The organism is Mesoplasma photuris ATCC 49581 (genome assembly GCF_000702725.1).
Lineage (GTDB): Bacteria > Bacillota_I > Bacilli_A > Mycoplasmatales > Mycoplasmataceae > Tullyiplasma > Tullyiplasma photuris.
This window is the reverse complement of the sequence record NZ_JNJI01000004.1, coordinates 57,672-100,998: the sequence shown is the minus strand read 5'-3', so window position 1 is coordinate 100,998 and position 43,327 is coordinate 57,672. Positions and strand designations below refer to the sequence as shown.

General features: G+C 26.9%; 49 protein-coding genes and 1 other RNA gene (1 of these 50 running past the window's edge). 44 read left to right on the top strand and 6 right to left on the bottom strand.

Annotation, left to right across the window (positions count from 1 at the left end):
* Positions 1-94: 94 nt before the first annotated feature.
* From T347_RS0102730 to T347_RS0102645, 18 genes are all read left to right on the top strand, one after another.
* On the top strand, positions 95-958 hold the full coding sequence (locus T347_RS0102730; RefSeq protein ID WP_031543049.1) for a hypothetical protein: 864 nt from the start codon (positions 95-97) through the stop codon (positions 956-958).
* Positions 959-1,181: 223 nt separating this feature from the next.
* Positions 1,182-1,871 carry a lipoprotein gene (locus tag T347_RS0102725; RefSeq protein WP_031543047.1) on the top strand — a complete coding sequence of 230 codons (690 nt, stop codon included), beginning with the start codon at positions 1,182-1,184 and terminating at the stop codon, positions 1,869-1,871.
* A 289-nt stretch (positions 1,872-2,160) separates the two neighbouring features.
* Complete coding sequence (gene rpsB, locus T347_RS0102720) at positions 2,161-2,940, top strand: 30S ribosomal protein S2 (protein ID WP_036228455.1); 780 nt, start codon at positions 2,161-2,163, stop codon at positions 2,938-2,940.
* Between the two features lie 25 nt (positions 2,941-2,965).
* Positions 2,966-3,862 (top strand): translation elongation factor Ts, encoded by an 897-nt coding sequence (tsf, locus tag T347_RS0102715; protein WP_031543044.1) that lies wholly within the window; start codon positions 2,966-2,968, stop codon positions 3,860-3,862.
* A gap of 1 nt (position 3,863) precedes the next feature.
* Positions 3,864-4,526, top strand: coding sequence for a hypothetical protein (locus T347_RS0102710; RefSeq protein WP_031543042.1), 663 nt, complete (start codon positions 3,864-3,866; stop codon positions 4,524-4,526).
* 219 nt (positions 4,527-4,745) lie between these two features.
* Positions 4,746-8,597 (top strand): hypothetical protein, encoded by a 3,852-nt coding sequence (locus T347_RS0102705; protein ID WP_031543039.1) that lies wholly within the window; start codon positions 4,746-4,748, stop codon positions 8,595-8,597.
* A 217-nt stretch (positions 8,598-8,814) separates the two neighbouring features.
* Positions 8,815-9,528, top strand: a complete 714-nt coding sequence (pyrH, locus tag T347_RS0102700) for a UMP kinase (protein ID WP_031543037.1) — start codon at positions 8,815-8,817, stop codon at positions 9,526-9,528.
* A 17-nt stretch (positions 9,529-9,545) separates the two neighbouring features.
* Positions 9,546-10,094 (top strand): ribosome recycling factor, encoded by a 549-nt coding sequence (gene frr / locus T347_RS0102695; protein ID WP_031543035.1) that lies wholly within the window; start codon positions 9,546-9,548, stop codon positions 10,092-10,094.
* 11 nt (positions 10,095-10,105) lie between these two features.
* Positions 10,106-10,927, top strand: coding sequence for a hypothetical protein (locus T347_RS0102690; RefSeq protein WP_031543033.1), 822 nt, complete (start codon positions 10,106-10,108; stop codon positions 10,925-10,927).
* Between the two features lie 73 nt (positions 10,928-11,000).
* Positions 11,001-12,662 carry an arginine--tRNA ligase gene (gene argS, locus T347_RS0102685; protein ID WP_031543031.1) on the top strand — a complete coding sequence of 554 codons (1,662 nt, stop codon included), beginning with the start codon at positions 11,001-11,003 and terminating at the stop codon, positions 12,660-12,662.
* A gap of 15 nt (positions 12,663-12,677) precedes the next feature.
* Positions 12,678-14,171, top strand: a complete 1,494-nt coding sequence (locus T347_RS0102680; RefSeq protein ID WP_031543029.1) for an MFS cation transporter — start codon at positions 12,678-12,680, stop codon at positions 14,169-14,171.
* A 43-nt stretch (positions 14,172-14,214) separates the two neighbouring features.
* Positions 14,215-15,030, top strand: coding sequence for a hypothetical protein (locus T347_RS0102675; protein WP_031543027.1), 816 nt, complete (start codon positions 14,215-14,217; stop codon positions 15,028-15,030).
* A gap of 56 nt (positions 15,031-15,086) precedes the next feature.
* A complete protein-coding gene (locus T347_RS0102670; RefSeq protein ID WP_031543025.1) occupies positions 15,087-15,908 on the top strand; it encodes a segregation and condensation protein A in 822 nt (273 codons plus the stop codon).
* Positions 15,901-16,551 (top strand): SMC-Scp complex subunit ScpB, encoded by a 651-nt coding sequence (scpB, locus tag T347_RS0102665; RefSeq protein WP_031543023.1) that lies wholly within the window; start codon positions 15,901-15,903, stop codon positions 16,549-16,551. The genes T347_RS0102670 and scpB overlap by 8 nt, the downstream gene beginning before the upstream one ends.
* Position 16,552: 1 nt before the next feature.
* The gene (locus T347_RS0102660; protein WP_036228452.1) at positions 16,553-17,305 is read left to right on the top strand and encodes a pseudouridine synthase; all 753 of its coding nucleotides are present in this window, start codon (positions 16,553-16,555) and stop codon (positions 17,303-17,305) included.
* Positions 17,306-17,337: 32 nt separating this feature from the next.
* Positions 17,338-17,964: a deoxynucleoside kinase gene (locus T347_RS0102655; RefSeq protein ID WP_031543019.1), complete on the top strand. Its 627-nt coding sequence runs from the start codon at positions 17,338-17,340 to the stop codon at positions 17,962-17,964.
* Between the two features lie 67 nt (positions 17,965-18,031).
* The gene (locus T347_RS0102650; RefSeq protein ID WP_031543017.1) at positions 18,032-18,745 is read left to right on the top strand and encodes a YebC/PmpR family DNA-binding transcriptional regulator; all 714 of its coding nucleotides are present in this window, start codon (positions 18,032-18,034) and stop codon (positions 18,743-18,745) included.
* Positions 18,746-18,798: 53 nt separating this feature from the next.
* Positions 18,799-19,620 carry a hypothetical protein gene (locus tag T347_RS0102645; protein ID WP_031543015.1) on the top strand — a complete coding sequence of 274 codons (822 nt, stop codon included), beginning with the start codon at positions 18,799-18,801 and terminating at the stop codon, positions 19,618-19,620.
* Between the two features lie 33 nt (positions 19,621-19,653).
* Here the strand turns inward: T347_RS0102645 and T347_RS0102640 are convergent, their stop codons facing one another.
* The gene (locus T347_RS0102640; protein ID WP_031543013.1) at positions 19,654-20,220 is read right to left on the bottom strand and encodes an inorganic diphosphatase; all 567 of its coding nucleotides are present in this window, start codon (positions 20,218-20,220) and stop codon (positions 19,654-19,656) included.
* A gap of 149 nt (positions 20,221-20,369) precedes the next feature.
* Here T347_RS0102640 and T347_RS0102635 point away from each other — a divergent pair, with 149 nt between their 5' ends.
* The 7 genes from T347_RS0102635 (at position 20,370) to T347_RS0102605 (ending at position 25,907) form a co-directional block, all read left to right on the top strand.
* A complete protein-coding gene (locus tag T347_RS0102635) occupies positions 20,370-21,272 on the top strand; it encodes an ECF transporter S component (protein WP_031543011.1) in 903 nt (300 codons plus the stop codon).
* Positions 21,273-21,357: 85 nt separating this feature from the next.
* Positions 21,358-22,002, top strand: coding sequence for a hypothetical protein (locus T347_RS0102630; protein WP_031543009.1), 645 nt, complete (start codon positions 21,358-21,360; stop codon positions 22,000-22,002).
* Positions 22,003-22,019: 17 nt separating this feature from the next.
* Positions 22,020-22,685 carry a (d)CMP kinase gene (gene cmk, locus T347_RS0102625; RefSeq protein ID WP_031543006.1) on the top strand — a complete coding sequence of 222 codons (666 nt, stop codon included), beginning with the start codon at positions 22,020-22,022 and terminating at the stop codon, positions 22,683-22,685.
* A gap of 1 nt (position 22,686) precedes the next feature.
* Positions 22,687-23,997: a ribosome biogenesis GTPase Der gene (gene der, locus T347_RS0102620; protein ID WP_031543004.1), complete on the top strand. Its 1,311-nt coding sequence runs from the start codon at positions 22,687-22,689 to the stop codon at positions 23,995-23,997.
* A gap of 1 nt (position 23,998) precedes the next feature.
* Positions 23,999-24,994, top strand: coding sequence for an NAD(P)H-dependent glycerol-3-phosphate dehydrogenase (locus T347_RS0102615; RefSeq protein ID WP_031543002.1), 996 nt, complete (start codon positions 23,999-24,001; stop codon positions 24,992-24,994).
* Positions 24,995-25,020: 26 nt separating this feature from the next.
* The gene (locus tag T347_RS0102610) at positions 25,021-25,293 is read left to right on the top strand and encodes an HU family DNA-binding protein (RefSeq protein ID WP_031543000.1); all 273 of its coding nucleotides are present in this window, start codon (positions 25,021-25,023) and stop codon (positions 25,291-25,293) included.
* 68 nt (positions 25,294-25,361) lie between these two features.
* The gene (locus T347_RS0102605; RefSeq protein WP_031542998.1) at positions 25,362-25,907 is read left to right on the top strand and encodes a DnaD family protein; all 546 of its coding nucleotides are present in this window, start codon (positions 25,362-25,364) and stop codon (positions 25,905-25,907) included.
* On the opposite strand, the gene T347_RS0102600 is transcribed toward T347_RS0102605, so the two are convergent.
* Entirely contained in the window at positions 25,888-26,388 is a 501-nt protein-coding gene (locus tag T347_RS0102600; protein ID WP_031542996.1) for a Holliday junction resolvase RecU, read from the bottom strand. The genes T347_RS0102605 and T347_RS0102600 overlap by 20 nt on opposite strands.
* A 56-nt stretch (positions 26,389-26,444) precedes the next feature.
* On the opposite strand from T347_RS0102600, the gene T347_RS0102595 reads away from it, so the two are divergent.
* The 4 genes from T347_RS0102595 to recA all read left to right on the top strand — a co-directional run bounded on the left by T347_RS0102595 (position 26,445) and on the right by recA (position 28,725).
* Positions 26,445-26,789 carry a DivIVA domain-containing protein gene (locus T347_RS0102595; RefSeq protein ID WP_031542994.1) on the top strand — a complete coding sequence of 115 codons (345 nt, stop codon included), beginning with the start codon at positions 26,445-26,447 and terminating at the stop codon, positions 26,787-26,789.
* A gap of 40 nt (positions 26,790-26,829) precedes the next feature.
* An RNA gene (gene rnpB / locus T347_RS03850) (RNase P RNA component class B) lies at positions 26,830-27,163 on the top strand.
* Between the two features lie 38 nt (positions 27,164-27,201).
* Positions 27,202-27,672, top strand: a complete 471-nt coding sequence (locus T347_RS0102590) for a CinA family protein (RefSeq protein WP_031542992.1) — start codon at positions 27,202-27,204, stop codon at positions 27,670-27,672.
* Between the two features lie 21 nt (positions 27,673-27,693).
* Positions 27,694-28,725: a recombinase RecA gene (gene recA, locus T347_RS0102585; RefSeq protein ID WP_031542990.1), complete on the top strand. Its 1,032-nt coding sequence runs from the start codon at positions 27,694-27,696 to the stop codon at positions 28,723-28,725.
* 61 nt (positions 28,726-28,786) lie between these two features.
* On the opposite strand, the gene T347_RS0102580 is transcribed toward recA, so the two are convergent.
* Both T347_RS0102580 and T347_RS0102575 read right to left on the bottom strand, forming a co-directional pair.
* Entirely contained in the window at positions 28,787-29,584 is a 798-nt protein-coding gene (locus T347_RS0102580; RefSeq protein ID WP_031542988.1) for a hypothetical protein, read from the bottom strand.
* Between the two features lies 1 nt (position 29,585).
* Positions 29,586-30,233 carry an ATP-binding cassette domain-containing protein gene (locus tag T347_RS0102575; protein WP_169734483.1) on the bottom strand — a complete coding sequence of 216 codons (648 nt, stop codon included), beginning with the start codon at positions 30,231-30,233 and terminating at the stop codon, positions 29,586-29,588.
* Between the two features lie 285 nt (positions 30,234-30,518).
* On the opposite strand from T347_RS0102575, the gene rny reads away from it, so the two are divergent.
* The 4 genes from rny (at position 30,519) to T347_RS0102555 (ending at position 34,983) form a co-directional block, all read left to right on the top strand.
* Positions 30,519-32,033: a ribonuclease Y gene (gene rny, locus T347_RS0102570; RefSeq protein ID WP_031542984.1), complete on the top strand. Its 1,515-nt coding sequence runs from the start codon at positions 30,519-30,521 to the stop codon at positions 32,031-32,033.
* Positions 32,034-32,231: 198 nt separating this feature from the next.
* Positions 32,232-32,942, top strand: a complete 711-nt coding sequence (locus T347_RS0102565) for an ABC transporter ATP-binding protein (RefSeq protein ID WP_031542982.1) — start codon at positions 32,232-32,234, stop codon at positions 32,940-32,942.
* Entirely contained in the window at positions 32,942-33,913 is a 972-nt protein-coding gene (locus T347_RS0102560) for an ABC transporter permease subunit (RefSeq protein ID WP_031542980.1), read from the top strand. Before T347_RS0102565 ends, T347_RS0102560 begins: the two co-directional genes overlap by 1 nt.
* A gap of 107 nt (positions 33,914-34,020) precedes the next feature.
* On the top strand, positions 34,021-34,983 hold the full coding sequence (locus T347_RS0102555; RefSeq protein WP_031542978.1) for an ABC transporter permease: 963 nt from the start codon (positions 34,021-34,023) through the stop codon (positions 34,981-34,983).
* Between the two features lie 58 nt (positions 34,984-35,041).
* Here the strand turns inward: T347_RS0102555 and T347_RS0102550 are convergent, their stop codons facing one another.
* On the bottom strand, positions 35,042-35,776 hold the full coding sequence (locus tag T347_RS0102550; protein WP_031542976.1) for a class I SAM-dependent methyltransferase: 735 nt from the start codon (positions 35,774-35,776) through the stop codon (positions 35,042-35,044).
* A gap of 62 nt (positions 35,777-35,838) precedes the next feature.
* On the opposite strand from T347_RS0102550, the gene T347_RS0102545 reads away from it, so the two are divergent.
* The 7 genes from T347_RS0102545 (at position 35,839) to rplS (ending at position 40,160) form a co-directional block, all read left to right on the top strand.
* On the top strand, positions 35,839-36,252 hold the full coding sequence (locus T347_RS0102545; RefSeq protein ID WP_031542974.1) for a PH domain-containing protein: 414 nt from the start codon (positions 35,839-35,841) through the stop codon (positions 36,250-36,252).
* A gap of 30 nt (positions 36,253-36,282) precedes the next feature.
* A complete protein-coding gene (gene ffh, locus T347_RS0102540; protein WP_031542972.1) occupies positions 36,283-37,632 on the top strand; it encodes a signal recognition particle protein in 1,350 nt (449 codons plus the stop codon).
* An 11-nt stretch (positions 37,633-37,643) separates the two neighbouring features.
* Positions 37,644-38,111, top strand: coding sequence for a 23S rRNA (pseudouridine(1915)-N(3))-methyltransferase RlmH (locus T347_RS0102535; RefSeq protein WP_031542970.1), 468 nt, complete (start codon positions 37,644-37,646; stop codon positions 38,109-38,111).
* Between the two features lie 93 nt (positions 38,112-38,204).
* Positions 38,205-38,480: a 30S ribosomal protein S16 gene (gene rpsP / locus T347_RS0102530; protein WP_031542969.1), complete on the top strand. Its 276-nt coding sequence runs from the start codon at positions 38,205-38,207 to the stop codon at positions 38,478-38,480.
* Between the two features lie 61 nt (positions 38,481-38,541).
* Entirely contained in the window at positions 38,542-39,042 is a 501-nt protein-coding gene (locus T347_RS0102525) for a ribosome maturation factor RimM (RefSeq protein WP_031542968.1), read from the top strand.
* A gap of 1 nt (position 39,043) precedes the next feature.
* On the top strand, positions 39,044-39,772 hold the full coding sequence (gene trmD / locus T347_RS0102520; protein WP_031542967.1) for a tRNA (guanosine(37)-N1)-methyltransferase TrmD: 729 nt from the start codon (positions 39,044-39,046) through the stop codon (positions 39,770-39,772).
* Between the two features lies 1 nt (position 39,773).
* On the top strand, positions 39,774-40,160 hold the full coding sequence (rplS, locus tag T347_RS0102515) for a 50S ribosomal protein L19 (protein ID WP_031542966.1): 387 nt from the start codon (positions 39,774-39,776) through the stop codon (positions 40,158-40,160).
* 27 nt (positions 40,161-40,187) lie between these two features.
* Here rplS and T347_RS0102510 read toward each other — a convergent pair whose 3' ends face one another.
* Positions 40,188-40,958, bottom strand: a complete 771-nt coding sequence (locus tag T347_RS0102510; RefSeq protein WP_031542965.1) for a hypothetical protein — start codon at positions 40,956-40,958, stop codon at positions 40,188-40,190.
* A 149-nt stretch (positions 40,959-41,107) separates the two neighbouring features.
* Between T347_RS0102510 and ylqF the strand changes: the two genes are divergently transcribed.
* The 4 genes from ylqF to T347_RS0102490 all read left to right on the top strand — a co-directional run.
* Positions 41,108-42,049: a ribosome biogenesis GTPase YlqF gene (ylqF, locus tag T347_RS0102505; RefSeq protein WP_031542964.1), complete on the top strand. Its 942-nt coding sequence runs from the start codon at positions 41,108-41,110 to the stop codon at positions 42,047-42,049.
* Complete coding sequence (locus T347_RS0102500) at positions 42,043-42,678, top strand: ribonuclease HII (RefSeq protein ID WP_031542963.1); 636 nt, start codon at positions 42,043-42,045, stop codon at positions 42,676-42,678. Before ylqF ends, T347_RS0102500 begins: the two co-directional genes overlap by 7 nt.
* Positions 42,679-42,787: 109 nt before the next feature.
* On the top strand, positions 42,788-43,093 hold the full coding sequence (locus T347_RS0102495) for a single-stranded DNA-binding protein (protein ID WP_031542962.1): 306 nt from the start codon (positions 42,788-42,790) through the stop codon (positions 43,091-43,093).
* Positions 43,093-43,327: the beginning of a DNA-processing protein DprA gene (locus T347_RS0102490; RefSeq protein ID WP_031542961.1), read on the top strand. 518 nt of this gene lie beyond the right edge of the window; the window shows 235 of its 753 coding nt (coding positions 1-235); its start codon is at positions 43,093-43,095; the stop codon falls past the right edge of the window. The genes T347_RS0102495 and T347_RS0102490 overlap by 1 nt, the downstream gene beginning before the upstream one ends.

The following is a 43,327-nucleotide window of genomic DNA, read 5'->3' as shown; positions in this document are numbered from 1 at the left end:
GGGGGGGGGGGGGGGGTAATCTATACTATTTATGAGCATTTGAACAAATGCGTTGTACATATACAAAAATAAGTATTTAGATAAGAGGAAAAATATGAAAAAATTATTAGTATCATTAGGTGCAATCGCACTTACTGCAACTCCTTTAACAGTAGTTGCATGTTCATCTGATAAAACAGAAGAAACAATTAAAGATGAAGCAAAAACTCCTGAACAACAATTAGAAGCTGTTGACGAAAAAATGACAGAATTAACAGCAAGAGGATCAGAACTAGCAGCTAAAATCTATGAAATTAATGTAAAAATTCAAGAACTTGGAGGAGATACAACATCTACTCGTGATGAAGAAGGTGAAGATAATTCTGAATTAGAAGCACTTCAAGCTGAAAAAGATGCATTAATTACTGAATTAAATGCTGTTGATGGTCAAATTACATTTTTAATAAGTGAAAAAGAATTCATTAATACTGCCAACACACCCGGAAACGAAATTGGAGAATGAAAATTAGAAGCTTTCTTTAGTGGAAAATTTACATCAAAAGTTTGATTAAATAAATCATGATTTAACGAAGAAGGAAAAATAGATTTATCAAAATTAACAGATGAAGAAATTTCTAAAATGTTTTACAAAAATATTTTCAATTCTTTAGAATCAGCAGAACAACAAGTGTTAATGTTTGATATTCAAGGAATTGCTGCATCATTAAAAATTACAGGATTTAGAGAATTAGTACAAGGCTTAACACTTAATAGTTTTGGAGATGACGGAAAAGGGATAGTATCATACAATAAAGAAGAAGGTGATCAAAGTGCTGAATCTGTTTCAGTAGAACTTAAAAATGATGTTAGAACATACGGAAATAAAGATAAAGATGATAAAAGAATAATAAAATCAGGATCAACATCAATAACTAACGAATTTGAAATTCATTTACATGACGATACAAACCCTGCATAATCACATAAATGAAATACAAACTTTAAGCGCCATATTGGCGTTTTTTATTTGCCTAATTTATTAAAAACCTTTAAATTTATTCAAATTTGCTATCTCTTTCATGTTTTTTTCAGAAAAAACCACTTTTCGCTTGACGGGGGGGGGGGGGTATATTAGAAGTAGCATTTGAACGAATGCACTCTATATAGAAATGTAGAATTCAAAAGAAGAAGGAAAAAGATATATGAAAAAACTATTAACAATGTTAGGAGCTGTTGGTTTAACAGCTACTGCTGGAGCAACTGTTATTGCCTGTTCATCAGATAAAGAAACTTCTGAAGATAAAGAAATTACACAGGCAGACATGGATGCTCAAACACAAGTTGTTAGAGATGCGATGAAAGCTTTAGCAGATTTAAAAGCTTCAGAACACGATGAAGAAGATCAAGAATACATTAAAGCTCTTGAAGCAGCAAATACTTTAGTTAAAAATGAAAGAATGAAATTAGCTGAAATGGATTCAGTATTTAGTTCAGGACAAGCTGATTTATTTATTGTAGTTACTCAACAAAATAAAATTTTCCCAAGTGATTATGTTTTACCACAATCAACTTTGGATGAAATTAAATCTTGAGATAACTATACTAGTGAAGGAAATACTTGATTAGAAGAAGGAAAACCAGACTTTACTAAAGATGATGATGCTTGAGTAGGTCAACAATATCGTGAGGTTTCTGAATTGGGTTACCAAGAAGGTGGTTGAGGAAAAGCTGATACTATCCTATCTGATGGTGAAGGAGGAATTTTTGAGGTTACATTTACAAGTAACTTTGGACCAACTACTTCTAGAATTATTCCATTACTTACAACTCCATTAAAAGTTAAAGTTATAGATTTATCAGCACCAATTGAATCTCCAGAAGAAACTGTTTAATTTAAAATAATTTAAATAATTTTAAATATGGATTTTAACTTTAAAAAGATTAGTATTTCTAATCTTTTTTTATTAACAAATACTATTGCTATTGCATCTCTTATCAAAACAAAAAGGCGGTTATATTTGTTTTTTTAAGTCATTTTTGATAAAATTAATCCGTTGGTATATTTAAACTAATGTATTCAATCACAAATAAGAATTCACTTGTCCTGTGCTCGAATTAAATTAAAAGAGTGATGAGTGTTAGAACTATTTGGAAGTAAAACAAAAAAAGGAGACCATTACAATGGCAAAAGAAATTACAAGAGAAGAGTTATGAGACGCTGGTGTTCAATACGGACACCAAACAAAACGTTGAAACCCTAAAATGGCACCATACATTTACGGTGTAAAAAACAAAACACATATTATTGATTTACAAAAAACAATGATTCAATTAGAAGAAGCTAGAAAAGTTTTAGAAAACATTGGATCAAAAGGAGATAAAGTTTTATTCGTAGGAACAAAACGTTCAGCTAAAAACGCTGTTAAAGAAGCTGCTTTAAGATCAGGAAACTTCTATGTTAACCAAAGATGATTAGGTGGAACTTTAACTAACTTAAAAACAATTTTAGTAAGAATTAAAGCTTTATGAAAAATTGAAGAAGAAGAAAAAAATGGAAAATTAGCATTACGTCCTAAAAAAGAACAAATCTTAATTGGTAAAGAAAAAGCTAAATTAGAAAAAACTTTAGGTGGAATTAAACAAATGCATAAATTACCAGCAGCATTAATTGTTGTTGATCCTAAAACTGATGAAATCGCAGTTAAAGAAGCAATTAAATTAAACATTCCAGTTATCGCTTTATGTGATACAAATGTTGATCCAGATATGGTTAACTTAGTAATCCCAGGAAACGATGATTTACAAGAATCAGTAAACATCATCATCAACATTTTAGTTGATGCTTATGCAAATGGTGCACAAATTAAAATGGCACCATCAGTATTAAAAACTGAAGCTCCTAAAAAAGAATTCACACCACGTGAAGGTGCTCCAGTAAGAGAAAACACAGAAGCTAAATAATTAAAAAACACGGAGGAATTATAAAATGGCAGTAGATGCAAAATTAATTAAAGAATTACGTGAAATCACTCAAGCAGGAATGATGGATTGTAAAAAAGCTTTAGAAGCTACAAACAATAATGTTCAAGATGCAATCGTTTGATTAAGAGAAAACGGATTAGCTAAAGCAGCTAAAAAAGCCGATAGAATTGCTGCAGAAGGTGTAACTTTTGCAAAAGAAAACGATGAAGCAGCAGTTATCTTTGAAGTAAATTCAGAAACAGACTATGTTGCTCAAAACGCAGCATTTCTAGCATTAATCGATGAAGTTGCAAATACTTTATTAGCAGCAAAAGCATCAACTTTAGAAGAAGCTTTAGCAGCTAAAACTTCAAAAGGTGAAACAATCGCTGATACATTAATTAGTGCAACAGCAACAATTGGTGAAAAAATTGAATTAAGAAGATTAGTATTAATCAATAAAGAAGCTGGAAAAACAATTACATTATACAACCACGCTAATAAACGTGTTTCTGTATTATTATCATTTGAGGGAGCAATTGAAGCTTCAGATGCATACAACGTTGCAATGCACGTTGCTGCTATGGCACCTCGTTATAAAACAATGGACGAAATTCCTGCAGATTTCAAAGAAGCAGAATTCAGCATTATTAAAGCTGAAGCAGCTGATGATGAAAAATTAAAAGGAAAACCAGAAAACATTTTAGACGGAATCTTAAAAGGAAAACTTTCAAAACGTTTATCAGAAATTTCATTAGCTGATCAACAATTTGTTGTTGATGAAAGCTTTAAAGTTGGAGCATTTATCGAATCTAAAAAAGCTAAATTAGTTGAAATGGTTCGTTACGAAGTTGGAGAAGGAATTGAAAAAGTAGTTTCTGATTTTGCTTCAGAAGTTGCAGCTCAAGTAGCAGGTAACTAAAATGACTTGAGATTCAAATTCAAACTTTTTAAAAACTGCTTCAGGTTCTGATAGTCCATTATTACTTATAAGCATCATTATTTTAATAGTTACAGTTATATTAGGAGCTGCTTTTACATATTACTTCTTAAATTTTAAGAAAAATCCTGCAAAAGCAAAAATCTTTGGAACTAAATTATTAATTTCCTTATTGGTATCGTCAATTTTAATTGCAATATTAAGTACATTAGGAATTGCACTTACAGCAACTGCTAAAATAGTTTTTGATAGTAATGCAACAACTGCATTCGCAACAATTTTAGCAATTGTTATTGCTGCAGGAGTTATTTTGCTAGCAAATGTTATTTCATTATGATTTGCATTACCAAAATTTGGTATTTCAATGGATGAAGAAAAAATTTCTTTCATGGGTGAAGCAATTCCTTATAAAAGAATTGTAAGTGTTATTGAAGATGATTCTAAAAATGCAGTATATATTAACTATACTCAAGGAACCAGAACATCTAAAAGACAAAAGTTTTCAAAAGGTACTATGTTTGGTCAATTCATTTTAAAAAACGCTGAACTTACTGGACATAAGGTTGAAAAAGGTGATGCTGATGAACATTTTAAAAAAATGTCGGCAGTTACTAGAAAAACTGATACACCAGCAAAGAAAAAATAAAATAGATTATTAATATAAAAAATACACATTTTACATGTGTATTTTTTTTATATTAAAGTTTTACACCAGTAAAAATCATTAAAAAAATCGTCTAAAACTATCATTTTGATAGTTTTTTTTACAAAATTGCATTTTCCACTTGACGGGGGGGGGGGGGGGTATATTAATAGTAAACATTTAAATGTTGTTTCCTATAAAATGGGTAGAAGGCTATAAAAAATGAAAAAATTATTAACGGTATTAGTGGCGCTGGCTATTACAGCAACACCGCTTATCAGCGTTATTTCATATTCAAGCGATAAGCAAAATGACTTTTTAAAAATGCAAAAAGTTAGAGACTCATATAAATTAAGAAACCAATTTAAAAATAAAATGACTCAACAAGATGTTGATGATATTATCAACAACTTAAATACATTGGGAGTTTATGAAGTTTCAATTAAAGGTATTGAGAAATCCGAATCTTTAAAGGAATTTTATCCTGGAACTAAAACTTTAATATCAGGAATAGTTACTGAAGAATATATCGGATTTGAAGTTGATGGGATAGTTACTGAAAACTTTTCTCAATCTATAACAATTGAAACTCAAGAAGTTGTAGATGCAATTCAAGCAGCTATTGAAGCTGTTGAATTAGCTGAAAAAGAATTAACATGACCTACACACGATGCTGCTTTAATAAAAGTAAATGCTCTAAAATACGAAGAAGATAAACTTCCTCTTTTAGATCGTCTTGAAAAAGTTAGAGAAAAATTAAACACTCCAAACCTGATGGCATTAAAAGAAAAAATCAAAGAAGCTAAATTAATTACTCAGGGATTGAAATCTACTGAAGCATTTTTAACTTTACAATTAGCGATTAAAGATGCTGAATTAGTTAATGATGAAATCCTTGCAGTTGATGCTTTAACAACTTTACAATTAGCTATTGAAACATTTAATAATTCGCCAGATTTCACTCCAAATTTAGATGCTTTAAAAGAGTTGATTGATGATGCAAAACTAATTGATCAAGGTTTAAAATCTGATGATGTTTTTAAAACATTAAAAGACGCTATTTTAGAAGCCGAAAGTATTAAGGATGAAGCACTAGCACTTGACGGTAAAGTGATTTTACAAGCTGCAATTGATACATTTAATAATTCACCAGATTTAACTCCAAATTTAGATAAATTAAAAATACTTATTAATGAAGCAGAATTAATTGACCAAGATTTAAAATCTGATAAGGCATATTTTGAATTAAAAATTGCAATCAATAATGCTAAACATATTACAGATGAAACTTTGGCAAAACAAGAAATTGAAATTTTAAATTCAGCAATTGAAACATTTAAGAAATCACCTGATCTAACTCCTAATTTATTAGAATTAAAAGAACTTATTGAAAAAGCTAAAAAAATCGAAATCGGTTCAAAAACCGAAGAAGAGTATCGAAAATTACTAACTGCGATAGAAGTTGCACAAGAAGTTGTTGATATCAATGATGAAGTAGGTGCCTCATCAGCAATTATAATTTTACAAAAAGCTATTGATGACTTTTATGCTTCTGATGATTACACACCAAACTTAAATGCTTTAAAATCAAGAATTGAAGAAGCTAGATTAATTCCCCAAGGTTCGAAATCTACTGAAGCGTATTTAAAATTACAAGTGGCAATCGAAATTGCTAATAATGTAACTGATGAACTGTTAGCGGCAGAAGCTCTGAAAGAATTAGAGGCTTCAATTGAAGAATTTGAAAATTCAAATACTTTAACCCCAAACTTAGATGCTTTAAAACAACTTGTTAAAGAAGCTAAATTAATTCCTCAAGGTTTAAAAACTGATGAAGAATTTCAAAAATTGCAATCAGCAATAGAAATTGCTGATGAGGTTAAAGATGAAGCGTTAGCATCAGAAGCTAAGATTACTTTGCAAAATGCGATTAATGATTTTTATGCATCAGATGATTACACTCCTAATTTAAATGCTTTAAAAGAACTTATTGAAACAGCTGAAAAAATCGAAAAAGGTTTAAAATCTGATGAAGCATATCTTGAATTTAAATTAGCTATAAATGATGCTAAACATGTCACTGATGAAACTTTAGCTGATCAAGCTATAGAAGCCTTAAATGCAGCGATAGAAATCTTTGAAAATTCTCCTGATGAAACTCCTAATTTAAATGCTTTAAAAGAACTTATTTTAATAGCGGACAATATTGAACAAGGATCAAAATCACCTGAAGCTTTTGCTGAATTTGAAGCAGCAATAGTAGTTGCAAAAAGTATTTTTGACAGCAATGACGAAACAGGGGCAGCACAAGCAATTATTGATTTACAAACTGCAATTGACACATTTAAAAATTCTCCTGATGAAACTCCTAATTTAAATGCTTTAAATTTAAAAATCGAAGAAGCTAGATTAATTCCCCAAGGTTCAAAATCTACTGAAGCATTTTTAACTTTACAATTAGCAATTGCTGTTGCTGATGGTATTGATGATGAATCACTTGCTCTTGGTGCTATTACAGTTTTACAAACTGCAATTGATACATTTAATAATTCTCCTGACTTGACTCCTAATTTGGATGCTTTAGAAGAACTTATTCAATCAGCAAAATTAATTGATCAAGGTTTAAAATCAGAAGATGAATTTGCTAAATTGCAAGCAGCAATAGCGATTGCTGAAAGTGTTGATTCTGAAGAATTAGCACCAAATGCTATATCAGAATTACAAGCAGCAATTAACACATTTAAAAATTCTCCCGATGAAACTCCGAATTTAGATGCTTTAAAAGAAAAAATCAAAGAAGCTAAATTAATTACTCAGGGATTGAAATCACCTGAAGCATTTCTTGAGTTACAATTAGCAATTAAAGATGCAGAATATGTTACTGATGAACTTTTAGCAGCCGAAGCTAAAGCAACTTTAGAAAAAGCGATGGAAAAATTCAATAATTCAATTGATCTGACTCCTAATTTAGATAAATTAAAAATACTTATTGAAGAAACTGTTTTAATCACTCAAGGATTGAAATCTGATGAAGCATTTGATGAATTACAAACTGCAATTGAAATAGCCAATAAAGTAACCGATGAACATTTAGCGAGTGATGCAATTGCTGCGTTACAATTAGCCATCGATAAATTTAATAATTCACCAGATTTAACTCCAAATTTAGATGCATTAAAAATATTGATTAAGCAAGCTAAAGAAATTGAACAAGAGTTAAAATCAGATGAAGCTTTCGAAACTTTACAAAATGCAATTAAAATTGCGGAGGCTGTTACAGATGAACTTTTAGCCGATCAAGCTAAAATAACACTGCAAGCTGCCATTGATAAATTTAATAATTCACCAGATTTCACTCCTAATTTAGATGCTTTAGGATTATTGATTATAGAAGCTGAAACAATCGAGCAAGGATTAAAATCTGATGAAGCATTTTATAAATTGCAAGGAGCAATTGAATTCGCTAAAGAAGTTACTGACGAAAAACTAGCATATAATGCAATAATAATGTTGCAAGATGCAATTGATGAATTTAATGCGTCACCAGTATATACCCCTAATCTATGAGAACTACAAGCATTAATATTAGAAGCTGAAGCAATTGAGCAAGGTGAAAAATCAGACGAAGCTTTCGATAAATTACAAGATGCAATCCAAGTTGCTAAAGCTGTTACTGAAGAAAAAGAAGCACATGCAGCATTATGACAACTAAAAAATGCAATTCAAGAATTCGAAGAATCAAATAGCATGATCACAATCACTGCAAATGTGGACGAAAGTGGTCACATTATTAATACAATAGATTTACAAGTTGCTGTTATGCAAGCAATGGGTATTACCGATCCAAATGGAATATTTACTTATACTAAATTATCCCCAGAAGAATTAGCAGCTAATGGTGTGAATGTTGGTTATGGATATGATTACTGAGGTTGAGACGAAATTGACGTTAATAATATAACAGAAGGAACATACACTGTGCTTTTCTCACAAAACACCCCTGGAAAAGCATCGAACTTCTATGTTAAAAATATTTTACAATTTAACCTAGTTTTTAATGTATATGAAGGTTAATAAAATATTAGATTTGTATAAAGATATTAAAATTCCACATCATATAATGTGGAATTTTATTTTTATTAATTTATATATTGTTTGTAATCAAGTAGAATTCAACCACCTAATTAAATTATCAAAAATATATGATTTAGATATTTTTTATTTAAAAATAGATTATATAGATTTTGATGGTTTTAGTAAGTATAATTATTATTAAAAGAAGAGGTGCAAAATGAGTTTAAAATATAAAACAGCTTTATTAAAGTTAAGTGGTGAAGCTTTAAAGGGTGATGGAGATATTTATGATAAGAATTCTCTAGAAAATGTAGCCAAGCAAATCATTGAATTAGCTAAAGAAGGTGCTAAATTAGGTATTGTAATTGGTGGTGGAAATATCTGACGTGGTAATTTAGGTCAAAACATCAATATGCCACAAATTAATGCAGATTACATGGGAATGTTAGCAACAATTATGAATGGTCTAGCATTAGAATCAACTATTAAAACTTTGGGATATGATAAAGTTGAAGTTTATTCTTCATTAGAAATTAAAACAGTAACTGAACCTTATAACTTTAAAAAAGCAAGAATCAAAATGGATCAAGGATATATTACTATCTTTACAGGTGGTACAGGATACGCTTACTTCACAACTGATACAAATGCAACAATTAGAGCAATCGAAATTGATGCTGATGTTATCTTAATGGCTAAAAATGGAGTAGCTGGAGTATATGATAAAGATCCTAACCAGTTTGATGATGCTAAATTATTTACTCATTTAACACACGAAGAAATTTCACAAAAAAAATTAAGAGTTATGGATTTAACAGCTGCAACATTAGCTCAAGATGCAAACTTAAAAATTGAAGTATTTGATATGCAAGGTGATAATAACATTATCAAAGTTATGCATGGAGAATTAGAATCAACAATTATTGAATAGGAAAAGAGAATAAAAATATGATGGACGAAATTTTATTAACAGTTGAAATGGAAATGCAAAATACTGTTTCAGCTTGAAAAGACTATATGTCAAAAATCAGAACAGGTAGAGCGAATGCGAACATGTTAGATAGAGTTATGGTTAATTACTATGACACTATGACACCAATTAATCAAACATCACAAATCAGTACACCTGAACCTCAACAAATCGTTATCAAACCATATGATAGATCAATAATTAGCGAAATTGTTAATGCTATTAACAAAGCTGATTTAGGATTAAATCCAATTTCTGATGCAGAATTAGTTAGAATTAACATTCCTGCTTTAACAGAAGAAATTAGAAAAGATTTAGTTAAAAAAATGTCTAAGGAATTAGAAACATTTAAAGTAAGAGTTCGTAACTCACGTCGTGATGGAATTGATGCTGCTAAAAAAAGTAAAGATATTTCAGAAGATATTATAAAAGGTATGGAAAAAGAAATTCAACTTCTAACAGATAAATTTATTAAAGAATTAGATGACCTAGCAAAAGCTAAAGAAAAAGAATTAATGACAATATAAAAGGAGGACTTATGAATCCAAATAAAACAGTTGACTTAAATGTTAACAAAAATGGATATTTAAATGCTGAAGAGTATGAAGGCGTAAGACCAGTTTCTGCACTTCAAAAAAACAAACTTCAAAAAATAAATTACAAAAAAAGAATTAAAAAAACTTTAGCATTAAAAAATTCATCAAGTATCAAACCTTCAAAATTGAAATCTGAAAAAACATCAGGTTTACCAACGACTTTTAAAATTGGAGTTGGTAATATTAATCCGGTTGATAACTTTTTGGATGATGTTTATGATGAAATAAATCAATATGATGCATATTTAGAATCAGTTGCTAAATGTCCAGAATGTTCTTTATCACACGAGTCATTTGTTGAAGTAGAATATCCTAACAAAAACATCACAGTGATGATGCAAGAAACTAATTCAAACTTTTACAACGATTTAAATGATTCTTTTTCTATAAATCCAAAAAACGATGAAGAAGCAAAAAAAGTAAAATACTTATCAAACTTCTATAACGGTCAAAGAAAAGCTGACAAAGCTGCGGCTATATTTTTCTCTTTAGCTTTATTTACAATAATTGCTTTTATTTTGATCAAATTATTAAACCAAGCTATTCTTGGTGAAGCCGGTGTAACAGGAACATTTTTACAAAGTCCAACCGGAGGTTTAAATTTTAATATTAATTTATTAGATAATGCTATTATGATCATAGATTACATTTGTAACATTTTCTTAATAACAATTCTTCCAATTTCACTTGTAGGTGGTTTTATTTCACTGAATATAAAAGTGTGAATAAAAGAATCTAATAAAAATAAATTGTCTAATAAATAAAAAAAGCATTGGTTAACAATGCTTTTTATATTAAAATCAAATATATGAATTAACACAAACTAAAGGAGAAAATATGAACAAAATGATAGATATTTTCAAAACTGATATTAAAGAAATCTTCAAAACTTATAAAATTAGTGTTGAACCTGTAATTGAAATTAATAAACAAGGGATAGAACATGATTTTTCAACAACTATTGCTTTGATGTATGCTAAACAACTTGGTAAAAACCCAAGAGAATTGGCTGAAGAAATTAAATCGATATTACTGAAAAAAGAATATTACAAAGAAGTGGAAATTGCTAGTCCTGGTTTTTTAAATGTTAAATTAGATTCTTTATTTTTATTTAATGTTTTAAAAAACATTAAAGATGAGTCAATTAAATATGGAAACCAAGAAAAGAAAAAAGAAATCATGAACATTGAATTAGTTTCTGCTAACCCAACTGGTTTCTTACATGTTGGTCATGCTAGAAATGCCGTAATTGGTTCTACTTTAGAAAAAGTTTTTGATGCATGTGGTTATGAAACTCAAACTGAGTATTATACAAATGACGCTGGTAATCAAATTAATATTTTAGCAGTAACTGTTTTTGTTAACTATTTATGAAAATTAAATATTGAAGCAACAATGCCTCAAAATACTTATGCAGGAACTATGTATGCTGATCTTGCTGATGTGTTTGTTGAAAAATATGGTGATAAATTTAAAGATTTAACTTTTACAGATACTCATATAAGTGATGAAGAAGTACATCAAATTTTTAGAATAGAATCAGTTAACTATTTTTTAGATGAAATTAAAAAACAATTAAAAGATTTTGGTGTTGAAATTGAATTATATTCAAGTGAACAAGAAATGTATGACAAAAAAGAGATTGAAAGAACTTTAGAATTATATAGAAAACTTGGCGCAACTTATGAAAAAGATGGCGCACTTTGATTGAGAACAACTGATTTTGGTGATGATAAAGACAGAGTTTTAGTTAAATCTGATGGATCATATACTTACATCGTTCCTGACTTAGCGACACACAATATTAGAATTGAAAGAACAAAAGCTGATAAGTTAATTAACGTTTGAGGTGGTGATCACCATGGATATATTCCAAGAATGAGAGCCGGTCTTGCTTTATTGGGTCATGACCCAAATATTTTAGAAATTGAAATGGTTCAAATGGTTCGTTTGATTAAAGATGGTCAAGAATATAAGATGTCTAAAAGAAAAGGAACTGCTGTTTGATTGGTTGACATTCAAGAGATGGTTGGTAAAGATGCTCTTAGATATATGCTTGCAGCTAAAACATCAAGTTCACACATGGATCTTGATTTAGACTTAATTCAACAAAAAAATGCATCAAACCCTGTTTATTATGCACAATATGCAACAGCTAGATGTAATTCAGTTTTAAAACAAGCTAAAGAAAAACAAGTTAAATCAAGTTATGAATTAACTAATTTATTGGACTCTAAAAAAGAACATGAAATTTTAATTACTTTAGATAATTTTGGAGAAGTGATTAAAATTGCTGCTAAAAATAGAGCGCCACAAATGATTTGTGATTACATTCAAATTATTTCAAAACAATTCCATTCTTATTATGCAGATACAAAGGTTATTGATTTAGATAATCAAAAATTAACTTCAGCAAGACTTGCTTTAGTTGAATCAGTTTTACAAGTATTAACAAATGCATTTAATATTATTGGAATTCAACCATTAGAAAAAATGTAATTAGAAGGGGAAAACATGTTGAATTGAGACTTATATATATTAGATCCAATAATTATAATTCTTGCTTTGATGGGTATTTTCCTTATATGAAAAAAAGAAAACGGAACTAAAAAAAGTTTAATATTCTTTTCAGAAGTATTATTAATTTGAGTTATTAATGGTATTTTTGTAAAACAAAATTTAAATCAATTAAATATTGTTAGTGGATTTCCAACTTATGCTGTTGTTCCTTTAATATTATTTGGTTCCACAGCACTATTTACTATAATTTTAAAACCTGTAGCGACATTTTTAACTGGAAAATTTATGTCTAGAAGAATATGAATGTGAGCTGCTATTGGGACAACTTTAATCGGGATGGCACTATCACTTTTGATTAAAGATTCAATGTCTTGAATTCCATTAATTATATTAGTCTCACTATTTTTAGCAATTTCATTAGCTTCACAGTCTCTTTATTTCTTAATGCTTAATGAGCAGTTTTATCATAAAATATTTCCAATTGAATCTTCATTTAAAATGGGGGTTATTATCAATATTGGTATGTTTATTGGTGGTTATCTTTTTAATATAACAGACATTATAAACACACCATCATTAAATGGTCAAAATCAATATTATGTATTGGTTATAATTTCTTTTATAATTGGTGCAATTGCAACTGCTCTAAGTTTTTTAAACATAGAAAATAAGGAACTTGTTTCTGGTTTTGAAACCGCCTTTAAAGATAATTTAATAAAATATAGTTCTAAGGTTCTTATTTATTTAGTCATTTTCTCTATTTTATTTGGTACAGTTTTTGGTTTTGTTCAAAATTCTTTAATTAATCTTTATATAGCTTCAAATATAGCAGAACAAAATGGAAGTTTAGACCAAGCGAATAGTTTAATTAGACAAAATAGTGATTTATTTTCAATAAGTAATATGATTTTTGGATATATAGTATATAAATTTTTTACAAGAAGAATTGGTTTGAAAAACTCGGTAACCATTTCATTAATGTCACTACTTGTAATTATATTAATTTTAACTTTTACAAAAAATACTACCGTTTTCTTAGTATCTAGTTTGTTTTTAGGTTTGATTTTTTCTCAAATATTTTACATATTATTTGGTATTGCAATAATGTGAAATTATAGAACAAAAGGTATTCCAATAACTGGTATTGTTGCATCAGCGGTATTATTAGGACAATCATTGCCGGGTTTATTTATAAATATTTCTATTGGAGCCAAAACTGGTATTTTTGGATTAGCAAATTCAAAAGAAGATATTTTCAATTTAAATAATGAAGATTTATTAGAATTTTCAAATTCTTTAAATGATGTTATATCAATTATTTTTGCTATTGCTATTGTATTTTGTTCTGCAGCTTTAATAATTTGATTGTTTAATTACAAAACAATGATTGCAGAATATGTAAATTTAAAAGAAATAGATGCTAAATTAGTGGGATTAAGAAAAGCCTTGATCAAAGCTAAAATAAAAACAAGATTAGTTATAGAATAAAGTTTTAAACTTTATTCTTTTATAATTTTTAGAAAGGTCTACTATGGATTCATTGATTAATCAAATTATTAAAATTTTTAAAATAGTTAAGAATGAAAATAATGATGAAGAAACAATTTTTAAAATCGTTGAACATTTAAAAAACATTATTGATGACAAAATTTTAGTAGACAAATCTATTATTTATAATTTAAATAACAGATTAAAAGAGTCTAATAAAAATATTGAATTCAATATTGATAGAAATTTTAAAGTTTACACAAACGAACAAGTAGATTCGTTTTTGAATACTTTAAAAGCATTAATGACTATTTTATTAGTTAAAGAAAATATTAATAATCTTTATATTTATTCAGAAATTAAGTCTATTTTAAACTTCTATATAAATCAGTCATCAAAAGAAAAACTGTATGATGCAGTTGATTCTAAGTTTTCAATGAATAACATTGAGTATCACAAACAAAATCAAATGTTTAAAGGATTATTTGCAATTTTTGATAAATTTACATTTATTAATCATTTTATTGTAGAAAAATTTAACCTAATAAAAGTTAAAGAAGAAAGTGCTTATCGTTTTACAGATGATTTCGGTAAATTATCAAAACCATTTTTATTCAATAAAAGTGCAGAAGCTAGAATGGAAGATTTTTTACTTAATTTTAAAAAATCATCAGCATTTCACTATGTTAGAAAATTAAGAAATAATATGGAACATTCTTTTACGAATCCTGATTTCGAAATTAATTATTCAAATGAAATTAAATTAGTTTACATATTAATTTGTAGAGTAATTTTAGAAATTTTCACAGATTTTCAATCAGATGATCAAATTAAAAAAATTATTCAACAAAGGAATTAAAAAGCGAATAATAAGTTAAAATTAAATTAAAGAAAATAGTAAAAGAGGTAATTGTTTTGAGACGTTGAGAGGAAGTTTACATTGGTGAATTTACAGGGCCCTTGGATCTGTTAGTTACAATGGTTAGAGATAAGAAAATTGATATTATGGAGATAAATTTGCTAGATTTAGCAAATCAGTACCTAAATTATATTAATTTACAACAGTCTCTAGATTATGATATTGCCAGTGAATACTTAGTTATGGCTGGAACTTTGATAGAAATGAAATCGAGATTATTACTTCCAAAAGATGAAGAAGAGATCGAAGATGAATATTCTTATGATGATTTCTTAAATCAACTAACACAATATGAGCAAATCAAAAGCGTTACAGAATATTTTTCATCAAGACAAGAAGATTTCTATAAATCATTTTCAAAACCTAAAAGTAATACTAAGTTTGGTATTAAGATAGCTAAAGAAAATGATGAACTTTTAGTTGATCCATTAGATATTGATATGGATACATTTTCAGAAATATTTAAAAAAGTAATGATAAATTCTGAAATTAGATCTTCAGATCAAGAAATATTTGATGATTTTGATGATTATAATACAATTACAACAACAGCAATTTCTCCAAAAGAAATCGCTACAATTATTGTTGATAAAATGAAAACAAAAATGTCTGATACTTGAACTTTAGAAGAAGTTCTTGAAGATGAACAAATTTCAATTAAAAATTTAATTTCATCTTTCTTGGCAATATTAGATTTAGTAAGACACCAAATATTAAAAGTAAGTCAAATTAATGATACGTTGGAAATCCAATTCACTGAAAATGTAATAAGTGATCCGAGCTTAATAGAAAAAATAGAGGTAGAAGGTTATGAATAGAGAAAAAACTAAAGCAATTATTGAAGGTTTATTGTTTTTAAATGGTGATGATGGTATTTCTTTATTGGACATTCAAACAGTTTTAGAAGAAATTAAACCAAATGATATTAAAACTATGATTGATGAATTAGATCAAAAATATGCAAACGATCCAGAATCAGTTTACTCAATTCAAACTTTTGCAAAAACAAAGTTTAGATTACAAACTAAATCTGAATTCCATGAATATTTTGCTAAATTAGAATTTACACAAGATCAAAGAAAACTTTCAAATTCTTCAGTAGAAGTTTTATCAATCGTTGCTTACAAAGGACCAATCAGTAAATCAGCAATCGATGCAATTAGAGGTACTGATTCATCTTATGCAGTTTATAAATTAAAAGAAAGAAATTTGATTAGAGTTTCAGGCAAAGATGATTCAATTGGAAGATCGAATCTATATTCAATTACAGATAATTTCTTTAAGTTATTTAATTTAGTTGGAGGTAAAGAGGTGTTACCTACAATTGATGAAGATGAATTACAATCAATGATAGATGATAATATTGAAAAATTAGAAAAATTAGATCAAAACACTGGTGGTGACATCTTTGATGAACGTCGTAAAAACGATATTAGTGAAGTAGATTTCGGAGAAGAATAAAATGACAATCGAGAGATTACAGAAAATTATAGCAAATAGAGGGGCTGTATCACGTAGAGCAGCTGAAAAATTAATTGAACAAGGAAGAGTTTCAGTAGATGGTCAAGTAGTCACAGAAATGGGTTTTAAAACATCGACTGATGCATTAATTTTAATTGATGGTAAAGAAGTGATTGCTGATGATAGAAAATACTATTTCTTGTTTAATAAACCAAGATTAGTATTAACAACAATGGATGATCCAAAAGGACGTAAAACAGTTGCTGAATTTTTCACAGACGTACCAGCGAGAGTTTATCCAGTTGGAAGATTGGATTACGATGTTTCTGGTTTGCTGTTAATGACAAATGACGGTGACTTAGCAAATTTCATTATGCATCCAAGATACGAGTTTTTTAAAACATATCAAGCAATGTGTAGAGGAATTGTTGATAAGCGCCAAGTAAAAAAATTAATAAATGGTGTAACAATCGATGAAGACTATTTTACAAAAGCAATTGATGCAAAATTATGTAACGTTAATAATGAAAAAAATATTTCAATAGTAGAGTTAACAATCGCTGAAGGAAAAAACCACCATGTTAAAAAAATGTTAGCAGCAGCCGACATTGATCTAGTTAAATTGAAACGTACTAAAATCGAATTTTTAGATGATGATAATTTAGAAGTTGGAGAATATAGAGAACTTAAGCCCCATGAAGTAAAACAATTCTATGGTATTTACAATCAAAATAAACGTAAGGGTGATTTATAATTTATAATATATATTAATAGGGAGATACAATTATGAGAATAGCAATTTTTGGAACAGTAGGAGCGGGTAAATCATCTATTTCAGAAGAGATAAGTAAACAACTTGGACATGAAATATTTCCAGAACCTGTCGAAGAAAATCCATATTTTGAGGATTATTATAAGGATCTAAAAGCAACAGTATTTAAAATGCAAATTTATATGTTGGCTGCTAGATCTAAACAATTAAAACAAGCACAACAATTAAAAAACATTATTTTTGATAGAACAATTTTAGAAGATCCTATTTTCATGAAAGTTAACTATCAATTAGGAAATGTTAATGAAACTGACTATAAAACTTACCAAGATTTTTATGAAAATGTTGTCTTAGAGAATTTAAAAATTCCTGATGAAAGAGTTAAATTCGATGTTGTTATTTACTTAAGAGTATCAACTGATAAATCAATGGAAAGAATTGGTTTAAGAGGAAGACCATCAGAATTAGAAGTTGGTAAAGACTATTGAGATTTATTAAATAAAAATTATGAAGATTTCTATGCTGAAAATGCTTATAACTTCCCATTCTTTGTTGTTGATGCAGAAACTGATGATATGGATCTTAAAATGAAACAAATCATGGACAAAATTTACGAAATTGATCCAAGTTTAAAAAAATAGAGAAAACCTTTTTAATAAGGTTTTTTTTATTTATAATTAATAAGTATTAAAATTGAAAGGTTCATTTATGGGAAGAGCACACGAAGTTAGAGCAGCATCAATGGCTAAAACAGCTGCTAAAAAATCAGCAATTTATGGTAGAGCATCAAAAGAAATTTATATGGCAGCAAAAGCTGGAGGAGCAGATCCTAATTCAAATTTAGCATTAAGAAGTTTGATTGATAAAGCTAAAACAAATCAAGTTCCAAGTGATGTTATTCAAAGAGCAATCAAAAAAGCATCGGGTGGAGACTCAGAAACTTTCACTGCGAATCGTTATGAAGGAATGGGTCCTGGAAATGTTGCTATTATTGTTGATGCATTAACAAGTAATGTTAATAGAGCAGCAGCGAATATTAGGGAAGTATTTAACAAAAATAAAGGTAACCCAGAAGGAAAAGTTGCTTTTATGTTTGAAGACGCTGCTGTATTTGCTTTTGAAAACAAAACAATCGATGAAACTTTAGAATCACTAATGATGGCTGATGCTGATGTTAATGATGTTATTGAAGAAGATGGGGCGATTATTGTGTATGCTCCATTTAAAGCATTTAATGCAGTTAAGAATGCATTAGATTCAATGGGTATTGAAGAATATCTTTTAGCAGAAACAAAATTAATTCCAACTGATGATTATATTAAAATAGAAGATCAAGAAATTAAAGAACAATTACAAATTTTATTAGATAAACTTGATGAATTAGAAGATGTTCAAAACGTTTATCATAACGCTGATTTATAATTTAAAACACTTAGGTGTTTTTTTATTTATAATTAAGATAACGGGAGGCATTAATGGACGGAAAATTTTATTTGAACATAGCACTTTTTTCAGTAGATTTTATTATAATTTTGGCAATACTTATGATGTATGTTATTTCCACAAGAAATTATCATATTTTACAAGTTCCTAAAATAAGTACCTATAATGATGTAATTGATTCTAAATCAATTTATTTATTGCTTGAAGAATTTAAAGCGATGTATAACTTAAAAGGTTATGAAATTGATTATACTGAAACAGATCATAATATTAAAATATTCAAAAACATGAAAAAACGACAAAAGAAAATCGTGATTTCTAAACGAATTCACGAATCAGTCGGTTATGAGATTGATTATCTAGTTTCGAGAATTTGAATATGTGCTAAACAGAATTCTAAAGATTCTAAAGTAATTAGTTACAGAATATTTTGTGGTTTTGTTCCATATTTATTGTTAGGTTTAACAATTACAGCATTTGCTTTATCTGGTTTAGTATTATTTTATGGAATTTCAAATTTCATAGACATAAATTCTGAACAACACGCCAGCGATTTTGGTAAGTTTATTTATTGATTATGAATAAACCCAATCCAAAACTATTTAGTAATGGTATTTATGATGATGCAGTTAATAAATTATTATTTTTGTTATAGATTAAAAGAAATAATCGAACAAGAATATACAAGAGAAACTGCAGGTTTAATTAAAAATAGCTTACCAGATTTTTATAGAGATTATGGAGCTGCAAGAACATATGCCAACGATATTAAAGTTCCTTTTATTTTAGTTATTAAAGGTTCGAATTTTTGACCACACGGTTTTAAATGAACAGGTCCATTTACATTAATTTAGTCAAAAAAAAGATATCTCAGATATCTTTTTTTATTAAGCTTGACCTAATCCTTTAGATTTTCATTCAGCCATGATTTCTTCACGACCACCATCAACAGCTAAACGATCTTTATATTCTTCAAAGCGTTTTTTACATTCGTGTAATTCTTCAATAGCTTCTTCTAAAGTACCTCATCCATTAATAACAACAGATTTTTTTTGTAGTGCTTTATATTGTAAGAAGAAGTTTTCAATTTCATCACGTAAATGTTGAGGAACATCATTTAAAGTTTGATAAGCGTTAAATCTAGGATCATCATTAAATACACCAAATAGTTTTGTATCTATTTCTCCTGCATCAACCATTTTTATTGAACCTAAAATTCTAATATTAACTTCAACACCTGGTAAAGTTGGATATGTACACAATGAGATTACATCTAATGGATCCCCATCTCAATCTAAAGTATTTTCAACCATTCCATATTCACCTGGATAAAAGTTAGCTCCAAATAATACTCTATCTAATTTGATTCTTCCTGATTGTGCATCAACTTCATATTTATTTGATGATCCTTTTGGAATTTCAACAACCATAGGAATTACGTTATTTTTTGACATAATTAATACCTCTTTCGTTCTCTTAATATTTTATAATAAAAAACACTTAGATAATCACAAAATTTTTAAATCATTTATTTATAAAAATTATAAATAAGTATTTATTTTTTAAAAGCAATAGTTTATAATTTTTATAAATAGGAGGTCTTATGGAAAATAATTTTAAGGATTCAAAACAGCATTTAGAAGATCTTAAAAAAGAAATAGAAAAAGATAGATTAACTGGAAAAATGCTTGAACAAGAAGAACATAAAAAAATTGACCATTATCATGGGATTCATCATTTTGATAAATTTGGAAATCATGATGATTACAACGAAGAAGATTTCAAAATTCAAACGCACTTTAGATTTTCTAAAAGAAATTTAACTTTCAAGATTGTTTTAACTGCAATATTTTTAGCATTAGCCGTTGCTGTAAGTGCATTAGATATTTTATTAGAATCAATCAAGATTCCTGTTGGAGATCAAGTTTTTATTCAAACTAGATTTTTAGACACGTCAATTATGATGTTATCTATCGCTACACTTGGTCCTCTTTTTGGAACAATTTTAGCAGGACTTCAACCAATTTTACATAACTTAATTCATGGAATGGAACATGGTTGAATTCAACCGATAACAGATGTTTTTCAAAATATATTAATTGTTTGAATTGTATTTTTTGTATTCTATTTACTTTTTAAAAACTCACCAGTACATAAAGATGAAAATAAAAAAATATATAATTTTAAAAGAATGGTTCCATCTGCAATCATAGTTCCACTAGTTGCTGTTGTATCAACAATAATGTTTGTATTTGCTTTATATATTCAATCATTGGTTTCTCCAGGATCTGGATGAGCACCAGGTCATGATCATGGACACGAACATTCACTAGTAGAAACCTTCCATTCAGAAAGTGGTGGGCTTGGTTTTGGAGAAGGCGAAAAAATTAGCGTTGCTTTAGTTTTTGCTTTATTTGGTTGAAATGTTTTAAGATATGCAATCGCTTTTGCAATTTTTATAGCCATTGAAGGTAGAATGAGACCAATTAATCATAGATATCGTTAAATACACTCTTAGGAGTGTTTTTTATTTAAAATAAGTATTTATGGTAGTTTTGTTATAAAATATTATAGATTTAAGAGGTGATTCGATGAGTAACAATATACCAAATGTATCTAATGAGAACTCAAATGAATTTAATAACTCTAAAATTGAGGAATTGCAGAAAATTCACAATTCATATAAAAATGTAATCATCAAATTAAGGAATATTGATTCTGAATATTTTGATGATGTAATTAATGAAGTTATTAACGAAATGACAAGTACAAAATTATATTTTATCAAAGAGAAAAATTGGAAATTAGTTAAGGACCAAGATATTAGAAATCTTGATCACATGTTAAAAGACTTACATGAAATTAAAAATTTATCATCTGTTGAAAAAACTGAAAAAATCAGTACCGAAGTTAAAGATGAAAGATTATTAAAAATTATTAAAAATATTGAAGAATCTATTAATAAAATTCAAGAATATAATTCAGAATTTATTGCTAAGAATCATATTGCTAAAGACAATTATGGAATTCAAAAAAATTCTGAAAATATTTTGTTAGAAAATAAAGAAATAGATATCGCAAATATTATTAATATTCAAAACAGAAATACATTAAAAAGTAATGAAATTAGTAAAACAGCATCGACTATTAAATTGAAAAAAGGTTGATTTTGAATCATCTTATCAATATCAGTAATTGTTATGTTGGCATCTATATTAGTACCAATATTTATTTAAAACAGAAAGGAGAAGGCATGAAAAAAATAGTTATAGCAGTAGATGGGACTTCTGGTTCTGGTAAATCAGAAACTTTTAAAAAGGTAGCAGAAAAATTAAATTATGAATTTATTGATACTGGTTTAATGTATCGTGCTTTTACACTTTTATGTTTATTAGAAAAAATTGATTTTAATGATCAAAATCAAATCATTAAGCTTATTAAAAAATTTGATTATCAAACTAAAAAAGGTTTAGTTTATTTAAATGGTCAAGAAGTTACAAAAAGATTATCAGAAAACGACATTGTTAAGTATATCAATTTCATTACTCCGATTAATGAGGTAAGAGAAATGATGGTTCATAAACAAAGAGAAATTGTTAATGGTGGTGGATTTATTGAAATTGGTAGAGATATCACTTCTGTTGTTTTACCTAATGCAGATCTAAAAATATTTTTAGATTCATCAGTTGAAGTTAGAGCAAATCGTAGATATAAACAAAATCAAGAATTAGACATCATTGATCAGGAGTATGAACAAATTAAGCAATCTATTATTAATAGAGATAATTCTGATAAAAACAGAAGTGTTGGTCCATTAAAAATTGTTGAAGATGCTTGATACATTGATAACTCAAATCTCTCTATTGATGAAGTTGTTAATATGGTTGTTAAAAAAGTTAAAGAAATGGAAGGTGAATAATATGGCAAGAAAAGGAGTAGTCGCTATCGTTGGGAGACCTAATGTTGGTAAATCATCATTGTTTAACCGTATTATTCGTGAGAAAAAATCAATAGTTGAAGACATCCCTGGTGTTACTAGAGATAGAATATATGGTAATGCTGAATGATTAACAAGACAATTTTTAGTTGTTGATACAGGTGGTATTACTTTAGAAGACCAACCATTTGCAAAAGAAATCAAAATGCAAGCCGAAATCGCAATGGAAGAGGCTGACGTAATTGTTTTTGTTTTAAATCATCAAGATGGTTTGATAGATGAAGATAAAGTGATTGCTAAGATGCTTTATAAAACTAAAAAACCAGTTATTTTAGTTGTTAATAAATACGATAGAAAGGGTTTAGATACAGATTCTTTCGAATACATGGCTTTAGGTCTAGGTGAACCAATTATGGTTTCATCAACTCACGGAATTGGTGTTGGAGATTTACTAGATGATATTATTCATAAAATGCCAAGTGTTGAGGATCAAGTTGATAAAGATGTTACTAGATTAGCAATTATTGGTAAACCAAACGTTGGTAAATCATCGTTAGTTAATTCACTAATTGGTGAAGATAGAATGATTGTTTCTGATATTGCTGGAACAACTCTTGATGCAGTAGATTCAAATCTAAAAGTTAATGGTAAAAAATATACAATTATTGATACTGCTGGAATCAGACGTAAAGGTAAGATATTTCAAAATGTTGAAAAATATAGTTACTTACGTTCGTTAACTACTATTAATAGTGCTGATGTTGTTATTTTGATGATTGATGCTTCTATCCCAATTACTGATCAAGATACTAATATCGGAGGTTTGGCATTCGAAGAAAATAAACCAATTATCATCATCGGAAATAAATGAGATTTAGTTAAAGATAAAGAAAAGCAAATTTTGAAAAAAGAAGAAGAAATCAGAGCTTATTTTAAATATTTACAATATGCACAAATAATCTTTATATCTGCTCATGATAAAACTAGAATAAACAAAATATTTACAGCAGTAGATAATATCAAAGAAGCTTTGGATAGAAAAATTAAAACTTCTGTTTTCAACGAAGTTTTAAATAGAGCACAATTGATTAATCCTGCTCCAAATCATAATGGTGGTAGATTAAAAATTTATTATGGATCACAAGTTCAAGCATATTTACCAACTTTTGTAATGTTTGTTAATGATCCGAGTTATGTACACTTCTCATATAAACGTTTTTTAGAAAATCAAATAAGATTACAATTTGGTTTTGAAGGTGTACCTATCACTTTAATTTTTAGGGAGAGAAAATAATATGAAGATTACAATTATTGGAACTGGTGCTTATGGAACAGCTTTAGCTAATGTATTAGCTGATAATAATCATGATGTTGTTATGTATGGAGTTGATAAAAATCAAGTTAACGATATTAATATCAAACATAAAAATACTATTTTCTTCAATGATATATTAATCAATAATAAAATTAAGGCAACTTCAGATATGCCTGCAGCTTTAGAAAACACTGAAGTATTAATCATTGGTGTTCCTTCATTTGCAATCAAAAGTGTTATTGAAGATATCAAAAAATATGCTAAAAATGAAATGGTTTTTATTAATACTACAAAAGGACTTGATGAAAGTAATTTAGACTTACTTTCTAAACACATAGTTTCAGAATTAAAAGATTCAGGAATTATGAAAGCCTTTTTAGGTCTGTATGGCCCATCAATTGCTATTGAAGTATTGGAAAGAAAACCAACAGCTTTAATGTTGGTTGGAGATGATTTAGAAGTAGCAAACACTTATTGTGGATTATTTAATAATGAATATTTTAGTGTTTATCCTTCAAATGATTTAGCTGGTAGTGAAATTGGAGCTGCTTTAAAAAATACAATCGCCATTGCTGCTGGAATTTTTTATGAATTTGGTGCAGGAGATAATGCTCAAGCATCATTGATTACTGCTGGTTTAAATGAAATGATTAATATCTCGAAAGTTTATGGGGCTAGTGTTAATACATTTTTAAATTTTGCTGGTTTAGGAGATTTAATACTTACAGCTTCATCTCAACAAAGTAGAAATTTTAGACTAGGAAGAGAGATTGCAAAACAAGGAAGTGCTAAAAAAGCAATGGAAGTATTTAAGTTAACTGTTGAAGGCGTAAAATCTGCTGAAATAGCATATAAAATATGTGAAAAATTTGAAATAAATGCGCCATTATTTAGTAATATGTATGAAATACTATATAATGATATTAGACCAATAACTTTATTAAACAATGTCTTAAAAGGCGTTAAATTGGTTTAAATAAACACAAAAGGAATGAAATTAAAATGACAAAAAAAGAATTAATCGAAGCAATTTTAAATGACGAAAATGTTTCTAAAGCAGAAGCAGAAAGAATCGTAAGTTCAGTATTCGAAAAAATTGCTGCTGAATTACAAAATGGACACGAAGTATCAATCGCTGGATTTGGTAAATTCGCAATTAGTGAAAGAGCTGCTAGAGATGGAATCAATCCTTTAACAAAAGAAAAAATTCAAATCAAAGCTTCAAAAAGTGCTAAATTTAAACCTGCTAAACAATTAAAAGAAGCATTAAACTAATAATAAAAAAAGAACTTAATAGTTCTTTTTTTATTTGGTAAAATCTTTATAGAAGAAGAGGTAATAAAATGTTAATTAACTTAATCAATATGGGAGTTGTTTCCAAAAAGAAAATTTTAATGTTAAATTATAAAAAAATTGGCTTAAATGAAAATCAAGTTATGATTTTAATGATGTTAATGTTATTGAATGATGATCATAAAACTAAATTTATTACCCCAATTCAATTATCAGAATTAATGAATTTTTCTGTTGAAAAAATCGAGTCTGAAATTAATGATTTAATTGAAAGAGATTTAGTAAAAATAACTTCTAAAAATATAGATTTCTCTAATGTGTTTAAATCTCTAGCAACAGCAAGTGAGCGAGAATTTTTAGTTCTTGAAGATGAAAAATTAGTAACCACTATTGAAAAAGTAATTGGTCAAGATTTATCTGAAGACCAAATTAATGATTTAAACAAAATTTTAAAAACAAAATTAAGTAAAACAGAACTTTATGCAATATTAGATACTAATAAAATCTTTTCATATGAAGATTTAAAGAGAACGATTGCAAATACTATCCAAAAAGAACGTAAAGGTATTTCTAAATTTAACTGATTAGAAAATTAAGTTTTTCAATAAAATCTAATTTTAAATTTTCATTTATAAATAATTCATGAGCATATAATTCAAATCAATCAATAGTGATTGATTTTTTATTTGAACTTATATAATTATTTAAAATATTTCATTTTATTAAAAAGAACCTATCATAGTAACCCAAATAAACAATTATAAATGCTATTCCACCCATTTGATCAACATCATTAAGTTTTTTGATTTGATTTGATCTTAAAAGGCTATATTTAAAAACTTTTTCATAAGTTTCTTTAGCTTCAAATTCTAAATAACGTCCATTTCACAAGCCAATATAGTCACAATTTGTATTTAGTGCAAAATAAGCTTTTTTGATCACATTATTTTCAATGTTTGCAAAATTAATATTTGTTGGAATTTTACTGATGATTGCAATTTTTTGATCAGTATATTTACTGATCGTTATACTAATTATTTCCTCTAAAAAAGCTCCCTTATTTTTTATTTTATTCATATTACCTCCTAAAAGGTTTTAGAGAAAAATGATATTATTATTCTAAGAGGTAAGTTATGAATAAAAAATATAATATTAGAGAAATTAAAGAAATGGATTTTCAAAGAACAAATAATGGTTATGAAATGTCAGAAGTTGATGAATTTCTAAATGAATTAGCTGAACAAATCAATGAAGCTGAACAAGATCGATTAGACTTATCAAACACTATTAAAGCTTGTGAAAGAGAAATTGAGGATCTTAATAGAAAAATAGAGAATCTAAAAAGATCAATCGATGAAAATGAGAGCACAATTAGTGCTTTTAGTAATCGACTTTCAAATTCGCATACAGTTAAAACTCTAGTAGATGTTGAAACAAAAGTTAATGAAATTTTAACAATTTTAAACAAAAAACTTTAAAACTAATAATTATTAAATAATGATAAAATATATATGAGATTTTAAAAGTCAATCGCTATATTTGCAAAATAATATAGAGGAAACTCCACGCTTGCACAATCTGTGATGATTGTAGTGATTATGCTAAACGAAAAAATAAGTTTAGGCAACGAAAGTTGACGGCATATGAAACCTAAGGGAAACTAGGGTGTAGTATTTAAAGTGCCACAGAGACGAATAAAGGGAAACCTGGAAATGGAACGCGGTAAACCCCATAAGCAAGAAACCCAAATTTTGGTAGGGGAGTCTTATTTAAAGAACTGAATTTAAATAAGGAATGGAAACATTAGATAGATGGTTGACACTGGCAACAGTACAAAACGTGGGTTATGATTAAAATCTCACTATATTTTTTAAGAATTTGTGGTGAACTATGAATAATACAGAAAAAATGATTAAAATGTTAATTGATAAAAAATTAACAATATCAACATGTGAATCTTTTACAGGTGGTTATATTGCTAATGCAATAACTAATGTTGAAGGATCAAGTAAAGTATTTTATGGTTCATTTATTTGTTATAACAATAATTTTAAAAGAGATATTATTAATATTGAGGAACGAGTTATTAAAAAATATGGTGTTGTTTCAGCAGAATGTTCTGAACAAATGGCTTTATTAACTTTTGCAAAAACAAAAACTGATATTGTGTTATCTTTCACAGGTAATACTAATGGTGAATTATTAGAAAATAAGTTGAGTAATTATGCCTTTATTTCAATTAAATATAAGGAAAATATTCAAACATTTAATATTTCTAAAACTAATTTATCAAGAATTGAATTTAAAGAGTTTGCATTAAATTTCGTAATTAATGAATTAAAAAAAATCATAAATTACTAATACCTTTTAGGAGGTATTTTAATGAATACAACAAAAAATAAAAACGGAGATATTTCTATGGCTAACACAATCGAAGAAAAAGAAATTTTGGAATCAGTTTTAAAAGAAATTGAAAAAACTTTTGGTAAAGGAACAATTGTTAGACTTGGTGATGTTGAACTAGAAAATATTGAAGCTATTTCTTCAGGAAGTTTTTTAATTGATCAAGCAATTGGAATCGGAGGTTATCCTAAAGGAAGAATTATTGAAATATTTGGACCAGAATCATCTGGTAAAACAACTTTAGGTTTACATGCAATAGCTTCTTCGCAATCTCAAGGTGGAGTTGCTGCTTTTATTGATGCAGAACATTCTCTTGATCCAAGATATGCTAAAAAAATCGGTGTTGATCTAAATCAATTACTAGTAACTCAACCAGATAGTGGTGAACAAGCACTAGATATTTTAGAAGCATTAGTTAAATCAAAAGCAATTGATATTATTGTTTTAGATTCAGTAGCTGCCTTAGTTCCTAAATCTGAATTAGATGGTGAAATGAGTGATCAATCAATTGGTTTACAAGCAAGATTGATGTCAAAAGCATTAAGAAAATTAAATGGAATCATTTCTAAAACAAATACAACAGTATTATTTATTAATCAATTAAGAGAAAAAGTGGGAATTGTTTTTGGAAATCCAGAAGTAACTCCAGGTGGAAGAGCTTTAAGATTTTATTCATCTTTAAGACTAGAAATTCGTAAAGGTGAACAAATTACTAATAATGGTGAAATTATTGGTAATAAAGCAAAAATAAAGATTGTTAAAAATAAAGTTGCTGCTCCTTTTAAAACAGCAATTATTACAATTGGATATAATGAGGGTATTAATAAAATATCTGAAATCCTTGAACTAGCTTCTCAATATGAAATTATCGAAAAAACTGGAGTTTGATATTCATATAATGGTGAAAAAATTGGTCAAGGAAAAACTCAAGCTATTCAATGATTAAAAGATCATAAAGAACATTTAGATAAAATCGAATTAGACTTAAAAGCAAAAATTACTAAAGATTAATTTGACGTTTAAAAAATCGCAATTTATTTGCGATTTTTAATTGTTAAATATATTTGTAAAACTAAGCAAATTTATTTTTTACTTTTTTATCATTCATAAAATAATGTGAACTAGATCTTATTGATTTTCATAAAAATAAAAATAGTAAAATGCTGTAACCAAGATTAATTAGTAGTACTCAATATTGTGATATTTTTATCATTTCTTCTATATTTGGTAGTAGATACATCATATTTAAATAAGGCATTGCTATAAAAATATAATTAATTCAATTTAATTTATCTAGTAAAAGTCCTCAAAATATTCAGATTAATAACGTTATTAAAATAATAACTAAATTTAAAATTAGATAGCCATTTGCGTTTTTGCCTTTGTTATATCAAAAATAGTAAATTGCAAAATGAATACCAATTATAATCAAAGGTGTAAAAATGAAAAATAATAAATAAAAGGAAAATCAATTTACGAGATTAAAATCTGGATATGTTTGAGTTTGTGATCATATTAAATTGAATATAATAATTAATAAAGTATTTAAAGCTAAGATTAAAAAACTAGCTAATAAATAATAAGCGATTAGATATTGTTGTTTTGAAAAATTATTTAATAAATAATTTTTTACTTTTCCAGAAACTATATTTTTATTAATTGAATAAATGAAGAATAAACTAATTACAGAAAAAATAATTATTCTCGCAAATGAAAAGCTCAACAAAGCATTTACATTACTAATATTTATACAAATTTGAATACTGATAGATAAAAAACCTATGAAAAATAAAATGGATAAAATTATTTTTTTAAATGATTTGAAGAAATTAACTAACTCAAAGTTGATTAGTTGGAAAACGTTATTCATATTAATTTTCCTCTCAATCTTTTAGATAAGTAATTTTTTCAATAAGAAATTCTTTCTTTTCTAAATTTGATCCCATAAGTTTAAAGTCATTGATAATTCTTCCATTTTCAAAATGCAAAACTCGATTAGCTAAATCAGTAATTTCATTAACTTCGTGACTGATCAAAATAACAGTTAAATCTTTATTTTTTAAATCAACAATCAAGTTTTTTATTTTCCTGCGTCATCTAGAGTCTAATCCAGAAAAAATCTCATCAATAATCAAAATTTTAAAAGGTTTTATTAAAGCTAGAGCAAACTTTAAACGTTGTTGCTGACCAAAACTTAATTCGGTATATAATTTATCCTTCAAATCTAACAATTCGAAATCTATTAAAATTTTATTTAGATTTTCTGATGATCATAGTTTATTGATTTTTAAAAAGAATGTAATTAATCGATATATTGATTCGTTTGCAAAACTTGTATGTTGAAAAGTTACTGAAAATATCGAACTAGGATCTTCAATAGCAGTATTAATATCAATTCTACCTTGTTCAAAATATTTAACACCAGTAATTAAATCAACGAAAGTAGATTTACCAGAACCATTTTCACCACAAAGTGCAATAACTTCTCCAGAATTTATATTCAAATTATCTATTTTCATTTGAAATAAACTTTTATTATGAGGTCTATATAATAAATTATTTATTTTTATCATTTTGTAACTTTCTTTGAACGTTTTATTCAATTTAATTCTATCAAAATTAAATTTTTAAACTTTGTTTTTAAGCGTTTATAAATATATTTATTAATCAAATAAATTTATAACTAATGTCTTCTATTCACTAAAACCGATAACTAATAGTGGTTTTTGCTTTTTTAATTTATAATTAAATAGTACGAAAGTACACCACAGTTTTCCTGATACTAGAAATAGATAGGAAAAAATATGAATACATATCAAATTGTTACACTTATCTTAGGTGTAACTCTATTAATTACAATTTCTTTTTTTGTTTATTTTCTTTTTTCTAAAAGTAGAAAAAAGAAAATAAAAATAGCAGAAAAAGAAGCAAAACAAAAAGCAAAAATAATTTTAGAAAAAAGTTATCGTGAAATCAATAATTTGAAATCAACATTTGAAAACGAAAAACGTAATCTAGAATCAGAATTAGAAACAGAAAAAAATCGTCTAAAATCAGAAAGAAAAATTTTAGAAAAAGAACAAGATCTTTTAGAATATAAAGAAAATCGAATTATTTCAAAAGAATTGGACATCGAAAAACGTAAAAAAGAATATGATGAAAAAGTAAATGAAGTTTTAAAGAAACTTGAAACAATTTCTGGTCTTTCACAAAAAGAAGCAAAGAATATTATTTTAGAACAAGTTGAAACAAGATTAGGTAATGAAATTGTATCCTTGGTAAAAAATGCAGAATTAGTTGCCTACACAAGAGCTAAAGAAATTTCTAATAACATCATTATTGAAGCAATGCAAAAATACGCAACAGATATTGTTAATGAAAAAACATCAAATATAGTTAAACTACCAAACGATGAAATGAAGGGTAGAGTGATTGGAAAAGATGGAAGAAATATTAAAGCATTTGAACAATATGGTGGAGTTGATATTTTAGTTGATGAAACACCTGGAGTTGTAACAATTTCGTCTTTTAATCCAATTAGAAGAGAAATAGCTACAAGAGTATTAGAAAAATTAATTAAAGATGGAAGAATCCAACCTGTTAAAATTGAATCTGAATTAGAAATTGAAGCTAAAGAATTAGAAGCAACAATTATTGAAAAAGGTTATGAAACTATACGAGAATTAAATATCAATGATATGGATATCGAAATGGTAAAACTAGTTGGTAAATTAAAATATAGAACAAGTTATGGTCAATCTGTTTTACTACATTCAATTGAAGTTGCTAAAATAGCTGGATCAATAGCAGCAGAACTAGGACTTGATGTAAAAGAAGCTGTTAGAGCTGGTTTACTTCACGACATTGGAAAAGCTGTGGATTTTGAAGAAGAAGGTAGTCACGTATTGTTAGGTAAAAAAGTTGCTAAACGATATGGAGAAAGTGATATTGTTATTAATACAATTGCTTCTCATCATGAAGATGAACCGAAGAACAGTGAAATCGCTGCAATTGTAGCAATTGCTGATTCAATATCTGCATCACGTCCTGGTGCTAGAAACAACACAATTTCTGATTTCATTTCTAGAATGAAAGAAATCGAAAAAATATGTAATGAAATTCCTGGAGTTAATCAAAGTTATGCACTTCAATCAGGTAGACAAATTAGAGTTATTGTTGATCCAATTGAAGTAAGTGATGCTGAATTAATGAATATAGTGAAAAGAGTTGAAAAAGGAATTGTTGACAATGTTATCATTCCTGGAGAAATCACAATTACAGTAATCAGAGAAAAAAGAGAAATACATATTATTAAATAATTTAAAAACCACTTTCCAAATAAGGAAAGTGGTTTTTTATATAATTTTAATTAATTAAATATTTGTTAAGCTTATACATTATTTAAATACTTTCTAATAATTATTATCATAATGAGATATTAATAATTAAAAAGTAGATAATATAGATATTATAAAATATCTACAAAAATGACTATGTAGAAATGGAGAAATAAGTAAATGATTAAAGCTGAAAATTTAACTAAAGTTTATTCTGAAAATTCTGGAAACTTTAATATTAATTTATCAATTTCAAAAGGGGAAGTTTTCGGAATAATTGGTCCTAATGGAGCTGGAAAAACAACTTTGATAAGGCAAATATTAGGTTTCATTTCACCAGATAAGGGAAATGTAAGAATAGATGAATTAGATCCGTTTTTAAATATTGATAAAATAATGAAAAAAACAGGGTATTTACCGGGAGAGGTTTCTTTAAATGATGATCTTAAAGGAATTGATTATTTAAAAACTGTTCACTTTTTAAGAAATGGAACAAATGAGGACTGAGAATACACTAAAAAGTTAATAAACTATTTTGAAATTGATACAAAGACAAAAATAAAAAAAATGTCTAAAGGTATGAAACAAAAAATAGCTATTATTACTTCTGTGATGCATAAACCAGAGTTATTAATTATGGATGAACCTACATCTGGATTAGATCCTGTTATGCAAGATCTATTTAATGCGTTCATATTAAAATTAAAAAATGAAAACAACACAACAATTATTATATGTTCACATATCTTTGAAGAAATAGCTAAAACTTGTGATAGAGTAGCGATAATAAAAAACGGAATTTTAGTAAAAGAATTCAATGTATCAGATAAAGATATTGAAAAGATAAGCAAAGAATTTAGTGATGTGTACAAAAGAAAAGAATTTAAATAATGAATTTACATTTTAAAAAAGCAAGAGTATTAATTACTCATTTCAAACTTCAATATAAATTAATTTTGTTCTTCATGTTAATATTTTCTGCAATAACAGGAATTTTAATTTATATAAATAGTAGTGAACAATTATTTCACTATATCGCTTCAACTAGAGTTCGTGAATGAATAGGTGGAAATGAATGAAATCTACCTCATCAAATAATTACTGATGAAAATGGTTTTTCAAGTACAATAACACTTCTTTTTGGAACAATAGGAATTATTTTTTTTACAGTACAATCTATAATATTTTCATTTTTAAATTTTAATAGAGAAATTAAAAATAAACAAATTTCTCTTTGAATTTTATCTGGCATAAATAGAAAATCTCTTTTTCTAAATAAAGTGATTTATACATGATTGATAATAATTTTTGTATTTTTCCCCTCTTTTTTAGGAATTGTAATTTATTCTAGCTTTGCAGAGGATGCACAGCAATTAATTGGTAATGTTTTTGCTGATTGTCTTTTGTTTATAGTAATAAATATTTTTATTGCATCACTAATTAATTTTTTAAGTATAAAAACAAAAGAAAATACAACTATATTTTTTGTTATTGTTGGAATCTTTATTGCATATATGATAAGTTCTTATATATTAATTAATATATATGAAAGTTCTTATGGGGATAAGTTTCCTTTAGAGATGGATAATCAAAATAATGTTACATATTATTTTGGATTTTTAAAATATATTTCTATATTCGAACTTTATAAACCAACATTGGAATTTTATACAATAGACATAAGCGAAATCAAAAGTAAAACTAATTGATATGGGTGAGAACCCACTGTCGCAGTAGTTGAATCGTTAAATTACAAAAATATCACTTTAGTTATTTTATTCCCCATAATAAATTTTATGGCCACACAAATATTAAACTTTTTAAGTTATAAAGACTATAAAAAAATAAATATTAATATTTAAATAATTAGTAAAAAATGAAATTTTAGTAAAAGAATTCAATTTATTAGAAAATGATATTTAATAAGATCATTAAATAATTTAGTGATATATAAAAGAAAGGAATTTAAATGATGACTTCGCGTTTTAAAAAAACCAGAGTATTAATTACTCATTTAAAACTTCAATATAAATTAATTTTATTCTTCATGTTAATTTTTTCTGTAATTACAGCAATTTTAATTTATATAAATAGTAGTGATCAATTAGTTCACTATATTGCTCCAACAAATATGACAATAGGGATAACAAATAACCAAGGAACTATTATTGATTTTCAAAATATTGTTTTAAAAGGCTTTTCTAGTGTAATTACTCTTCTTTTTGGTGGGATAGGAATAATATTTTTTTCAATACAATCAGTAATATTTTCTTTCTTAAACTTTAATAGAGAAGTGAAAAATAAACAAATTTCTTTATGAGTTATATCGGGAATAAATAGAAAAACGCTTTTTCTAAATAAAATGATTTATACATGATTAATAATTATTTTTGTATTTTTACCTTCTTTTTTAGTGATTGTTATCTATTCATCATTTGCAAATGATGCAAATCAAACCATTGGAAATGTTTTTGCAGACTGTTTACTATTTGTTTTAATTAATATTTTTATTGCATCAATAATTAATTTTTTAAGTATAAAAACAAAAGAAAACACAACAACATTTTTTATTATTGCTGGACTCTTTATTGGATATCTTATAATATCTTATTTTTTGATTAGTGAATATGAAAGTGTTTATGGAAAAGTTTTTCCAATAGATGTTGAAAATCACTCAACGTACACTTATTATTTCGGATTTTTGAAATACTTTTCAATATTCGAATTATATAAACCGACATTAGAATTTTATACAAGAAAAATAAGTATAAACTCTTTTGATGTTCAAATTATTTTTGGGCCATACGTATCGTCGATAAATTATAAAAATATAACTTTAGTTATTTTATTTCCAATAATAAATTTTGTTGTTTTACAAATATTTAATTTTTTAAGCTATAAAGATTACAAAAAAATTAATATTAATATTTAATAATCAGTAATAATTATGTTTATAAAAAACACGTTCGTTTAAAGGAGCGTGTTTTTTATTATTTTTTAGCAATAAATGTAACAGTTTTTAAATTCAACATTCTTTTATCACCATAATTTTTAATCACTTCGATTTTACTAAAACCAACTGATTTTAAAATCATTTTAAATTCATCAATTCCATATCAATTTAATTCAAAATTTTGTTCTTCATAAACATCATCTTGAGTGTAAGTAAATAATGATTTGGTTTTTTGGTGTTCTCAATCCATTGAAAGAGATCTATTTTCTAATGTAATTGTTTGATCATTTACTTGGTAATCTTTCTTGTGAATATCACCAGGTTTAAAACTAATTGGATAAATTAAATCGAGCATCACTTGACCATCGTCAGTTAATAGTGATCTAAAGTTTTTTAAAATATCGATTGCTTCAGTTTTATCTTGAATTAAACAAAAACTTCCATTAGGCATAATTATTGAATCAAATGCTGTGTGATACTTAAAATCTCTTAACTCAGCATGTTCTAAATAAGAATCAAGATTGTAGTGACTAATATTTTCTTTACAAATATCAATCATTTCTTGAGAGTTATCAATTCCAATGATGTTAATACCTTTACGAGCTAAAGGTATTAACATACGACCATTACCAACTCCAGCTTCAAGAACTAATCCATCTCTAGGCATTAACATTTTCGTATAAAATTCAATATCACCATCAATAGAAGTTCCTGGTGGTTTTGTAAAGTTGTAAATTAAACTCGCTAAACTACCATAATAATTTTTATTCATAATTACTCCATATTCTTTAAAATAATTATATATAAAGTAAAATTATAAATATAGGAAATACAATGAATACAAATTTTAAAAAATTAGAAGAATCAACAATGTTTGTAAAAGAGATTATTGAAAAAGATGAATTTAAATTATTAGTACAAAGAATTTTTGATAGTGAAACTATCATTGAAGCTTTTGTGTGTAATATTGATAATGTTCCACATTTAATTGGATTAACAGATAGAAGAATTTTAATTTGTAAACGTGGTGAAATAATCAAGAATAATATAATCCAAATTGGATTAGAACAAATTAATGATATTAAACTTAAACAATTTGCAAATATTGGTGGGTTATCAATTAATTATCAAAAAGATTTATTCATTGAATTAAATGATATGACTTTAATTGAGGCAAAGTATTATGGTAAAAAGATGGTTGATGCAAATTTAGCGTGAATTGATAATTACAATATATCTTTGTTATAATTTAAATAGAAATAATTGGAGGAAATTATTATGGCATTTGGAGATTTTTTATCTAAGAGAATGAAGAAGTCGATTGAAAAAAACATGAAACAATCGACTTTAAATCAAGATAATATTAAAGACACATTAAGAGAAATTAGACTAGCTTTACTTGAAGCTGACGTTAACGTTGAAGTGGTTAAAGAACTAATTGAAAAAATTAAAGAAAAAGCAGAAGGCGGTTACATCGAAGAAGGTGTTAAAGCACACCAACAAATGGTTAAAATTGTTCACGATGAACTAATTGCTGTTTTAGGTAAAGAAAATGCCTCTTTGAATTTAACAAAAAAACCAACAGTTATTATGATGGTTGGGTTACAAGGTTCAGGAAAAACAACAACAACTAATAAATTAGCTAATTTACTAAGAAAGAAACAATCTAAAAATCCTTTAATGGTTGGATTAGATATTTATAGACCTGGAGCGATTGATCAATTAGTCGAATTAGGACAAAAAAATAACATTACTGTTTTTGAAAAAGGAAAACAAGCTCCAATTAAAACTGCTAAACAAGCAATTGAATTTGCTGAAGCAAATGGTCATGATGTTGTTTTATTAGATACTGCTGGTCGTTTACAAATTGATAAAGATTTAATGAATGAATTAAATGAATTAAGAAAAACAACATCACCAAGTGAAATTTTACTTGTTGTTGATGGAATGATTGGTCAAGAAATTATTAATGTTACAAATGAATTTAATAACTTATTAAAATTATCAGGTGTTATTGTAACTAAACTTGACGGTGATGCACGAGGTGGGGCAACACTTTCAATCAGTCATATGACTAAACTACCAATTAAGTTTATTGGAGAAGGTGAAGGTGTTTCTGCACTTGCTGCATTCCATCCAAAAAGAATGGCTGATCGTATTCTTGGAATGGGTGATGTTGAAACTTTATTTGAAAAAGCAGTTGAAAATATCGATGAACGTTCAATGCAAAAAACTATGAAAAGAATGTTCATGGGTCAATTTGATCTTGAAGATTTAAGAAATCAATTAGCTCAAGTATCTAAAATGGGATCAATTGGTGGATTGATGAAAATGGTTCCTGGAGCTGGAAAAATTAGTGATACTCAAATTGAAGATGCTCAAAGAAAACTTGTTGTCTTTTCAATCATTATGGATTCTATGACTTTAAAAGAAAGAAGAGATCCTAGATTATTAAAAGCGTTAACTAGAAAACAACGTATTATCAAAGGTTCTGGTAGATCAGAAAAAGAATTTAATGAACTGCTAAATAACTTTGATAAAGGTAAAAAACAAGTGATGGAAATGACTAAAATGATGAAAAAAGGAAAAATGCCACAATTTGGTGGTAGAGGATTTGGTGGTTTTTAACCACTTTTATTATGAAAATTAAAATCCTTTGTTTCGGAAAGCTTGATGAAAAATATTTCATCGATGCAAGTAAAGAATATTTAAAAAGAATATCAAAATTTGCTGATTTAGAAGTTATTGAATTAAAAGAGGAATTTAAATTTGCTGATCTTAAAAATCGTGAAATAAACTCAAACTCGCTTATGCAAAAACTAGAATCATTTAAAGATCATGAAGTTATTGTTATGGATGTCGCTTCAAAAATATCTTCTTCAGAAGATTTAGCAGAAGAAATCTTAAATATAAAAGATTTAAAAACAGGTAAGGTAATTTTCACAATTGGTCCAAGTGATGGATATTCTGATGATTTTAAAAATAAATATAAAAACAAAATATCTTTTGGAAAAATAACATTACCACACCAATTGTTTAGAATAATTTTATTAGAACAAATCTATCGCTCATTTAAAATTAATAATAATGAAAAATATCATAAATAATTATTAAGGTGTTAAGTAAAATTACTTGACACCTTATTTTTTTTATAGTATTATAATTAAGGTTTAAAAATTATTAATATAAGGAGGACAACAATGGTTAAATTAAGATTAAAAAGAATCGGAAAAAAACAAGCTCCATTCTACAGAATAGTAGCTGCGGATTCACGCGTTAACCGTAATGGTCAATATATCGAATTAGTAGGTACATTTGATCCATTAAAAAACGAAGTAAAAATTGATAAAGAATTAGCTTTAAAATGATTACAAAATGGTGCTCAACCAACAGATACAGTTAGAGATTTATTCTCAAAAGATGGTGTAATGAAAGAATTACACGAAGCTAAATTAGCAAACAAATCAGCTAAATAATTTAAATAGTTAAATTAACTTTGCCTTTTAAACTCAAAGTTAATTAGATAGCGAGGTAATTATGAATTTGCAAAAAAATTTATTAAATATCGGTACTATCGTAAATACCTTTGGGACTAAAGGTATGGTAAAAATGGTTATTTCTGAAAATACATTTATAAATGGTGATATTTCAGAAATTAAATTAGTTTTCACGAAAAAAGATAGTGGATCATATATTCCTTTAAGGGTTGAAGAAATTCAAAATAAGGAAAATAATTTATTAATAAAATTTGTAGGATTAGATTCTATAAATGATGTTGTTAAATTTAAAAACATCAATTTATTTTTTGATAATACTGACGAAATATTTATTTATGAAACTCCTTTAACTGAATTTATTTGTATTTATGGAAATGACAAAATTAAAGTTATTGATTTAATGAATAATGGAGTACAAGACCTGATTAAAGTAAGTTATAAATTAAAAGAATTTTGAATCCCGATGGTGGAAATGTTTGTTGATAATATCGATGAACAAGAACAAAAGATATATCTAAAAAATATTGAGGGGTTAATGTAATATGAAATATTCAATTATTACTTTATTTCCTAACATTATTAAAAGTTATGTTTCTGAATCAATTATTAAAAAAGCGATTGAAAAAAACGCAATTGAATTTGAAATAATTGATATTAGAGATTTTACAAAATTAGCTCATAATCAAGTTGATGAATATCAATATGGTGGAGGAAGAGGAATGGTTTTAATGCCAGGACCTGTTGTAGAAGCTATTGAATCAGTTAAAACTGAAAATTCTATAGTAATGCTAACAACTCCACAAGGTAAAACTTGAAATCAGCCACTAGCAAAGGAATTTGCTTTGAATTATGACCACATTATTATTGTTTGTGGACATTATGAAGGTTTTGATGAAAGAATACTTAAATATATTGATGTCGAAATTTCTATTGGTGATTTCGTATTAACTGGTGGTGAATTACCATCATTAATAATTATGGATTCAATCACTAGAATATTACCTGGAGTTATAACTCAAGAATCACATGAGCAAGAAAGTTTTGAAAATAATTTATTAGATTATCCAGTTTATACAAAACCATTTGAATATCGAGGAGACCTAGTTCCAGAAGTTCTACTAAGTGGTCATCATGCTAACATTCAAAAATGACGTGATGAACAACAATTAGTAGCAACACTTAAAAAGAGACCAGATTTAATTCAAGAATCATCTCTAAACAAGGTTCAATTAGAACTATTAAAAAAATTAAAAGCGGAAGGAGACAAATAAGATGAGTTCAAAAGCAACAAAAACAATGAAATCAAAATACGATATTGTAAACAATCAATTGCGTCAAGATTTACCAGATTTTACATCAGGAGATACAATCAAAGTTGATGTAAAAATTAAAGAAGGGGAAAAATTCCGTATTCAATCTTTTGAAGGATTAGTAATTAAAACTCAAGGATCAGGAATCACTTTTTCTGTAGTTGTTAGAAAAATGTCAAATGGAGTATTCGTTGAAAGAACATTCCCACTACACTCACCAATTATCGATAAAATAACATTAGTTAAACGTGGTCGTGTACGTCGTTCAAGAATTTACTACATGAGAAATCTTACAGGTAAAGCTGCAAGAATTAAAGAAATTATTCCTACAAAAGCGGATAAAAAATAATAAAAAAGACCAAATTATTGGTCTTTTTTATTGATCTTGGAAGATTGTTACTCAAATTTGAGTCAAAATATATTCAAATGATAATCTTTCTAAAACAATGCTAGGAATATTACTTCTAACGTCTAAATCGATGTGAATAAAATCTCCATCAAATCTTTTAAATGATTTATCTGATGTCATAATAATCAAATTATCACATTTAGCTTTTATTTCATCAAAGAAATAATAAACATCTTGATTTAAACTATCACCAACTAAAAAGAAAACAATATCATTTTTTCTAATTTTGTCATACTTTTTATAAGCTAATTGGCTAATTGCGTTTTTGTAAACTTCTAATCCTGTTGCTGAAATAATCTCACATAAATAAAAAGATTGACTTTGTCAGTTTGGACTATTAATTATAAATGTGCGAACACCATCTTCGGGTCCTATAAGTTTATAAATATTAGCAATTTTTTTAATCGCTAATTCATTTTTTTCATAAAGTGTATCAAGAGTATTTAGAGTATGACAATGTAAAGAACTTGGCTCAGTACAATTTAATGGTGGCATATCAATTACATAATGATCAGATAGCATTCTTAAATTATCCAAAAATTCTCTATATCCTGAATAACCTAATCTAATACAAAACTTACTTACTGCACTTTGTGAAACATTTACTTTTTCACAAAGATCGTTTAATTTTAAAAATTTACCAGTAGTAATTTGTCTAAAAAATTCTTTAGAAAGAATATAATTGACACTACCATCTTTCTGATTTTTCATAATATCTAGCTTTTGATCTAAACGCATTGTTGCTCCTATTTTTAAGTAATTATATAGATAATTTATAATAAGAAAATATCTTAAAATGAAAAAAAGCCTTAATATGAATAAGTTACACTCGATACTTTGTTTTTAATTGTTAAAGTAGTTATAATCATAAATAAGTGAGGTGCAATATGAGTGTAGAATTTAACTGATTTCCTGGTCATATGAATAAGGCTTTAAAAGAAATTGAAAAAAGAATCCCTGTAGTTGATCTTGTTATTGAAGTAATTGATGCAAGAGCTCCATATTCATCTCAAAATCAAACTTTTAGAAAAATATTAAAAAATAAACCAGTTCTATATGTAATGTCTAAAGGTGATGTTGCTGATCCTGTTGTAACTAAAAAATGAATTGAACAATTAGAATCTCAAGGACATGTTGTATATTTATTAGATAATCGAAATAAAAACATTGTTACAGACTTAATTAAAGCAATTGATAAAGCCACATTTGAAAAACAAGAACGTGATAAAAAAAGAGGAATGTTAAACTCTTTAATTAATGCATTAGTAATTGGAATTCCGAATGTTGGTAAATCAACATTTATTAATAGAGTTATTAAAGATAAAAGTGTTAAAGTAGGAAACAAACCAGGAGTTACTCGTGGAATTCAAACAATTTCATTAAATCAAAGAATGACTTTAATGGACACACCAGGTGTATTACCTGCAAAACTAGAATCTGAAGCAGTTGCAACTAACATTTGTGGAATTAATTCAATTAAAGAAGAAGTATTTCCAAAAGAAAGAATTAGTGCTCGTTTAATGAAGTATATTTACAATGAATATGAAAAAGTGATTGAAGAATATTTCAAAATAACTCCTCATCTACAAAGACCAATTCAAATTACTGATACTTTTGTTATTTTTGAAATGATTGCTAAATCAAAAAAATGATACTTATCTGAAGAACTTCCAGATACTGAAAGAGCAATGACTGTTTTTATGCATAAATTAGCAGATGGAGAAATTGGAAAAGTTTCATTTGAAAAACCAGAAGAAATTTATTTTGATGAAGAAGAAATCGTTAAACGTGTTCGTAATCAAAATGGTGACATTACAAAATTATGATAGAAAATATTAGATATAAATTTGATCAAAATATTATCAAAGAAAAACAAATTTCAATAATATCAGGAAGTGATGAAGCTGGCAGAGGTGCCATGGCTGGTCCTGTTGTTGTAGCTTCTGTGATCTTAAAACCAAATTATAATAATCCGTTAGTTAAAGATTCTAAACAATTGTCTGAAATTCAAAGAGAAGCTTTATATCAAGAAATTATTGATAATGCTATTGAATGAAAAGTATCAATAATTGAAGCTCAAAGAGTGGATATTTTAAATCCTAAACAATCAAGTGTTGTGGGAATGATTGAAACAATTAGAAGTTTCAAAACTAAACCAGATTTAGCGTTGATTGATGGTGAAGATATTAAGGTCACTGATTTTGCATATCTTAAGTTAATAAAAGGTGATGATCTATCACAATCAATTGCTGCAGCTTCAATTATTGCTAAAGTTACACGTGATCGCATTATGAATCAATATGAAATTGATTATCCAGGATATGGATTTGCAAATCATAAAGGTTATTGCGCTTTAAAACATAAGCAAGCTACAGCAAAACTTGGAGTTTTAGATATACATAGAAAATCGTATAAACCAATAAAAGATATCTTAAATTCAATTAATTCTAAAAAGTAATCATTTTAATGGTTACTTTTTTGTTTCTACTCTTAATCCAAAATAGCCATAGAAATTATCTTTGGCGCTAGTAAAAACTAGTAATTAAAAAGAATGAAAGAGGTAAAAAATGAATTTAGTAAATTTAATTGGTCAAATTGAAGGCGATGCACAAATTGCTTATGAATCTAAAGATGGGGGTAAGAAATTGTACAAATTCACAGTAAAAATACCGAAATCTTATAGAGGAAAAAACGGAGAATCAATTAATGATTATGTTAATGTTAAAGCTTGAGCTGATAATTTAGATGAAGAATTTGGATTATTTGATCAAGCAATTGTGGGTATTGAGGGGAAAGTTCATTCTTTTGGTAACACTGATAAACAAAATTTTGGAAATGAAATTATCGCTACTCGCGTTTTATATTTAAACTAATGGAAAAAATACTTTTATACTTTGCTATTAAATATAAAGGAAATTGAGATGATGTTTATAAAGCATTAGATTCAAAAGAACGAGTAGCTGTTGAAGAATTAGAAAAATTAAATGATGAAAAGTATCAATTTGTCAGTGTTATTAACCCCTTATATCCAAAAGTATTGAAAAACGCCTTTAAACCACCATTTATTCTCTTTTTCGATGGCAGTATTTCACTACTAACTAATTGAA